The organism is Rhodospirillales bacterium (genome assembly GCA_023898785.1).
Taxonomy (GTDB): domain Bacteria; phylum Pseudomonadota; class Alphaproteobacteria; order Micavibrionales; family Micavibrionaceae; genus TMED27.
The window spans coordinates 1265977-1323647 of sequence record CP060239.1 but is presented as its reverse complement, the minus strand read 5'-3'; the positions used below and the strand labels follow the sequence as shown (position 1 = coordinate 1323647).

The 57671-nt window shown below is 51.2% G+C and carries 55 protein-coding genes and 1 other RNA gene (2 of these 56 only partly in view); 33 read left to right on the top strand and 23 right to left on the bottom strand.

The features are described from left to right. Window positions 1-490, bottom strand: partial view of a DMT family transporter gene (locus H6859_06680; GenBank protein ID USO04843.1) — the 5' portion only. It extends 401 nt beyond the left edge of the window; 490 of the gene's 891 nt are visible here — the first part of the coding sequence; it begins with the start codon at window positions 488-490; the stop codon falls past the left edge of the window. Between the two features lie 50 nt (window positions 491-540). Here H6859_06680 and crcB point away from each other — a divergent pair, with 50 nt between their 5' ends. From crcB to H6859_06655, 5 genes are all read left to right on the top strand, one after another. After that, complete coding sequence (gene crcB, locus H6859_06675; GenBank protein ID USO04842.1) at window positions 541-921, top strand: fluoride efflux transporter CrcB; 381 nt, start codon at window positions 541-543, stop codon at window positions 919-921. Further along, on the top strand, window positions 918-1937 hold the full coding sequence (locus H6859_06670) for an RluA family pseudouridine synthase (GenBank protein ID USO04841.1): 1020 nt from the start codon (window positions 918-920) through the stop codon (window positions 1935-1937). Before crcB ends, H6859_06670 begins: the two co-directional genes overlap by 4 nt. Beyond that, the gene (locus H6859_06665; GenBank protein ID USO04840.1) at window positions 1934-3799 is read left to right on the top strand and encodes an AsmA family protein; all 1866 of its coding nucleotides are present in this window, start codon (window positions 1934-1936) and stop codon (window positions 3797-3799) included. Before H6859_06670 ends, H6859_06665 begins: the two co-directional genes overlap by 4 nt. After that, window positions 3796-4506 carry an ATP12 chaperone family protein gene (locus tag H6859_06660; protein ID USO04839.1) on the top strand — a complete coding sequence of 237 codons (711 nt, stop codon included), beginning with the start codon at window positions 3796-3798 and terminating at the stop codon, window positions 4504-4506. Before H6859_06665 ends, H6859_06660 begins: the two co-directional genes overlap by 4 nt. Before the next feature lie 90 nt (window positions 4507-4596). Continuing rightward, on the top strand, window positions 4597-4878 hold the full coding sequence (locus H6859_06655; GenBank protein ID USO04838.1) for a hypothetical protein: 282 nt from the start codon (window positions 4597-4599) through the stop codon (window positions 4876-4878). 8 nt (window positions 4879-4886) lie between these two features. Here the strand turns inward: H6859_06655 and H6859_06650 are convergent, their stop codons facing one another. From H6859_06650 to H6859_06600, 11 genes are all read right to left on the bottom strand, one after another. After that, complete coding sequence (locus H6859_06650) at window positions 4887-5432, bottom strand: hypothetical protein (GenBank protein USO04837.1); 546 nt, start codon at window positions 5430-5432, stop codon at window positions 4887-4889. A gap of 1 nt (window position 5433) precedes the next feature. Next, a complete protein-coding gene (gene mutL, locus H6859_06645; protein ID USO04836.1) occupies window positions 5434-7254 on the bottom strand; it encodes a DNA mismatch repair endonuclease MutL in 1821 nt (606 codons plus the stop codon). A gap of 75 nt (window positions 7255-7329) precedes the next feature. After that, a complete protein-coding gene (locus H6859_06640; protein USO04835.1) occupies window positions 7330-8631 on the bottom strand; it encodes a pentapeptide repeat-containing protein in 1302 nt (433 codons plus the stop codon). An 88-nt stretch (window positions 8632-8719) separates the two neighbouring features. Beyond that, the gene (gene pgi / locus H6859_06635) at window positions 8720-10339 is read right to left on the bottom strand and encodes a glucose-6-phosphate isomerase (GenBank protein ID USO06723.1); all 1620 of its coding nucleotides are present in this window, start codon (window positions 10337-10339) and stop codon (window positions 8720-8722) included. Window positions 10340-10349: 10 nt separating this feature from the next. Further along, window positions 10350-11780, bottom strand: coding sequence for an insulinase family protein (locus H6859_06630; protein USO04834.1), 1431 nt, complete (start codon window positions 11778-11780; stop codon window positions 10350-10352). Then, window positions 11777-13228: an insulinase family protein gene (locus H6859_06625; GenBank protein USO04833.1), complete on the bottom strand. Its 1452-nt coding sequence runs from the start codon at window positions 13226-13228 to the stop codon at window positions 11777-11779. The genes H6859_06630 and H6859_06625 overlap by 4 nt, the downstream gene beginning before the upstream one ends. Before the next feature lie 17 nt (window positions 13229-13245). Further along, on the bottom strand, window positions 13246-13764 hold the full coding sequence (locus H6859_06620) for a DUF3035 domain-containing protein (GenBank protein ID USO04832.1): 519 nt from the start codon (window positions 13762-13764) through the stop codon (window positions 13246-13248). A 28-nt stretch (window positions 13765-13792) separates the two neighbouring features. Beyond that, on the bottom strand, window positions 13793-14344 hold the full coding sequence (gene lspA / locus H6859_06615) for a signal peptidase II (GenBank protein USO04831.1): 552 nt from the start codon (window positions 14342-14344) through the stop codon (window positions 13793-13795). Window positions 14345-14462: 118 nt separating this feature from the next. After that, window positions 14463-15239, bottom strand: a complete 777-nt coding sequence (locus tag H6859_06610; GenBank protein USO04830.1) for a putative DNA-binding domain-containing protein — start codon at window positions 15237-15239, stop codon at window positions 14463-14465. Between the two features lie 116 nt (window positions 15240-15355). Then, on the bottom strand, window positions 15356-16261 hold the full coding sequence (locus tag H6859_06605) for a DUF692 domain-containing protein (protein USO04829.1): 906 nt from the start codon (window positions 16259-16261) through the stop codon (window positions 15356-15358). 3 nt (window positions 16262-16264) lie between these two features. After that, window positions 16265-16612 carry a DUF2282 domain-containing protein gene (locus H6859_06600; protein USO04828.1) on the bottom strand — a complete coding sequence of 116 codons (348 nt, stop codon included), beginning with the start codon at window positions 16610-16612 and terminating at the stop codon, window positions 16265-16267. Window positions 16613-16771: 159 nt separating this feature from the next. Between H6859_06600 and H6859_06595 the strand changes: the two genes are divergently transcribed. From H6859_06595 to H6859_06575, 5 genes are all read left to right on the top strand, one after another. Beyond that, the gene (locus tag H6859_06595; GenBank protein USO04827.1) at window positions 16772-17707 is read left to right on the top strand and encodes a bifunctional riboflavin kinase/FAD synthetase; all 936 of its coding nucleotides are present in this window, start codon (window positions 16772-16774) and stop codon (window positions 17705-17707) included. Between the two features lie 91 nt (window positions 17708-17798). Continuing rightward, on the top strand, window positions 17799-18719 hold the full coding sequence (locus H6859_06590; GenBank protein ID USO04826.1) for an AEC family transporter: 921 nt from the start codon (window positions 17799-17801) through the stop codon (window positions 18717-18719). A gap of 282 nt (window positions 18720-19001) precedes the next feature. Further along, complete coding sequence (locus H6859_06585) at window positions 19002-19226, top strand: hypothetical protein (protein ID USO04825.1); 225 nt, start codon at window positions 19002-19004, stop codon at window positions 19224-19226. A gap of 195 nt (window positions 19227-19421) precedes the next feature. Continuing rightward, window positions 19422-22283 (top strand): isoleucine--tRNA ligase, encoded by a 2862-nt coding sequence (locus H6859_06580; protein ID USO04824.1) that lies wholly within the window; start codon window positions 19422-19424, stop codon window positions 22281-22283. 58 nt (window positions 22284-22341) lie between these two features. Beyond that, window positions 22342-23034, top strand: a complete 693-nt coding sequence (locus tag H6859_06575; protein ID USO04823.1) for an asparaginase — start codon at window positions 22342-22344, stop codon at window positions 23032-23034. A 202-nt stretch (window positions 23035-23236) separates the two neighbouring features. Here the strand turns inward: H6859_06575 and msrA are convergent, their stop codons facing one another. Continuing rightward, entirely contained in the window at window positions 23237-23764 is a 528-nt protein-coding gene (gene msrA / locus H6859_06570; GenBank protein ID USO06722.1) for a peptide-methionine (S)-S-oxide reductase MsrA, read from the bottom strand. A gap of 214 nt (window positions 23765-23978) precedes the next feature. Here msrA and H6859_06565 point away from each other — a divergent pair, with 214 nt between their 5' ends. Continuing rightward, window positions 23979-24467: an N-acetylmuramoyl-L-alanine amidase gene (locus tag H6859_06565; protein USO04822.1), complete on the top strand. Its 489-nt coding sequence runs from the start codon at window positions 23979-23981 to the stop codon at window positions 24465-24467. Window positions 24468-24569: 102 nt separating this feature from the next. Here the strand turns inward: H6859_06565 and rnpB are convergent. Further along, window positions 24570-24954: RNase P RNA component class A (gene rnpB / locus H6859_06560), an RNA gene on the bottom strand. Between the two features lie 48 nt (window positions 24955-25002). Continuing rightward, on the bottom strand, window positions 25003-25287 hold the full coding sequence (locus H6859_06555; GenBank protein USO04821.1) for a hypothetical protein: 285 nt from the start codon (window positions 25285-25287) through the stop codon (window positions 25003-25005). Window positions 25288-25309: 22 nt separating this feature from the next. Between H6859_06555 and rsmH the strand changes: the two genes are divergently transcribed. The 11 genes from rsmH to H6859_06500 all read left to right on the top strand — a co-directional run bounded on the left by rsmH (window position 25310) and on the right by H6859_06500 (window position 37514). Then, window positions 25310-26218, top strand: a complete 909-nt coding sequence (gene rsmH / locus H6859_06550) for a 16S rRNA (cytosine(1402)-N(4))-methyltransferase RsmH (GenBank protein ID USO06721.1) — start codon at window positions 25310-25312, stop codon at window positions 26216-26218. Beyond that, window positions 26215-26721, top strand: a complete 507-nt coding sequence (locus H6859_06545; GenBank protein USO04820.1) for a cell division protein FtsL — start codon at window positions 26215-26217, stop codon at window positions 26719-26721. Before rsmH ends, H6859_06545 begins: the two co-directional genes overlap by 4 nt. Further along, window positions 26718-28445, top strand: coding sequence for a penicillin-binding protein 2 (locus tag H6859_06540; protein ID USO04819.1), 1728 nt, complete (start codon window positions 26718-26720; stop codon window positions 28443-28445). The genes H6859_06545 and H6859_06540 overlap by 4 nt, the downstream gene beginning before the upstream one ends. After that, window positions 28445-29896, top strand: a complete 1452-nt coding sequence (locus H6859_06535; protein ID USO04818.1) for a UDP-N-acetylmuramoyl-L-alanyl-D-glutamate--2,6-diaminopimelate ligase — start codon at window positions 28445-28447, stop codon at window positions 29894-29896. Before H6859_06540 ends, H6859_06535 begins: the two co-directional genes overlap by 1 nt. Further along, a complete protein-coding gene (locus H6859_06530) occupies window positions 29896-30336 on the top strand; it encodes a hypothetical protein (GenBank protein ID USO04817.1) in 441 nt (146 codons plus the stop codon). Before H6859_06535 ends, H6859_06530 begins: the two co-directional genes overlap by 1 nt. A 39-nt stretch (window positions 30337-30375) precedes the next feature. After that, complete coding sequence (locus H6859_06525) at window positions 30376-31461, top strand: phospho-N-acetylmuramoyl-pentapeptide-transferase (protein ID USO04816.1); 1086 nt, start codon at window positions 30376-30378, stop codon at window positions 31459-31461. Between the two features lie 3 nt (window positions 31462-31464). Then, the gene (locus H6859_06520) at window positions 31465-32898 is read left to right on the top strand and encodes a UDP-N-acetylmuramoyl-L-alanine--D-glutamate ligase (GenBank protein USO04815.1); all 1434 of its coding nucleotides are present in this window, start codon (window positions 31465-31467) and stop codon (window positions 32896-32898) included. Further along, a complete protein-coding gene (locus H6859_06515) occupies window positions 32895-34064 on the top strand; it encodes a cell division protein FtsW (protein ID USO04814.1) in 1170 nt (389 codons plus the stop codon). Before H6859_06520 ends, H6859_06515 begins: the two co-directional genes overlap by 4 nt. Continuing rightward, window positions 34061-35164: an undecaprenyldiphospho-muramoylpentapeptide beta-N-acetylglucosaminyltransferase gene (gene murG, locus H6859_06510; protein USO04813.1), complete on the top strand. Its 1104-nt coding sequence runs from the start codon at window positions 34061-34063 to the stop codon at window positions 35162-35164. Before H6859_06515 ends, murG begins: the two co-directional genes overlap by 4 nt. Before the next feature lie 77 nt (window positions 35165-35241). Then, the gene (locus H6859_06505; protein USO04812.1) at window positions 35242-35922 is read left to right on the top strand and encodes a hypothetical protein; all 681 of its coding nucleotides are present in this window, start codon (window positions 35242-35244) and stop codon (window positions 35920-35922) included. A 149-nt stretch (window positions 35923-36071) separates the two neighbouring features. Continuing rightward, entirely contained in the window at window positions 36072-37514 is a 1443-nt protein-coding gene (locus tag H6859_06500; protein USO04811.1) for a UDP-N-acetylmuramate--L-alanine ligase, read from the top strand. Window positions 37515-37574: 60 nt separating this feature from the next. Here H6859_06500 and H6859_06495 read toward each other — a convergent pair whose 3' ends face one another. Beyond that, entirely contained in the window at window positions 37575-37751 is a 177-nt protein-coding gene (locus H6859_06495) for a hypothetical protein (GenBank protein ID USO04810.1), read from the bottom strand. A 268-nt stretch (window positions 37752-38019) separates the two neighbouring features. Between H6859_06495 and murB the strand changes: the two genes are divergently transcribed. After that, complete coding sequence (gene murB / locus H6859_06490) at window positions 38020-39030, top strand: UDP-N-acetylmuramate dehydrogenase (GenBank protein USO04809.1); 1011 nt, start codon at window positions 38020-38022, stop codon at window positions 39028-39030. 75 nt (window positions 39031-39105) lie between these two features. On the opposite strand, the gene H6859_06485 is transcribed toward murB, so the two are convergent. After that, the gene (locus tag H6859_06485) at window positions 39106-40740 is read right to left on the bottom strand and encodes a UDP-N-acetylmuramoyl-tripeptide--D-alanyl-D-alanine ligase (protein ID USO04808.1); all 1635 of its coding nucleotides are present in this window, start codon (window positions 40738-40740) and stop codon (window positions 39106-39108) included. Beyond that, window positions 40730-41488: an alpha/beta hydrolase gene (locus tag H6859_06480; GenBank protein USO04807.1), complete on the bottom strand. Its 759-nt coding sequence runs from the start codon at window positions 41486-41488 to the stop codon at window positions 40730-40732. The genes H6859_06485 and H6859_06480 overlap by 11 nt, the downstream gene beginning before the upstream one ends. A 142-nt stretch (window positions 41489-41630) precedes the next feature. Here H6859_06480 and H6859_06475 point away from each other — a divergent pair, with 142 nt between their 5' ends. The 3 genes from H6859_06475 (at window position 41631) to ftsA (ending at window position 45040) form a co-directional block, all read left to right on the top strand. Further along, window positions 41631-42863, top strand: coding sequence for a D-alanine--D-alanine ligase (locus H6859_06475; GenBank protein ID USO04806.1), 1233 nt, complete (start codon window positions 41631-41633; stop codon window positions 42861-42863). Between the two features lie 219 nt (window positions 42864-43082). Beyond that, window positions 43083-43754: an FtsQ-type POTRA domain-containing protein gene (locus tag H6859_06470; GenBank protein ID USO06720.1), complete on the top strand. Its 672-nt coding sequence runs from the start codon at window positions 43083-43085 to the stop codon at window positions 43752-43754. Continuing rightward, entirely contained in the window at window positions 43754-45040 is a 1287-nt protein-coding gene (ftsA, locus tag H6859_06465; protein ID USO04805.1) for a cell division protein FtsA, read from the top strand. The genes H6859_06470 and ftsA overlap by 1 nt, the downstream gene beginning before the upstream one ends. 6 nt (window positions 45041-45046) lie before the next feature. On the opposite strand, the gene H6859_06460 is transcribed toward ftsA, so the two are convergent. Then, entirely contained in the window at window positions 45047-45859 is an 813-nt protein-coding gene (locus H6859_06460) for a zeta toxin family protein (protein ID USO04804.1), read from the bottom strand. A gap of 389 nt (window positions 45860-46248) precedes the next feature. Here H6859_06460 and ftsZ point away from each other — a divergent pair, with 389 nt between their 5' ends. From ftsZ to ligA, 6 genes are all read left to right on the top strand, one after another. Further along, complete coding sequence (gene ftsZ, locus H6859_06455; protein USO04803.1) at window positions 46249-48018, top strand: cell division protein FtsZ; 1770 nt, start codon at window positions 46249-46251, stop codon at window positions 48016-48018. A gap of 211 nt (window positions 48019-48229) precedes the next feature. Then, window positions 48230-49156 (top strand): UDP-3-O-acyl-N-acetylglucosamine deacetylase, encoded by a 927-nt coding sequence (locus tag H6859_06450; protein ID USO04802.1) that lies wholly within the window; start codon window positions 48230-48232, stop codon window positions 49154-49156. Between the two features lie 102 nt (window positions 49157-49258). Continuing rightward, window positions 49259-50104 carry an outer membrane protein assembly factor BamD gene (locus H6859_06445; protein ID USO04801.1) on the top strand — a complete coding sequence of 282 codons (846 nt, stop codon included), beginning with the start codon at window positions 49259-49261 and terminating at the stop codon, window positions 50102-50104. Window positions 50105-50119: 15 nt separating this feature from the next. Beyond that, the gene (locus H6859_06440) at window positions 50120-51892 is read left to right on the top strand and encodes a DNA repair protein RecN (GenBank protein USO04800.1); all 1773 of its coding nucleotides are present in this window, start codon (window positions 50120-50122) and stop codon (window positions 51890-51892) included. 14 nt (window positions 51893-51906) lie between these two features. Further along, window positions 51907-52476 carry a hypothetical protein gene (locus H6859_06435; GenBank protein USO04799.1) on the top strand — a complete coding sequence of 190 codons (570 nt, stop codon included), beginning with the start codon at window positions 51907-51909 and terminating at the stop codon, window positions 52474-52476. 15 nt (window positions 52477-52491) lie between these two features. Then, entirely contained in the window at window positions 52492-54573 is a 2082-nt protein-coding gene (gene ligA, locus H6859_06430) for an NAD-dependent DNA ligase LigA (protein USO04798.1), read from the top strand. Here ligA and H6859_06425 read toward each other — a convergent pair. The 4 genes from H6859_06425 to rpmJ all read right to left on the bottom strand — a co-directional run bounded on the left by H6859_06425 (window position 54570) and on the right by rpmJ (window position 57351). Next, entirely contained in the window at window positions 54570-54806 is a 237-nt protein-coding gene (locus H6859_06425; protein USO04797.1) for a hypothetical protein, read from the bottom strand. The two genes, ligA and H6859_06425, sit on opposite strands and share 4 nt — an antisense overlap. 44 nt (window positions 54807-54850) lie before the next feature. After that, window positions 54851-55861, bottom strand: coding sequence for an alpha/beta hydrolase (locus H6859_06420; GenBank protein USO04796.1), 1011 nt, complete (start codon window positions 55859-55861; stop codon window positions 54851-54853). 189 nt (window positions 55862-56050) lie between these two features. Continuing rightward, the gene (locus H6859_06415; protein USO04795.1) at window positions 56051-57091 is read right to left on the bottom strand and encodes a rod shape-determining protein; all 1041 of its coding nucleotides are present in this window, start codon (window positions 57089-57091) and stop codon (window positions 56051-56053) included. A gap of 134 nt (window positions 57092-57225) precedes the next feature. Then, the gene (rpmJ, locus tag H6859_06410; GenBank protein USO04794.1) at window positions 57226-57351 is read right to left on the bottom strand and encodes a 50S ribosomal protein L36; all 126 of its coding nucleotides are present in this window, start codon (window positions 57349-57351) and stop codon (window positions 57226-57228) included. 164 nt (window positions 57352-57515) lie between these two features. On the opposite strand from rpmJ, the gene H6859_06405 reads away from it, so the two are divergent. After that, window positions 57516-57671: the start of an EAL domain-containing protein gene (locus H6859_06405; protein USO04793.1), read on the top strand. It continues 1062 nt past the right edge of the window; 156 of the gene's 1218 nt are visible here — the first part of the coding sequence; its start codon is at window positions 57516-57518; its stop codon lies beyond the right edge, outside the window.

Here is a 57671-nt window from a genome sequence, read left to right as displayed (position 1 = left end):
TCAGAAACCCTGCCAAAATAGGAACAATCAGCCATGGACTAAACCCTTCGCTGCCCGGCTGTAGACCGATAACGACCCCCGTAAAGCCTATAACAATCGCAAGGCCTCTATGCAGGCCGATAGCCTGTTTGTAAAACGCCACCCCCAAAAGCGCCGAAAAAAACGGCACCGTGAATAAAAACGCATACACATCGGCAATCGGCAATCGCGAGAAGGAAAAAATCACCGAAAGGGCAACGCAGGTATTCAGCACCCCGCGAAAGAGGTGTAAAGAGATTTTGGTGCTGCGCTTCAGAGTCTTTAGGCTCGCAGACATGTGTAAAGCCGCCAGCAAATAAAGGCAGGCCGTACTGTGATTTATAAAAACCACCTGATAGGTCGAATAATATTGCAGCAGCCATTTCGAAACCACATCGCTAAAGGCAAAGGCCGTAAAGCCGATAAAGGCTAAAACGATTCCCTTATGTGATGGATGAAGATGATTGAACATATGGCTGAACTCCATTACAACCTGATAATGCTTTGTAAGGAGAATTTTCGATGAACGCAATACTCGCAATTGCCGCCGGAGGCGCTTTAGGCGCTGTAATGCGCCACGGCGTCAATGTGGGCGCGGTGAAGCTGCTCGGCCATGGCTTTCCCTACGGCACATTAACGGTGAATATCGTTGGCTCCTTCATTATGGGCCTGCTGATCGCCATATTCGCCCATTACTGGCATCCTTCCGAAACCATGCGCATGTTTATCGTCACCGGCTTTCTCGGCGCTTTCACAACCTTTTCCACCTTCTCGCTGGATTTCGTGAACTTGTGGGAACGCGGGTCCTATCTTTACAGTGCGCTATATCTCGGCGGCTCCGTAATCCTGTCCATCGCCGGGTTGTTCGCTGCCATGGCCATTGTGCGAGCATGTGTGTCATGAGCAACGTCCGGCAAATCGAAGTCAAAGCCGATGATGATGGCCAGCGCCTGGATCGCTGGCTGAAAAAAAACGTGCCCGAACTGCCCTATGGGTTGGCGCAAAAGCTGATCCGTAAAGGTCAGATTCGCGCCGATGGCAAACGAATAAAAGCTGACGCCAAGCTTAAAGCCGGTCAGGAAATCCGCATTCCGCCACTCGAACATAAATCCATAGATGAGAAAGTAAAAATCACCGATAAGGATAAAGCCTTCATCAAATCGATGGTCATTTACGAAGATGCCGATGTGATCGCGCTGAATAAGCCCGCAGGGTTAGCCTCCCAAGGCGGCAGCAAAACCAAATACCATATCGATGGGCTGCTGGAGGCCCTGACCGGTAAGGACGGCGTCAAGCCGCGCCTCGTTCATCGCCTCGACAAAGACACCAGCGGCATCCTCTTGCTGGCCCGCAATGCAAAAGCCGCCAAAGCCATGGGCGATGCATTTAAAACCCGTAAAGTCAAAAAAATTTACTGGGCGGTTGTATGCCCGGCGCCCGACCGCCCTGACGGCACGATCAAAGCCCCGCTGATCAAGGCAGGCGGCAATAACAAAGAGCGCATGGTCGTCGATGAAAAAGAAGGCAAATCCGCCATCACCGATTTCATTGTGCTGGAAAGCGCGTTGCATAGCGCCGCCTTTGTCGCTTTTTGGCCGCGCACCGGCCGCACCCACCAGATCCGCGTTCATTCTGAATTGATCGGTTGCCCGATTGTTGGCGACAAAAAATATGCCCGTCTGCCCGAACAGGAAGAAACCCACGAAGCGCGCCGCAAGGCCGAAGCCGATCTCAAGGCGCTCAACCTTGCCGATCGCCTCCATTTGCACGCGCGCCGCATTATTCTGCCCCACCCTTCCGGACGTAAAGCTCCGCTTGATGTAACGGCGCCACTCCCTCCTGAGTTGAAAAAAACCTGGAAAGCGCTAGGCTTTAGCCCTAGCCTGAAGGCCGATCCGTTTGAGGATACGAAATCATGAGCGAAGAAAACGCCCCCCAAGTGCCGGAATATAAGGGCTGGGAATCTGTCGTCTTGCGCATTTTAAAATGGCTGGCCATCATTGGCGTGATTTTGTTTATTTTAGCAACCGCGCTCTCGCGCCTAGGCGGTAACAGCCCGGTTCTGCGCGAATCCATAGAGGAATTCCTCACCGACACGACGCCCTATACCGCTCGCATCGGCACACTCAATTCTATGCGTTTTTTCCCCAATATTGCCATTGATATTACCGACGTACAGCTGCGCGGCGGTGATGATGGTATGGGCGAAACAATGATCCGCATCGGTGCAGCGCGTCTGGTGATGCCCTTTTTCGATGCACTGTTCCGGCCAGGTCATTTCAAAGATATTCACATTGAAAACCTAATGGCTAAGCCGGGCAGCATACTGAACAAAAGCATAGAAGTAAGCGCTATGAACGTGCGTGAACAGGATGCGCGGGCCACCTTCATCGTTGAAGGGGCAATTGATAATTCGCCGCTTCATGCCAAATTTGGGCTGCAAACAAAAGGAAAACCCGGAAGGCATACCTACGTAATTGGCCGCCAGCGCGATTTTGAAATTTCGTTGGCCGATTTGACCGCACGGGGGTCAATTCATAATACCGTTATTGGCGGCTATAAATTTGAAAATATTGTCCTGCTAAATAAACAAAAAGAAGTGCTGCATGGTCATATCGACATGGACCGAGCCAGTTCCGGGAAATTGGAGTTTAACGGGCAGCTCCGCCTTGAACCGGGCAAAACCCGGATTGATCCGGATGTTACTCTGGATTGGACGGGTGAAACGCCCTTGATTTTCGGTAAAGTAACCAGCAATGAATTAATCTTAAGCGATGTTACTGGAGAATCTCCTGCGCAAAGGACCATTGATGCTCTTGATAAAATTTTTGGCGAGCAAAACGCCGCTCTGGACTTGAGTGGCCTGACGCTGGACTTGAATCTGGATGTGCAAAAATTTAAGGTCGGGGCAGTCGAGCTTGGGAAATTAAAAGCCCCGCTGATCCTAGAAGAAGGAGATCTTCATATCGGCCCCTTGGAGGGGAAAATCGTGGGGGGAGAACTCAGTGGCCACGTCGATTTGCTGACCTCCAAAAGCCCGGCCAAATTGATACAGAAAATTGCAGTCAAAGGCTTTGATTACAGAGCTCTTCAAAAACAACTCAGCACCGGTGAAGTCACTATCGAAGGTCACGGCGATATTTTAATAGACTTGTCTTCGCAAAGCACAAGCATGGATGGTTTGATAGAAGGACTTTCGGGAAAAGTTGGTTTTGTCGGCGGGCAAGGTAAGATGCGCGCCGGGCTGCTTGATCTTTGGGGCAGCGGTTTGCTGAATGCTTTGCTGCCAAGCTTTGAAAAAGAGAGCGATCTCAATATGAACTGCGTCATCGTCAATCTCGATGTCAAAAACCTCAAGGGACATAGCGACTCTGTCTTTGTCGATACCAAAAGCATTACACTTTATGGTGAGGGTACCTACGATTTTAAGGCTGACCAGCTTGAAATGGTTCTGGAACCAAAACCAAAGAATGTGGCGATTGGCGATATTGCTTCAGCCATTAATGTATCCGGTCCTCTTCCGGATCTGAAAGTCTCCCCGAATGTTTTTGATCTAGGCAAGCGTGTCGGTGGTCTGCTTTTAGGCGCTGTGAACCCGGCTTTCTATGCCGTGACGCTGGCTGATTTCGGTTTGGCGCAAGACCATCCCTGCAAAGCTTTCATAATTGAAAAAGAATTCCTGCCCGCACCGGAAAAACCTGAAGTCGAAGCTGTTCCCGAAGCGCCGGATTCAAAACCGCAGGAAGCCGGAGAGGGGCAAGCCAAGGACCTCAATAAATGAAAAAATTTTATAAACTTGTCTCTGTGCATCAGGAAGTCAGTGGCTGGGCGGTGCATCTCGATAGCCGCCCGGTAAAAACTCCGCTAAAGAAAACGCTTCTGGCGTCCAGCGAGACTATGGCGACAGCTATCCAGGAAGAATGGGCCGCGCAAGGCGAAACCATTGATCCCGAAACAATGCCGCTGACACAAATCCTCAGCACGCAAATAGATCGGGTGTCTGAGCAGCGCGCTGCGATGAGCGCCGAACTCCTCAAATTCCTCGATACAGACCTGATCTGCTACCGCGCACCAAAAGATCAGCCAGCCGGACAAGCCGAAAAGCAGGCCGAAAGCTGGGACCGCTGGCTCACATGGTTTGAAGATAAGTTTGATTGCGCCTTGCAAACCACCACGGATCTGGCTGCGCTCAAACAACCAGCCGCCGCGCACACAGCCGTGCAAACAAAGACCGATGCGCTGGACGATGCCCGCTTTACCGCTCTACAACTGGTTGTTCCTTTATCCGGTTCGCTGGTGCTCGGCCTCGCCTTTATCGAAGGCGCAATCACCCCGCAAGAGATTTACAACGCCGCGCGCGTCGAAGAACACTTCAAAGATGAAATTTACAATGCGGAAAAATATGGCCGCGATCCGCTATCCGAAAAGAAAGACGCCGCCATGCTCCGCGACCTCGAAGCCGCTGCCGCCTTTCTGAACCTGCTTTAAATGTTCGCGCCACCGCCAGAAATTAAAAATTAATTAACCATAATACGGTACACTCTAAATCTAATATCTTTTAAAGATTTGGAGAGTGTGATGAGCGAAGATACAGGGTATGAAAAGGGAACAGATCTTGTAATTAAGGGGGAGGTAGGTGTAAACGCACAATCGAACCTTCAAGAATTGTTTCGTGAAAATTGTCAGCTCACTCAACTGGGAATGATTTTTGCGAGTGATGGATCTTATGTAATTGAAAAGGACTGTGGTAGCGCAGAAGTCCCGGAGGGTGTTACAGCGTCAGAGCTAGAGCAGGCAAACGAGGTTCTGAAACGTGTCAATGAAGAATTGCAGACTCCAGATCCTCACAGGGCATTCTAATTTTAAAATCAAAACCACCCTTTAGGCTTCGCCAGCCGATAGCCTTTGCTGGCCCGGCTTAACCCTTTAATCAGCCGATAAGTCATATAGATGACCACCGGCGCTCCGGCAATCACCACCGCATTGATAAACAACACTTTATTCTCAGTAATAAAACCCTCAACGCAAGGCTCAACAAGGCCGTAAACTTCCATCATCCCGGCGCTTTCCATCCACGCAACACCCTTATTCGCCAGCGCCTGCGCGCACACCTCAAATGGCGCGTAATCAATACCACTCATCATATAGGCCGTTGCCAGTCCCATGGTTGGCAGCGTCAAAAATGCTCCGATCCACAGCGTGCGGATAATAAAAGTCGCATGATTTTCAATCAGGCTGTGTTCTTCAACTTTACCGCGCATATGATAAGCCGCAATCAATACACCCAGAAAAAACACCAGCGATAACCCTGCCGCCGTCACAGAAGGCAGGACCGAAAGAATCAGGCTTGCCCCCAGCGCAGCATACAAATTCAAAACGGATTTCCGACCGTGACTTTGTGGTTGTTCATTCAAGCTATCTTCTCCCGAATAGACGCTCAATATCCTTTAAAGATAGTGCAACAGAGGTCGGGCGTCCATGATTGCATTGCCCTGAAAGCGGCGTAGCTTCCATCTGGCGCAATAATGCGTTCATTTCATCCACATTCATCCGCCGCCCCGAACGCACCGAGCCGTGACACGCCATCGTCGATAGAATTTCATTCAGCCGCTCTTCCAGCCCCTGCGCGCTGCCCGCTTCCGTAATCTCATCGGCCAGATCGCGGATTAACCCCTGAATATCGGCTCGCTGTCCCAACAATGTTGGCACCGATTGCACCGCCACAGCCATTCCACCAAACGGCTCAATCTCCAGCCCCAGCTTGGCCAATTCCGGCGCAAATTTCAGCAAACGCTCCGCTTCACTTTCTTCCAGCTCGACAATCTCAGGTGATAATAACCCTTGCTTCTCAATACCCCGCTCGCGCATCTGCGCTTTAAAGCGCTCATAAACCAGCCGTTCATGCGCCGCATGCTGATCAACAATCACCAGCCCATCGGCATTTTGCGCAATGATATAATTCTCATGAATTTGCGCCCGCGCCGCGCCCAAAGGAAAATTTTGCACTGTTTCTACGGGGGCTTCATGCACTTCCATCCGCGCCGCCGGCACCATATCGACCGCCATTGAACTCTGAACGCTTGGCTGCAGCGTATAAGCATTATGCACCGCTTCGGCCATGTTGCCATAAGCATAAGACGAAAGCACAGGTGCAGAGGATCCGCGATGCAAGGGCAGGGCAGGGCCATTGCCACTACCAGCCGGACGAAAACGCCCCAGCATCCCGGTCGAGACACTGCTCGCCGCCTGTCCGCCATGCTCATGGATCGCGTGTTTAAGCGCGCTCACGATCAGCCCGCGTACGAGACCTGGATCACGAAACCGCACTTCGGCCTTTGCCGGGTGTACATTGACATCCACTTCCGCCGCAGGCAGGTCGATAAACAGCGCCGCCACCGGATGCCGCCCCGAATGCAATACATCTGAATACGCCCCGCGAATGCAGCCATGCAACAGCTTGTCACGCACGGCCCGTCCATTGACGAACAGATATTGATACCCTGTCGTCGCGCGGTGATATGTCGGCAGACTCGCCATCCCCGAAAGCCGAATCCCTTCACGCTCCGCTTCAATCGGCATGGCATTCTCACCAAAATCGCGGCCCAATATCGCGCTCATCCGTTCTTGCACATCACCGGCGGCAGGAAGTTTTAACGATATTTTTCCATCATGGCTCAGCGTAAAAGCAATTTCTGGATTCGCCATGGCCAGCCGCGTGAGCGTATCTTTCACCGCCATAAATTCAGCCCGGTCGGTTTTAAGGAATTTCAGCCGCGCTGGCGTGGAGAAAAACAAATCGCGCACTTCAATCTGCGTACCTTCCGGATGCGCCGCCGGAGTTGGATCAAATTTCTGCCCGCCCTCGACGCAAATTTCCCACGCCTCGCCCGCGCCTTCCGCGCGCGATTGAATGTTCAGGCGCGCCACCGCAGCAATCGAGGCCAAGGCCTCTCCACGAAAACCCAAATGCTCTATATGCACCAGATCATCGCCGGGCAACTTTGAGGTTGCATGACGATCTACCGCCGCAATCAAATCCACGCGGCCCATACCCTTGCCGTCATCACTCACGACAATCAGGCTCTTACCCCCGGCTTGCAGTGATACATCGATGCGGCTTGCCTGTGCATCAATCGCATTTTCAACCAGCTCTTTCACGGCTGCAAACGGGCGCTCAATCACTTCGCCCGCCGCAATCTGATTGATCAGCGTTTCCGGTAAATAACGTATAGACATAAAAGAAGACTAGCGTCACAAACGCCGGTTGTCAGGTTTTTAAGCAAGCAGGGAAAAGGGGGAAGTGGATAACTTTTACAGCGCTTTAAAATCAATGATAGCTTCATCAAGACGGCAATTTTCCATCTTGACTCCGCTCAGGATTGCCCCGGTAAAATCAGCGCGCCGCAAGTCACAATCATTAAGAACAGCATTGGTCAGATCGACTCCCATCAAAATAGCATCGCGCAAATCGGCCCCGCGTAAATTTGAAAAACGAAAATTTGCCCCGCTAAAATCAACGCGGCGCAATGTGCTGTGGCCCATATCCTTTTTAAACTCCAGCGGACACATAAGCGCTCCGGTAAGATTAACGCGTGCCATTTGTGCATATTTAAAGCTCGAGCCACGCAAATCGGCCTCCGTCATATCGCAATCGCGAAAATCGCTGCGGTCAAATACGCCGCTTTGCAATTCGGCGCTGCGCAAATCCTGATTGAGAAAATTTGCCCCCGTACATTGAATGGCGGTAAGAGGAAATCTCTTCAGATCCAGCACATCACGCAAATCATAACCGCTCAAATCCAGTTGCCGTCCGGCACGTCCGGCTGTAGCGACCCAGAGCGTATGTTCCTCCAGTAATTCAGGCAGGCTTTTACCAAGATTCTCTAACTTGTTGCCCATATCTCTTTCAGTCACTGCTGCCGTATCGTCCATATCAAGTTGTTCGGTGCGTTCCAGAATCGTACCGGTCATAATGGATTGGCGCATATTTGTACTTGATAGGTCCGACCCGCTCAGATCTGCATCCGCCAGGTTCGCGCCTTCAAAACTCGCGCCGGACAAATTGGCATCGGTCATAGTGACGCCGCTCATATCTGAATCGGAAAAATCAGCAGACATAGCGCGCGCCCTGCTCATATTCGTATCGCTCATCTTAGCGCCTGAGAGAATTGCGCGTGAACCCGTTCCACCTGAGCGTTTACGGTCTTCCAATACACCTTTGTCATCGCGCTTCATGATTTTGCCTTCACGCAAATCCACGTCACTCAGATTAGCGCCGGACAAATTGGCCCCTGCGACATAGGCCCCGCGAAAATCAGCCCGTGAAAAATCTGCATTATGCATGTTTGCATTGCGCATATCGCAAGCAAAAAAACAGGTGCTAATAAAAACGCCATATGAAAGATCAGCCTCAACCAGCAAAGAACCGGTAAAATCAGCCTGTGAAAGGTCATATTGCTTAAAATCCAGCTCTGATAGGTTGTGATATTTGAGAACGCAGCGCGCCCCACCAATCTGGCCACGCAAATACATGTCGTGTTTACGCAACGCCTCATCCAGCTTTGACTGGTCAAGCCGAGTAAGTTCATTCGGATCAGGAATGCTTGCTCTCATGCTTTGCGCCTTCTTCGCATGCAAAAACGGCATTGCCTGCCGTTAATTCTTGTTTGTACGCAGAGTGTATATTTTACAGGAACGGCCTCTAAAATTTTATGAATTTCTGCGTCAGGTGGCGCAAAATTCCAGCCGTTGATGAATCGAGTGTATCTATTTTTTTATGAGTTTCAAAGGCATCGATAATATGTTTTGCGTTGGTCTTTCCAAGCTCAACGCCCCATTGATCAAAGCTGTTAATGCCCCAAATTACGCCCTGAACAAAGATTTTATGCTCGTAAAGCGCCAGCAGCAATCCTAAATGATAAGCATCAAGCGTGTCCAAAACAACGCAGGAACTGGGCCGGTTTCCAGGAAAATTACGGTGTGGTTCCTCTGAGTTTTCCTGTCCTTCCATCAGGGATTTGGATTGCGCCAGCGCATTGGCGAGCAACTTTTTATGTTGGTTTTCATAGGGGGGGACAGGCTTTGCCACCATAATAAAATCCGCTGGAATAACCTCCGGACTTTGATGCAAAAGCTGCATAAATGTATGCTGGGCATTCGTGCCGACCTCTCCAAAAATGATCGGCCCGCTGGCCACGCTCACAGGCCGTCCGTCCGCCGTAACACCCTTGCCGTTTGATTCCATATCAAGCTGCTGGATATAAGTGGAAAAACGCTGTAAATGGTGGGCATAGGGCAGAATCGCCTGCGCCGGATAGCCCTGAAAATTTCGGTTCCAGATCCCCAAAATAGCCATGATTACAGGTATGTTTTTATCCAGCGGCGTACTCTGAAAATGGTGGTCCATGGCGCTTGCACCGGCTAAAAGGTCCTGAAATACATCAAACCCTGCTGCACAGCAAATTGATAGACCGATGGCGCCCCACAAACTGTAGCGTCCGCCAACCCAGTCCTTCATCGGGAAGATATTTTCCGGTGGAATACCGAACTGCATGGCGGCCTCTTCGTTGGCAGAAAGTGCAACAAAATGACGCTTGATAGCCGTCTCATCTGAGAGAGTATCCAGCAGCCAGGCCTTGACCCCTAAAGCGTTGGTTATGGTTTCCTGCGTTGTAAAACTCTTGGATGCAACGATAAACAATGTTGTTTCGGGATCACAATCTTGCAGGGTGTCATGAAGCATCGTTGCGTCGATATTAGAAACAAAGCGCACAGCAAGGTCAACGGTTTGCCCACAAGACTCTGCCATTCGTTCTGCGTAGGGCTTTAAAGCTTCGCAAACCATCTGCGGTCCCAAATCCGAGCCGCCAACGCCTATATTGATAACAGTTTTTATACGCCTGCCTGTACAGCCTGTCCATGTGCCCGAACGCACAGCATCACTGAAATCACGCATCCGAAACAAGGTTTTATATACAAAAGACATAATATCTTCGCCATCCAGGATGATTTTTTCATCCGCAGATCGGCGCAGCGCCGTATGAAGTACAGCACGGTTTTCAGAGCTATTGATTTTGTTACCGGAAAACATAGCATCGCGTTGACGTTCAATATTACAGGCTCGCGCCAGCGCCAGCAGAGCATTCATCGTTTCATCTGTAATTCTATGCTTTGAATAATCCAATAGCAGGCCGGGAATCTTAGCGCTAAAATTCTCAAAACGCTGCGGATCATTGGCAAATAAATCACGCATATGCATGTTCGAAATTTCCCGTTGGTGCGCTTGAAGCACTTCCCATTCCGGGCGCTCATGAACGGGCATATGGGCGGGACTATTCGACATTCGGCAAGGATTTCACTTCTATGACGTCTTTAAGCTTTTCGGGCTCGCCCACTATAATCGTGATAAACTGTTCAGGGTCAAGCAGTTCCGTTGCAAGCGTTTGTATGTCCTCAATACTGGTTTCCTCAATGGCTTTTTCACGTTGGTCAAGATAATCAACCGGTCGGCCGTCAAGCTGCAGTGAGTTCATGAGCCCGGCAATTTTGTCAGTTGAGGTGAGCGACAAGGGCAGCGAGCCAATCAAATATGATTTTGCGTCGCGCAGCTCTTTCTCACCGATCGGGCTTGAGACCATTTTGTTAAATTCATCTTTGATAAGCTTAAGCATCTCAGGTACGTTTTCATTCGCCGTCGATGTTGAAACGGCCAGCCCTTTTAGGTGCTGAAGATCGTAAAAGTAAGAATAAATCCCATAAGTCAAACCGCGCTTTTCACGAATTTCTTCCGTCAAACGTGAACCAAATCCAGACGACCCTAAAACAAAGTTCATCACTTGTGCACTGTGGAAACGTGGATCATCGCGGCCAATGCCGGGCTGTAGTATTTCAACCACGCTTTGTGGAATATCACGTTTGTAAAGAAAGGTCTTTCCGGCGTTTTGTATTTCCAGATTGGCAAGGTCATCCAAAAGGATATCCGGCAAATCACTGAAAACCTGGTCTAAAACGCCAGCGAGTTCTTCGGCTGTAATATCGCCTGCTACCGCGACGCTCAAGTTATTGCGTCCCAAAACGCTTTTATGCAGCTTTTTAAGATCCGCAGACTCAATCCGCTCTAATGATGATAGCGTTCCACCGCTATTCAAGGCATAAGGGTGTCCCTCAAAGGCTTTATCGTTGAGCAGTCGCGCCGCCATCCAGCCCGGATCGGAAAGGGAAGAACGAATGCGGCTCTGATTGGCTTGGCGCATCCGCTCCACCGCCTCTTTATCAAAACGCGGCTTTGTGAGCGCCATCTCTAAAAGCTCGAAAGCGCGGTCTTTGTTTTTGGTAAGAGTTTTCAGTGAGCCGGTAAAATCATCGCGGCTGGCGGAAAAACTTAAAGAAATCACCAGATCGCGCAATTCTTTTTGGAAAGCCTGTGAATTGAGAGAGCCCGCGCCTTCATCCATCGTATTGGACAGCATACGCGCAAGGCCTTGCTTATCTTCCGGGTCGCGCGCCGATCCCGCCCCGCGCCAGCCGAATTTCACAGCAATCACCGGTATGCTGTGATCTTCCACAAGCCAGGCAGAAATGCCGCTTTCACTGGTAACCTCCTGAATATCAAGCAGACCGTCCTCAGCCTGCGCCGGCATCACCCAGAACAATGTCATTGCGAGCGCCAGCGAAGCAATCCATTTGTGCCCTTTAGGATAGAAAACAAGTTTAGATTGCCGCGTCGGGCTTTGCCCTCCTTGCAATGACAAACGTGTAATCATTTTTTGTCTCCTTCGGCCTGCGGTAACAAATAACCGCTCACCGGGGGATGCTCGCCCGGCGCATCGGGGTTGAGGTATTTCTCAGCGACCGCCTTGATTTGGTCAGCTGTGACTTCGCTGATGTCATAGGGCCAATATTCAATATCGTCCAGGCTTTGGCCTGTCGCCAGCCCGTACCCAATCACCATCGCCGGGCCGGTCAAACTGTCACGGGCATAAACGGCTTCATCGCTCATCCGCGATTTGGCGTCCCCCAGCTCTTTTTCGCGCATCCCATCTTTAATGAGCTTGCGCAGCTCATCCATTAACGCGGTTTGAATATCGCTCAGAGTTTTCCCCTGCAATGGCGTCGCATAAATCCACAGGCTGGAATCATCCCATGCAGCTGAGTTATAGCTGATCCCGGCACTCGACGCGATTTTTTGATCGACAACCAGGGATTTATACAGCCGCGAAGTTGGTCCACCGCCCAGTATTTCTTCCAAAACCTGCAGAGCCAAAGACTCTTCTTTGTTTTGACGCGCCGATGGAACGCGGAACAACGTTTGTACCAGCGGTTCACGAATAGCCGGGTGCTCAAGCGTTACGCTGGTATGGGAATTGAGCGCAGGTGAGCGGGTTCGTTCACGTTTAGGCACATCCTCACGCGGCAACTGCCCGTAAATATCAATCGCCAGCTGAAAAACCCTGCCGGGCGTCACGTCGCCTGAAACCACCAAAATCGCGTTATTCGGCGCATACCAGCGATCATAAAACGCTTTGGCATCTTCATAAGACAGCTCATCCATCTCATGCTTCCAGCCAATCACCGGAATGCCGTAAGGGTGGTTTACAAACGCCGCCGCCGCCAATTGTTCGCCAAATTGCCCGCGCGGATCATTATCCGTGCGTTGTTTGCGTTCTTCCAAAATAACCTTGCGCTCAGACAGGACTTCGTCGGCTGGCGGATTGATATCGTTTATCCGTCCAGCCTCCATCCGCATTACGGTTTCAAGATGTTGGGCCGGAACGGACTGGAAATAGGAAATATAATCTTGGCTCGTAAACGCGTTGTCATTTCCGCCCATGGAACGGATGATTTCTGAAAACTCTCCGGGATCAAGATCGCGCCCGCCAACTTGGGCAGAACCCTTAAACATCAAATGTTCAAGAAAATGCGCAATGCCTGACTTGCCAATCGGCTCGTCCGCCGCGCCGAATTTATACCACACCATATGTGTAACCACCGGCGCGCGGTCATTGGGAATGACCACAACCTCCATACCATTATCAAGCGTAAAGCTTTCAGCATTGAAAACCCTGCGGCGTTCTTCCTGCGGCGCATCAGGCGTGGCGGCGCGTTCATCCGGTAGTTCTTGCTTCTCGGCAAGCGCCGTGAAGGGCAAGATGCTGGCAACAAGAACGCTCAAAACAAGCAAAGACTTACAAAGCCTTAAAGAATAGAACATGCTCTTGAAATCCTTACCTATTCAACAGAAGGGGTTTCACCGGAAGTCACCGGCTTACCCTCCGCTTGGTTTTTCTGTAGACGCTGCGCTTCCTTGGCCGCATCGACAACTTTTGCAGGCGGTGGCCTGTCTCTGCCGATGCTCATAATTTTCTCAATGACCGGCTCATTTTCATCTCTCATATTGGCCGTTTCCTCATCGACTTTGCGGCGAATAGCGGGATCGGTTTGTGTTGCTCCGGCTGCTTGCAGCAAAGCGGCCTCTGAACCGCTGGGCGTATACGTATTTTGCGCCGACGCATTACCCAAAACCGTTTTTCTCGCCTCTTCTGCCGTTTCCTGTTCTTGCGGACGCGCCGCACCGGGGCTTGGCGGGCGCAAGGTATAGTTTGGCGGCATTTCTAATGGCGCGCGTTTAACGACCTTAAATTCGTCAGGAGCCTCTTTAGTAAGGCCCAACTGCTCTTGCGCGGTTTCGCAAGCGCTAAGCGCCACCAGCCCCACAAGCACAAGAAAAATAGTGTTAAAACTCTTCATTTTGTCACTCTTACATTTGCCATGATTGTTATTTAGCATTTTTTCCACCAGTTTCAAAAAAGAAGGACTGTATGATCAACAAAAAAACCCCGATGCAAATAGCGCTATCGGCGATATTAAAAGCCGGCCAGTGATAGCCCAGCGCGTGCACGTCCAGAAAATCAATCACTGCGCCAAACCGCATCCGGTCTACCACATTGCCTAGTGCTCCGGCAATAACCATCACAATGGCAACGGATTGCAGCCGTGAGAAGCTGCGCGACAACCAAATCAAAAACCCAATCGAAATTATCACCGATAAACCGCTGAGAAACCATGGCCCCCAATGCAAGCCATTGCTGAACATGCCAAAACTCACACCCTGATTCCACACCATCACAATGTTGAAAAAGGGCAGGATTTCTATCGATACAGGAGGCAGCCTTGCCGGAGCAGAGGAAAGCCACTCAAAAAAGCCTAGCGTACTCGGCATGGGTTTTTCAACCACCACCTTGATCATAACTTCGGTCACAAACCATTTGCTGATTTGGTCAGTCGTAAAGATAACAAGCGCAAGGATCAGGTAAGGAAATTTTTGCATGGTCCCACTTAAGTCGTCATTGCGAGAAAGCCGTAAGGCTTACGAAGCAATCCAGACTTTAGATTGCTTCGCTGCCGCTCGCAATGACCAAAATACAATTTATTAGGGAAATGTGTGCTTAAAGAGCACGAAAAGTTTCAAGCGACATATGTTTTTGTAAGAAATTTTGAAAATCAAAGTCTGGATGCGTCTCCAAAACTTTTTCAACCGCCGCGCCCAGCGTCTGCCCGTCAGCCAACAGTACCAGCATCAGATACTCATCCTCATCCAGCAAGACAGTTTGCGTATTCAAACCGGGCCGAAAAACCATCAAGTGCTCACCACCTTGATCAAGATTGAGCGTACCCTCTTGCGCACCGCTCATACAGAAATCCTGAATCGCGCTGAGCGGATAACGCGAGCGCAAAAGTTGTACACTGTCTCTAAGGACAAGTTTCAGGTTCTCCAGATGTTCAGGCGCAATCCGCCCCAGCGCTTCGGCGGTCAAAGGCCTGTCATCCGCTGCGTAATAAGCGCTGTTTAGCGCCAACTCAAACCGTGCAACATCAGGCAGATAGGGTAGGGATTTGGCCAGTTCAAACCCCTCAATAAATTCTGCGAACCCCTCTCCATAAAGGCTTAAACAACCATGGTTCGGCGGGTTTTTAAGAATAAAGCTGCGCGCCATCATTTCCAGAAATTCTTTGCCGACCAATTTTTCCATCACCGGAAATGTTGCCAGCATAACGTCAGTGAGACTGCCGACGATATTATTGCGATACACTTTCAGCCGCTCAGGAAGTGCAATATCACCGGACCGGCAAAAATCCACCAGATCCTCCGGCGGCGCATGCAAAGCATCCGGGTGATCTAGCATTAAATCCTTAAAGCGTTTTTGAAATTCATTCAGCCGCATTGAACTGTATTTCCTGTCTTGTCATTGCGAGGAGGCCGATAGGCCGACGCGGCAATCCACATATTTGGATTGCTTCGCGAAGTTTATGCCCCAGAGGGTGCAATGACGTATTTAAATTATTCCGCTGCATCGGGAAGATCTTCTGCGCGTACTTTTTGTATAATCGCCCGTGCTTTCGCCGCCTCGCTCACCAACGTCGCCAAATCGGGGATATCGTTGTCCCATTCGATGAGGGTCGGCACGACGCCAATACGCTTGATGGCATGTTCATATAACCCCCACACATCCCCTTTAACCGGACGGCTATGCGTATCAACCAAAAGCGTTCCCTCTCCGGCCGTCTGTTCAATATGTCCGGCCAGATGCATCTCGCCGACATGGTGCGCTTCAATCATATCAACATAGCTCCAAGCATCGTAATCGTGATTATGCGCCTGCACATAGATGTTATTGAGGTCCAGCAAAATCCCGCACCCCGTCATGTCTGCCAGTTTATTCATGAACGTGTCTTCATGCATCTCATTGCCTTTGAACGCCAGATAAGTCGAAGGGTTTTCAATCAGCATCCGCCGCCCCAGCGCTTCTTGCGCGCGCTCAACATTGCGCGCCAACTTGTTGAGACTGGCCTGTGTATAGGGCAGGGGAAGAAGATCGTTTAAATGCGCATTGCCGCTTGCGCTCCATGACGCATGGTCGGACACGCTAAACGGATCATAAATATCGATGAGCTCGCGAACACGCGCCAGATGATCTTCCGAAACCGGCTGGTCAGAACCCAAAGACAGGCCAACCGCATGCAGACTGATCTGATATTTCCTGCGCACTTCAGAAAGAAAATGGCGATGCACACCACCGCCAAAATAATTTTCAGGATGAACTTCCAGCCATCCCAGATTTAAATCAGTCTCAAGGACCTCTTCATAATGGGGTGTCCGAAAACCAATTCCCACCGGTTCATAAGGAATTTTAGCCGGTGGGAATAGTTGATCAGCACGGTTCGTAATCGTGCTATGCGACGTCATATCTTAGTGGCCTTCGCCTTCATGTTCATCATGCATGTTGTCTTCATGCATATCTTCATCATGCATCACGTCATCTGCGCTGCCGGATGTTGGCTCCAAAGAACCACCGATCAATTTCTCACAAATACCGGTTGGCAGAGCAATCCACTCATTGCCAGCGCCATCTTCGGCCGCCTGTCCGGCACAGGAATGCGTCTTATCGGCATTGCCGCAGTCATTGTGCCCGGCTTTTACAACGCCAAAGCATTTCTCTGTGCCTTCATCCATAGCGTTGGCAGCACCGATACCACCGGCAACAGTAAGCGCAACAGCAGAAGCCAAGAGTGTATTTACAGCTTTCTTCGAAACCATTTAATATATCTCCTTCAATGGTTAGGTTTGTTCATGCAAAGGGATGTCCCCCTCGTATGGTCGTGTCTTCGAACGCAGCAGATGAAAGGTTACAAGCTTTTATAAAAAAAGCGAGTCCGTAGATGGACTTTCAATCAAAAACATTTCATAACGGACATCATGGAAGTTTTTGAACGCTTGGAAAATATAACGGATTCGGCCAAAGGCGCGGTCATCGCAATCGGTAATTTCGATGGTGTACATCGCGGGCATCAGGCGCTTTTGGGCCGGGCAAAAGACATCGCGGTCAGCGAAGGGAAAAGCTTCGGCGTGCTGACCTTCGAACCGCATCCGCGCCGCTTGTTCCGTCCTGACGATCCGCCCAGCCGTATTACACCACCCGAAGTGAAACACTGGCGTCTGGCTGAATTTGGCGTTGATTTTGTAGTGTCTTTACCCTTTGACTGGGACTTTGCCTCGCAAAGCGCGGCGGATTTTATCACCGGTGTTTTGCTGGGCGGCCTGCACCCCCATCATATCGTCATTGGCGAGGATTTCCGCTTCGGCCAGCTCCGCAAGGGAGAGCCTGAGGATATCAGGGACGCAGGCATCGCACTCACAACGGTTGAAAAAATTGTCGGTGATGACGGCAAAGTATTTTCCTCCAGCGCCGTGCGCAGCGCCCTGCGCATCGGAGACCTCGGTGCTGCCAATGAAAACCTGGGCTGGAACTGGGAAATACGCGGACGGGTCGTTAAAGGCGATCAACGGGGCCGCCAGCTCGGTTACCCCACGGCCAACGTTGCCCTGCATGAAACCGTTCACCCGGCCTATGGCGTTTACGCCACGCATGTGCAAATCGAAGGGGAGGAAGAGTGGCATAATGCCGCCACCAATATCGGCATTCGCCCGATGTTTGAAGTTCCGACCGCGCAGGTTGAAAGCTTCATTTTCGACTTTGACCGTGAAATCTATGGCAAGACACTGCGCATCCGGCCGGTTCAACGTCTGCGCAGCGAGGCCAAATTCACCTCGCTCGACGCCCTGATCGACCAGATGGAAAAAGACTGCGCCCAAGCCCGTGAAATCCTCTCCATCCACACCCCTCCCCCTTGAGGGGGAGGGCAGGGGTGGGGGTGTCCAGTCTATAAGAAGAATATGTCAGATTTTTAACGGAAATAAGCATTAAGAAGAAAAGATAAAAAACATGGACATTTTCACCACACTTTTCACCAATCTCATCCCGCTTTATATGCTGATTGGCCTGGGCTGGATCGCCGGACGCTATTTCGATGTCGATCGCCAAAGTCTCGGCAGTCTCGGCATATACATCCTCATGCCGGTCGTCGCTTTCGGTTTTGTCGCAAAAATCGAACTCCAGCCGGTTTACATCCTTCTGCCGATCATCGTCTTTGCGCTGTTTTCATGGCTGACCCTGCTTTATTACATGCTGGCGCAAAGGATATATGACGACCACCGCGCCAATTTGCTGGCGATGTGCGGCGGGGCAGGGAACACCGGCTATTTCGGCCTGCCGATAGTCCTGCTGCTGTTTGATCCGGAATGGGTCGGCGTTTACATTTTCGCACTGGTCGGCGGATTGGTTTACGAAGCCACGGTGATGTATTACATCGCCAATCGCGGTCGCTTCAATATGCGCGACAGCCTGATCAAGCTTTTCAAGTTCCCCAGTATTTATGCCGTAATCGCTGGACTTGGCGTCAATATGGCGGGCACGGAGCTCCCGGCCCTGTTTAACAATTACTGGGAGCATTTCAAAGGCGCTTACGTGCTGGTCGGCATGATGATTATCGGCGCCTCTCTGGCCAAAGCGGAAAAGCTGATCATCGCCCCGAAATTTCTGGCGCTGACCTTTGTCGGAAAATTCATCATTTGGCCCGCAGCGGCCTATGGCCTGATCTTGTTCGATCAAGGCGTCACCGGATGGTTTGGCCCGGAAATTCACAAAATGGTCTTCCTGATGGCGATCGTTCCGCCCGCCGCCAATATCGCCGCCTTTGCCGCAAAGCTCGACATGAGCCCCGAAAAAGCGGCCACAACGATTCTCATCGGCACCATTTTCGCCCTGTTTTACATCCCTCTAATTCTGCTGGTTTCCGGCCTTTAAACACCAGAATTTACCATAAAGTTTCTGTGTGACGATAGAGCAAAATTGCTCTTACCCCTCAATTTCGTCATCGCGAGCGACCAGAGGGAGCGCGGCGATCCAGAACACCCGGATTTCCTGGATTGCTTTGTCGCCTATGGCTCCTCGCAATGACGGAAAACTAACGTTTTTGAAAAAATGAGGGGTGGTAAGAAAGCTGCCCGAAAAAGCTTGACCCGTTCTCCCTTTTGATTCATAGTCCTCGGAATTTTTGACGGCCAACGGTAAATTTTACGGAGAAAAATGATGACAGCGCAAGCTGGGGCGGTTCCCTTAAGACAAGCAGCTTTTCCTCAAGCTGCACAAGGAATGGAGGGTGAAACAGTAACGCGACCAATGATGGATGGAATGCCGCTGTCGAGTGGCCAGACCTATCCCGGCCAATATGCGAGCACTGCATCACCGAATATGCAGAAAAAAGCCAATCCTTTTGCCATGACGTTTGATGGGTATCCATTGAATTTCTAATAAATTTCCGTGCTTGATTTGCCCGCAGTAATTACCCTATAGTGCGCCGATGCACGCAGAAAACGCCATAATTATCCGAATTATCATCCCGGCTCTGACTTAAGAGACCGGGAGTTCTTGCATATACAATCCATCAACATTAAAACGTGAAACACCATCACAAACCCGCCCCCGATAGAAAGCGGATTATGAAAAATGAATAAAGACAGCGACAATAAAGACAAATACAAAGACACGGTGTTCCTGCCCAAAACTGACTTTCCGATGCGCGGCGGGCTGCCGCAAAAAGAACCCGAAATCCTGCAACAATGGCAGGACATGGATCTCTATGGCCAAATCCGCGAAAACACAAAAGGCAAAGAGCGCTGGGTCCTGCATGACGGCCCGCCATACGCCAACGGTGATATTCATATGGGCCACGCGCTGAACAAAATCCTCAAGGATGTTGTCGTGAAATCCTATTCAATGCTCGGCTATGATGCGCCCTACGTGCCGGGCTGGGACTGTCACGGCCTGCCGATCGAATGGAAGATCGAGGAACAATACCGTAACGCCGGCAAGGACAAAGACGAGGTCGCCCCACTGGCCTTCCGCGATGAATGCCGCAAATTCGCCCAGGGCTGGGTTGAGACGCAAAGCGCCCAGTTTCAGCGCCTCGGCGTCAGCGGCGATTGGAAAGACCCGTATCTGACCATGACCAAGCGCGCCGAAGGCAAAATCGTACGCGAAATCCATGAATTCGTGCGTAACGGCGGCCTGTATAAAGGCGCCAAGCCGGTGATGTGGTCGGTGGTTGAAAAAACCGCACTGGCCGAGGCCGAAGTCGAATATAAAGAACACAAATCCATCACCATCTGGATTAAGTTTCCTATTATTGATTGCCCCAACGAGCCATTATTGGAGGGTGCTAATGTCGTGATCTGGACGACTACGCCTTGGACCATGCCCTCCAACCGCGCCATCGCCTTTGGCGAAATCCATTATGCGCTATATGAAGTAGAGGAAGTAGCCGAAGACAGCCGTGCTATTGTAGGTGAAAGGTTACTCTTAGCCGAAAATCTCGCAGAGGATGTAAAAGAAAAAGCTAAAATTATTAGATGGTCCAAGTTAAGAGCATGGGGAAACCTTAATCCTGTAGGTGACGGAGAAGGTTCAGGTCTGTTTTATAATACAACCTGCCAACATCCTCTTCATGGGCAAGGCTACGATTTTGATGTTCCTTTACTGTTTGGAAATTTCGTCACCGAAGATGCCGGAACGGGCTTTGTCCACATCGCCCCCGGCCATGGGGAAGACGACTTTTATCTCGGCACCGCCAACGGCATAGAAGTCACCGATAATGTCGCCGATGATGGGAAATTTCGCCCCCACGTTCCGCTTTTTGCGGGGCTTGAGGTCTACACGCAAGACGGCAAGCTCGGCGACGGCAACTTCGCTGTGCTCAAAGCCATGGACGAAGCCGGCAAACTTCTGGCCAAAGGCTCGCTCAAACATGAATACCCGCATAGCTGGCGCTCCAAAGCCCCGCTGATCTTCCGCACCACCCCGCAATGGTTTATTTCCATGGACAAAAACGATCTGCGGGGTAAAGCCCTCACCGCCATCGGCGACACAAAATGGGTCCCGGCCAAGGGCGAGGCCCGCATCCGCGCGATGATCGCGGGCCGCCCTGACTGGTGCATCTCACGCCAGCGCGCGTGGGGCGTGCCGATTGCTCTGTTCGTGCATAAAGAAACCGACGAAATCTTACGCGATGAAACCGTCCTCAACCGCATCGGCGATATTTTCGAGGCCGAAGGTTCAGATGCCTGGTGGTCGCGCAATCCGCAGGATTTCTTGGGTAATGACTACAACGCCGCCGATTACACGCAAATCTTCGACATCGTCGATGTCTGGTTTGAGTCCGGCTCCACCCACGCCTTTGTCTGCGAAGACCGCGACGATCTGCGCCGCCCGGCAGGCAAGCGCCCGGCTAACCTCTACCTCGAAGGTTCGGACCAACACCGCGGCTGGTTCCATTCATCCCTGCTCGAAAGCTGCGGCACACGTGGAACCGCGCCCTATGACACCGTGCTGACCCACGGTTTCGTGCTCGACGAAAAGGGCTATAAAATGTCCAAATCGCTGGGCAATGTCGTCGACCCGCTCAAACTTATGGAGCAATCTGGTGCTGACATCCTGCGCCTTTGGGCGCTGACTTGCGATTTCTCCGAAGATATCCGCATCGGCAAGGACAGCATTAAAACCACCGGCGACCTCTATCGCCGCATCCGCAACACGCTGCGCTTCTTGCTCGGTGCGCTCGACGGCTTCACCGAGGCCGAACGCGTCGATTTGAGCGACGAACGCGTGCCCGAGCTCGAACGCCTCGTCTTGCACCAGCTCACCGAAATGGATACCAAACTGCGCACCTGCATTGAAAAATATGACTTCATGCGCCTGACCAAAGCCCTGCACGATTTCTGCAACGAAGAACTCAGCGCCTTTTATTTCGACATCCGCAAGGACCGCCTCTATTGCGATGAGCCAGCCTCTTTTGAACGCCGCGCAACCCGCACCGTCATGGCCGAAATCTTCGGATGCTTGGTAAGCTGGCTGGCCCCCGTGCTGGTCTTCACCGCCGAAGAGGCGTGGTCCCACCGCCCTGCGGGAGTGTTTGGAGATGAGGAATCCATCCACCTGCGCGAATTCCCAACTATCTCCGAAAGCTGGAAAAACCCGGAGTTGGCCGAGAAGTGGGCCGAAATCATGACAATTCGCAAATCGGTTCTTGAAGCCATCGAACCCCTGCGCGCCGATAAAACCCTCGGCTCCTCCCTCGAGGCTCTCCCCACCATCTCCACACAATCGCATTATGTAAAATCAATAGCCGGGGAAATGGCCGATATCTGCATCGTTTCCGATCTTCAGGTGAAAGAAGGCGATCCGTCCGTGAAAATCGAAAAAGCCCCCGGCCAGAAATGTTCCCGCTGCTGGAAAGTCCTGCCCGAGGTCTCTCAAAACGGTGATCTGTGCAACCGCTGCACCGACGTGGTGAAAGAGGCCAAAGCCGCCTGAGATTGCATGAGAAGCACTCTGATATTATAAATTTTTGGCTATGCAGGAAGGAAATGCCATGAATACCAGAATGAAGATGGATATAGAGGCTTTAAAGAAAACCTATGTAAAGCCTGATAAGGTGCAGGCGCAGAAAATCCTCAGATACGTCAAAGATTTTGAAAACGAGAAAGACCGCTTCGCCTTTATCGGTATGGGCGGTACAATTTCGTCGGGCTATAATCCGAATAAAGAATCTCTTTTCCCGTTTCCATGCCATGTTTCCAGAACCTTGATTGAGGACCTTCAGGGTAAATTCGGCATTAACACCGATACATTTGCATCGGCAGAACTATCCTCAAAAGACAGCCGCGACCTGGAAAATGCGGACTTGGAAGCATTGCTTGATTTTGTATCCTCCATTGAGAATGAGCGCATTTTGATCACATGCGGAACATATCTGCTCACGAAAATCGCAGAGATCCTAATCGATACCGACGTTGTTCAAGACAAAATTGTTGCCGTAACAGGGAGCATGTTACCAACCGGTTTCACCTTCTCGGATTCAGGAATGAATATCATGTCTGCAATCACCGCGGTTGATTTGGCGAAGAAACATGAATTGAAGCCCTCTCATAATGTTTTCGTTGTTTTCCATGGCCAGGTCTATACAACTTTGGAAGAAATAAAGGCCCTCAATCTCCACAACGAAGCAACGGATAAACTGGTCATTGAATACCCGTTAACATCTGTACCGTATAAGCGGGGCTAGGGTCAAAACGTCATTGCGAGGAGCGTAAGCGACGAAGCAATCCATCTCTTGAAATAATGGCTGAATTGCCGCCCCCGTTCAAGCCGGGGGCAGGTTAAAGCCGCTTAATCTCTGCGAAGTCATCCCTGCGAAAGCAGGGATCCAGTTTTCAACTGAGCGGCGGATTCCCGCCTGCGCGGGAATGACTTCATAAGGGGGGAGCCTAATCCCCCCGCCGTTGCCGCGCCAGCCAGTCATTAATATGCGGGCGGCCGGTTTTTGCCTCATATTTCTCGTAATAGCGCTGATGATAATCCTCGGCCTCCCAGAACGTGCCGGCGGGCTCCAGCGTCGTCACAATCGGCTTCGCAAACCGCTTCGCCGCCGTAAGCTCATCAATCACCTCCTGCGCTTGGCGCTTTTGCGCCTCATCGGTATAAAAAACCGCTGAGCGATACTGCGTCCCGACATCCGGCCCCTGACGGTTGAGCTGCGTCGGGTCGTGGGCTTGGGTAAAGAAAAACATCAGCAACGCCCGAAAATCGGTCTTATCCGGATCATACGTCACCTCAACGGCCTCGGCATGGCCGGATTTGGAACCATGCGTATCTTCATATTTCGGATTGTCCATATGCCCGCCAATATAGCCCACGCGTGTATACAGCACACCCGGCTGGCTGCGATATTCGCTTTCCGTGCACCAAAAACATCCACCGGCAAAAATCGCCACCGGATAGCCTTCGGGTTTCATTTCCATCAGATCACCTCCTAAATGCGCGCGGCCTAAGCCTTTTTCGGCCATGCTCCGCTGCGGGCTGGCCGCAAACCATAGCAAAACCACAAGGCCCGCAAACATCAAAACCGGCACAAAAAAATTGTTCATTTCATAGTCTTTCCATTTTGTCATCCCCGCAAAAGCAGGGATCTGTTACAATCGAATTCGTAAGTTTATTGGAAACCGTTACATGATTTTAAACGATTATACTTCGCCCAACTACAACGACCGCGCCGATGACTGCGCGCCGTCGATGATTGTCATCCATTATACCGGCATGAAAACCGCCCAAGCCGCGCTTCAGCGGCTCTGCAATCCAGAGGCTGAGGTTAGCGCCCATTACGTCATTGACGAAGACGGCACTCTCTACCAACTCGTGGACGAGGATAAACGCGCCTGGCATGCGGGCGTGTCAGAGTGGGAAGGCTGTACGGATATCAACTCCGCCAGCATCGGCATCGAACTGGTCAACCCGGGCCATGAATTCGGCTATCACCCGTTTCCGCATGAACAAATGGCCGCATTGGCCAAATTATGCAAGGACATCATGTCCCGCCACGAAATCAAAACCGTGCTCGGCCACGAAGACGTCGCCCCGGGCCGCAAACAAGATCCCGGCGAGCTTTTTGATTGGTTCTGGCTTGATCAGCATGGCGTACCGAATATTCATTCTGAATAAAGTTTCTGGCCCATCAGCATCCGTCATTGCGAACCGCCAGCGGCGGTGAAGCAATGACAAAGAAGAAAGGCCGCCGGAGTTTCCCCGCGGCGGCCAATCATAAAGCTCAGAAAATCTATAAGCCGGGTCCTGTACTCCCAAAGGAGCGGCAACCATTCATCTACGCGCATCATTACTGAAACGCTTAAGCGACCAACCCGAACACGGCGCGGAAAAACGCCATCATGCGTTCCTATTCGGTCTTGCTTCCGGCGGGGTTTACCGTGCCGTGCGATGTTACCATGCACGCGGTGCGCTCTTACCGCACCCTTTCACCCTTGCTTGTACTGATTTCTCGAGAGAACCAGCCATCGGCGGTTTGCTTTCTGTTGCACTGTCCGTAGGCTCGCGCCCCCCGGGAGTTACCCGGCGCCGTTTTTCCGTGAAGCCCGGACTTTCCTCTCGCCCCACTGTTTAAAGCGTGGCCAGCGGCTGCCCGATCTTCTGAAGGGCGCACTATGCCGATTTTGACCGCAAAACGCAAGTTTATCTCTTATCAAGCCCACGACTGCGGGCCGCGCGAACCGTTTCGCGAAAGATTGCGCGGCGTTTGAGCGCTCTTTTTCATTGAAAATGAAAGAATAAAATACAAAAACGATTCCTCCACAAAAAGATAAATGGGGACAACTCTAGGTGCGACTCGGCGGATAAATTGACGAATCTCTTCTTCCTCTGATACTTCTAAAAGAGTCAAGGCTTGTTCATAAGCCTCTTTTCGAATCCAGAATCGATTCTCACATCGCTGCGTAACACATTGTTTTGATTCAATAAAAGGACTCAAGCGCTTGAGCCATTATCCTGTTATGCTAAATGAAGTTTTGGCGGCGCTATCCCCTGTGGATGGCGGTGTTTACGTGGATGGGACCTTTGGTGCAGGTGGGTATAGCAGGGCCATTTTGGATGCAGCCGATTGTACGGTCGTCGCGATTGATCGTGATCCCGATGCAGCCAAACGTGCGGAGGATTTGAGCAGGAATTATGCCGGGCGTCTAATCTTCCTGCGTGGTTGCTTCGGCGATGTAGAAAGCTTGTTGGCGGGAGCTGGGATTGAGAAGGTTGATGGATTCGTGCTTGATCTCGGGGTATCGTCCTTCCAGCTTGATCAGGCTGAGCGAGGTTTTTCTTTTCGCGCTGATGCGCCGCTGGATATGCGCATGGACCCCGAAAGCGGTAAAGGCGCAGCGGATCTGATCGCGCAAATGGACGAAAAAGAGCTGGCCGATCTGATTTATAAATATGGCGAGGAGCGCAAATCTCGCCAGATTGCTCGCCGCATTGTTGAGATGCGCCGTGCCGCGCCCATAGAAACTACAGGCCAGCTTGCCGAAATTGTTCGTTGTTGTGTCCCCAAAAGCCGTGACGGCATTGACCCGGCGACCCGTACATTCCAGGCGCTGCGCATCGCGGTGAATGACGAACTGGGCGAGCTGGAGCGCGCATTAAATGCGGCTGAAAACATTCTTAAGCCTGGCGGGCGCATGGTTGTTATATCCTTCCATTCTCTTGAGGATGGCCTTGTCAAACGCTTTTTCCGTTCTCAATCCGGTGCTGAGGCAGTCTCACGCTATTTGCCGCAAACTGAAAACGATCCCGCAAAACTCAGACTCCTCACCCGCAAGGCTGTAAAACCCGGAGAGCAGGAAATCGCCGAAAACTCGCGTTCGCGTTCAGCCCGGCTGCGCGGCGCTCAATATATCGGGGGAGCATCATGAAACTGCTCAAGCCCCGTACTTTTATAATTTTCGCCCTGGTCGGGCTGGCTGGCGCCGTACTGCTCCACACCTCGCAAAATGTCCAACATGCTCAGGAGCGTCTCGAGGCGCTGGAGCAATCAGTTCAGCGTGAAGAAGAAAAAATACGCATGCTGAAAGCTGAATGGGAAACACTCAATCGCCCTGAACGCCTCGAGCGTTTGGCTAACGAGTTCCTTGATTTGGTGCCGCCATCGCCTGATCAAATGACCAGCGAGGAAGTGCATCTCCCTGAATCTGTTCCCTCTGAGTTTGTGCTGCCGGAAGTTGAAAGCTTCCCCCCCCCGGTCTTGCAGCCTGTCACATTTCAAAGTGCTGGCCAGGAAAAGGAAAGCGCACCGATCCCCGTGCAAAAGCCACAGCGCGCGGATCCATCAATGCGGCACAATAAGCCCGTAAAGGAAAAAGCCTTTGGCGATTTGCTGAATGAATTGGGTCAAAGCAAAAATGGCGGTGTGCCATGATCTTTTCCCAGCGTTTACGTCGAAATACAGTCAAAATTGAAGGAGAGCGCAGTTCGGCTCTGGATCTGGCGCGCGGGCGTCTTGTTTTGATGAGTGGTTTTTTTATCCTGGTCTATATGGTGTTCGCCGTGCGTGCCTTCGACCTGGCGATTATTCAAGGGCATGCCATTGCACCCGATAACGGGCAGATTGCTGAAAGCAATATGCTAAATATAAACGGCGAAACGCCGCGCCGCGCCGACATTACTGATCGCAACGGCGCGTTGCTTGCCACCACACTCAAAACCGCTTCGCTCTATGCAGATCCACGCTTAATCGCCGATGCGGATGCAGCTGCCAAAAAGCTGATAATAATTTTTCCTGACTTGAAATATGGCGATATCCTTCAAAAGCTGCAAAGCCAGAAACGCTTCGTCTGGCTCCAGCGCAACGTAAGCCCTGACCAGCAATATCAGGTCTTGCAAATCGGAGAGCCGGGGCTTGAGTTTGAGGAGGGCTATAAACGTTTTTACCCGCAAGGGGCGCTGGCCGCGCATTTGCTCGGCTATGGTAATGTTGATGCGCAAGGGCTTGCCGGAATTGAGCGCAGTTTTAACAAACATCTCGGCGGCGGACACGATCTTAAATTAACATTGGATATTCGCCTCCAACATGTGCTGCGCCGTGAGATGCTTAAAGCCGTGGAAGAATTTGAGGCCATCGGCGCAGCCGGCGCAATCATGGACGTAACCACAGGTGAAATTCTCGCTGGTGTCTCTTTGCCAGATTTTAATCCGCATGATCCGGGCCGCGCCGATAAAGATGCGATTTTTAATCGCCTGACCCTGGGAGCTTATGAACTCGGATCTGTGTTCAAGATTTTTTCCACCGCCGCATTTTTCGAGGCGCATGATGTGCCGATGAGCACGACCTTTGATGCCAGTGAACCGATTAAAATCGGCCGCCATACGATCCATGATTATCACGCAGAAGACCGGGTTCTGACCATTCCCGAAGTGTTTATGTATTCCTCAAATATTGGCTCCGCGCTGATGGGCCGCGCCGTCGGCACGGATGCTTTGCGCAGTTTCTATCGTGATCTTGGCCTGTTAGACCCGCTCGATTTTGAGGTGCGTGAGGTTACGCGTCCGCTTGTGCCCCATCCCTGGCGCGAGGTCAACACACTCACCGCTTCCTATGGTCATGGCGTATCCACAACGCCGCTTCAGCTTATCACAGCCGTATCCTCCATCGTCAATGGCGGCTATTTGGTAAAACCCAGCCTCGTCCTTGATGAGCAAAGCGATGAAGAAGAGCCTGGCAAAGATATTCGCATTGTTTCGGCTGAAACCGCCCAGCGTATGCGTCAATTGCTCAGGCTTGTTGTGACCGACGGCACAGCCAAAAAAGCCGAAGTGAAGGGTTATCGCGTTGGTGGTAAAACCGGCACCGCCGAAAAAATTGCCGATGGCCGTTATGATAGCAAGAAAAAGATTTCATCCTTTGTTGGTATTTTCCCAATGGATGAACCGCGCTATGCGGTTTTCATTATGGTTGACGAACCTAAAGGTCAAAAACATACATGGAATTACGCCACTGGCGGCTGGGTTGCCGCTCCGGCCGTAGCGCGGGTAATCGCCTCTATGGCCGCTATCCTTGGCATTTCACCAGCAGGAGATAATACACCAGAAAACCACTTCGGTGAGTCCTTGAAACAATTTGTTAGTACAAAGGAGGAGCATTGATGAATTTTGATGTCTCCACCATCAAAGGTCTGAGCGAAGATAGTCGCGCGGTTAAAAAGGGCTACCTGTTTGCAGCGCTGCCCGGGTGCAAAGTGGATGGTCGTGATTATATTAACGCCGCGATTGAGCACGGTGCGAGTGTGATTCTTGCTCCCGAAGGTACACAGCTTCCACCGGGCGTAAAGGATGTCAAACTGCTCACAGATCCTAACCCGCGGCAAGCCCTTGCCAAATTGGCAGCGCAGTTTTATGCACGCCAGCCTGAGCACATCGCAGTTGTGAGTGGAACAAATGGCAAAACCTCTACCACGCTGTTTGTACAGCAGCTTTGGACTGCAGCCGGGTATAATGCCGCCTCTCTCGGAACGCTGGGTGTACGCTGTGCTGGCGTTGTGAAGTCTGGCGCGATGACAACGCCTGGTCCTGTTGCGCTGCAGGCCGGGCTGGCCGAACTCGCCGCCGAAGGCGTGACGCATCTGGCAATGGAAGCCTCTTCGCATGGGCTGGATCAATATCGTCTTGACGGTGTAGAGTTTGAAGCCGCCGGTTTTACCAATCTCAGCCACGATCACCTCGATTACCACGGCTCCATGGAAGAATATTTCACGGCCAAAGCCCGCCTGTTTGAAGAGCTTCTGCCAGAAAGCGGTGTGGCTGTACTCAATGCCGACATTCCCGAATTCGAAAAGCTGCAGGAAATCTGCAAACGGCGCGGCGTAAAAATTTTGAGTTACGGCCACCATGGTAAAGACCTTAAAATTCTATCCGTTAAGCCCGCCGGTCACGGGCAGGATTTAGAACTGGGAATTACCGGTGCGCATAAAGACATCACGCTTCCACTGGTCGGCGAGTTTCAGGTCATGAACGCGCTTTGCGCTCTTGGGCTGGTCATCGCAAATGACCCGGCGAAAAAAGAAATCTACATTGAAGCGTTGGAAAAACTCCAAGGTGCGCCGGGACGCCTCCAACTCGTGCCCGGTCATCCCGGGGCGGCAGTCTATGTCGATTATGCCCATACGCCCGATGCGCTGGAAAATATTCTTAAGGCCTTGCGTCCGCATACAAAAGGAAAGCTGGTTTGCGTCTTTGGCTGCGGCGGTAATCGCGATAAGGCCAAGCGCCCGGTCATGGGAGCGGTTGCAGGGCAATATGCCGACCTGACTATTGTTACAGATGACAATCCGCGGGGCGAAAACCCCGCCGATATTCGTGCTGCTATTCTCAGCAGTGTTCCGTCCTCACAACAAATTGCCGATCGCCGCGAAGCTATTACTACAGCCATCACACAGCTCGAAACCGGCGATGTGCTGGTCATCGCCGGAAAAGGTCACGAACAAGGACAGATTTTTGCCAGCCATACGACTCATTTCGATGATGTTGAAGAGGCCGGTAAAGCCATTGCGTATCTCGAACATCAAGAACCAAGTAAAGAGGAAGAAAAGAAAGTATAATGTTAGGAAGCAATAGTTTAAACTGGAAGGCCGTGCGCCTCGCAGGTGTAACCGTGAGTGTCCAGCCCCGGCCCAGAACACCATATTCTGTTCTTAAGGTCGGCGGACTTGTCGACACGGGAAACGCCCAGCAAACGGTAATTTTGCAAAACGCGCTGCCCTCCGAATGGGAAATTGATCTGGAAAATAAAACCAAGTCCTCAAAAGGGCTTTCGTTGCCGCGCCGGATTGCCAATCTCAACTGTATTTACACCGGGCGTTCTTTTGGCGTAGTCGCCGATGTCACCGATGCAGTGCGCGCCGTAACCCGCAATGCCAAGCTTGCCGCAATTGTTCCCGAAGTGGTTGCACCAGGAGATTTTATGATCTTTAAGCATGTCGGCCCGCGGTTTCGCATTCGCTTTGCTGGCATGTTGCGCGCGGTTCCTCAAATGCGCTAGGGTCGCTGGGTAACTAAAGAATAGAAGGTTTTACACTGTATGCTCTATCATCTCCTTTTCCCGCTGTCCGAACAGTTCATTCTCTTTAACCTGTTTCAGTATCTGACCTTCCGCACCGGCGGAGCGATTCTGACGGCGCTGCTCATCTGCTTCCTGATTGCCCCGCGCATGATTGGCTGGTTAAAGGCCAAACAAAAGGAAGGTCAGCCCATCCGCGAAGATGGTCCGGAGACGCATTTTGCAAAGGCAGGAACTCCGACCATGGGCGGGCTGATGATTTTGATCTCCGTGACACTTTCAACGCTTCTTTGGGCGGATCTTAGCAATCAGTTTGTCTGGATCGCGCTGCTGGTCATGGTCGGATATGGCCTGATTGGTTTCGGCGATGATTATCTCAAACTGACAAAGCGTAACACTAAGGGCCTGCCCGGAAAACTCAAGCTGGCCGCACAAATCCTGATTGGCAGTATAGCTGCAATATGGATTATGAACGCGCTGCCCGGCCATATTAATCAGCATATCGCGATCCCTGTCCTCAAAGACATCTACATCTATATCGGCTTGCTGTTCATCCCCTGGGCCTTGCTGGTAATGGTGGGATCATCAAACGCCGTGAACCTGACAGACGGACTGGACGGGCTGGCCATCGTCCCGGTCGCTATCGCCGCAGGCGTGTTTGGAATGATCAGCTATCTCGTCGGCAACGAAGTCTTTTCGGAATATCTGCGCATTCCTTACGTCGTCGGCACCGGCGAACTTTCCATTCTGTGTGGTGCCCTCATCGGCGGCGCGATGGGGTTTTTATGGTACAACGCGCCCCCGGCGATGATCTTTATGGGCGATACCGGCTCATTGGCGATGGGAGGTGTTCTCGGTACAATCGCGGTGATTGTAAAGCATGAGTTAGTACTCGCCATTGTCGGCGGCCTGTTCGTGCTCGAGACCGTTTCGGTGATTGTGCAGGTTGTATCTTTTAAACTCACCGGCAAGCGAGTCTTCGCCATGGCGCCTTTGCATCATCATTTTGAGAAAAAGGGTTGGTCGGAACCCACAATCGTTATACGCTTCTGGATTATTGCATTTATTTTGGCATTGGTCGGCTTGGCAACACTCAAGCTTAGATAGCGTATGATTGATTGTACAAAATTCATTGAAACACTCGATGGCAAACCCGTAGCCGTATTTGGTCTTGGGCTTTCTGGTATTTCAACCATTAAAGCGCTGGTCAAAGCTGGTGCAAAGGTGAAGGCCTGGGACGATCTTGCCGATACGCACGATGCGGCCAGTGAAACCGGCGCTGAAATTACACATCTTGATCAAAAGAATTTGCAAGAGTGTGCGTTGTTGGTTCTTGCTCCGGGCGTGCCGCTCTTTTATCCCAGGCCGCATCAGGTTGTCATGACCGCGCGAAAACTGGGCATGGAAATTATCAGTGATCTGGAAATTCTGCATCGCTGTAACCATGGTTGCAAAACCATCGGCATAACCGGCACAAACGGAAAATCAACAACCACCGCGCTGATCGGTTATATCCTTGAAAGCGCAGGGTGCAGCGTTGCCATGGGCGGTAATATTGGTCGTCCCGTGCTTGATCTGGATTTGCCAAAAAAAGACGGATTCTTTGTGCTGGAAATTTCATCGTACCAGATGGATTTATGCACGACATTTACGCCCGATATTTCTGTGCTGCTGAATATTACGCCCGATCATCTGGACCGGCATGGCAATTTCAAAAATTATGCCGCCGCCAAAGAACGCATTTTTAAAGGAGAAGGCCTCGCAATTATCAGCCTTGATGATGAACCCTGCCGCCGGATTTACGAACGTATGATGGCTTATGAAACCGGCCAGCGCCGCGTCCGCCCTCTATCTTTTGAAGGCGCTGTTGAAAACGGTGTTTTCGTCAAAGACGGCATCTTGTTTGATGCGCGCAAAGGAGCGTCTCGCGAGATCGGTTCGATAAAAGGTTTTGCTTCCCTGCGTGGTATCCACAACCACCAAAACGCTGCTGCTGCTTACGCAGTGTGTGCCTCTCAGGATGTAGCATTGGAACCAGATGTTATTCTGGAAGCAATGAAAACATTTCCCGGTTTGCCGCACCGCCAGTTTCAAACGCGCGTTATCAACGGTATCCCGTACATTAATGACAGTAAGGCCACGAATGTTGAAGCAACCAGCAAAGCGCTCTCGGCTTACCGCAATATTTATTGGATCGCAGGCGGTCGGCCCAAAGGCGATAATCTTGAGGATATTTCTTCTCTCATGTCGAATGTACGCCATGCATTTTTAATTGGTGAGGCAATGATCGCCTACGCGGGCTGGCTTGATCAATATTCGGTACCCTACACGCTGTGCGGGGATTTGGAAAACGCCGTCAACGAAGCCCACAATCTGGCGCAGTCCGAACGCGGACGCCCCGGCGGTGGCGGCGTAGTAATGCTGTCTCCTGCGTGTGCCTCTTACGACCAGTTCAGATCCTTCGAAGAGCGCGGTGAATATTTTACAAACTATGTCAACGCACTTGATGAAACACAAACCTCGGTAGACGGAGCCGCGGCATGAGCCTCTTTGCCCGCACCGACCAATCTCCTCTCGGCCAGTGGTGGTGGACCGTTGATCGCGCTATGCTGGCCGCGCTTATAACGCTGGCTGTATTCGGCATTGCACTGGTCGCCACGGCCAGCCCGCCTGTGGCCGAGCGCATCGGTTTAGAAAATTACCATTTTCTCAAACGTCATCTCGTCATTCTGGTTCCGGCAATCGGCATGTTGATTGGCTTTTCTTTTCTCGGTCAGCGCAATATTCGCAGGCTGGCCGCGCTCGCTTTTGTGGGCAGTGCCATTGCAATGATCGCGGTGCTGGTCACTGGCATGGAGATTAAAGGTGCGCAGCGCTGGATTCATATTTTTGGTTTTTCTCTCCAACCCAGCGAATTTATCAAGCCCGCTTTTGCCGTACTGGCGGCCTGGTTTATGGCTATGCAAAAGGAAAAGGAAAAATTCCCCGGCAACGCCATCACCGCCGGCCTGTATTTCCTGACCATCACATTGTTGCTACTTCAACCGGATTTAGGCATGACCGTGATCGTCACCGCCATTTGGGCCGCGCAGATTTTTCTGGCCGGTTTCCCTTTTCGCCTGCTCGCGGTTTTGCTGGTTTTGGGAGTCGGCGGTCTTGTCACAGCTTATGCCGCATTTGACCACGTCCAAAGCCGCATTGATCGCTATCTTCATCCCGAAGCCGGTGATACCTACCAAATCGATAAATCTTTGCAGGCCTTCCAAAATGGCGGCTTGTTCGGCACCGGACCTGGGCAGGGGACCGTAAAAATGGGCCTGCCCGATGCGCATGCCGATTTTATTTTTTCTGTTGCTGCCGAAGAAATGGGGCTGGTCTTCGTACTGATTATCCTCGGCGTCTACGGATTTATCTTGCTGCGCGGCTATAACCGGTTGATGGATTCGCATGATATGTTTGTGGTCCTCGCCGTGGGCGGGTTGCTCACAATGTTCGGTCTGCAGGCCTTGGTGCATATGGGCTCCAGCCTCCACCTCCTGCCGACCAAAGGCATGACCTTGCCGCTGATAAGCTATGGCGGCTCGTCCTTGCTATCCGTCGGTTTTTCGATGGGCATTGTGCTGGCGCTCACGCGGCGTAGTCGCCGCACCGGCATTTCCAAGGGCGGGCTGTCGCTGGCAACCTCCAAGACACAAGGGGCTGCGCCATGAGTGATCCATTGATAATACTCAGCGCAGGCGGCACCGGCGGTCATATCATGCCCGCTCAGGCTCTGGCGCTTGATCTGATCTCGCGCGGCTATCGCGTCGAGATGGTCACGGATTCGCGCGGCATGAAATATGCCGAGCTGTTTAAAGACATCCCTTTACACGAAATAAAAGCCGGAACGCTCGGCGCCGGGATTAAGGGCAAAATAAAAGGCGCATTTGATCTGGGGCTTGGCATTTTACAGGCTCGCGCTCTGCTCAAAAAAACCCGGCCCGCAATCGTCGTCGGCTTTGGCGGCTACCCGTCCTTCCCAGCTGTCTATGCGGCCCAAGGGATGAAAATCCCCACCATCTTGCACGAGCAAAACGCGGTTATCGGAAAAGCCAATGAAATGTTGGCACCAAAGGCTGCGCGCATTGCTTCGTCAACGCCGTCGCTACGCGGGCTGGAAGAGGCTGAAAAAATCCACACCATCTTTACCGGCAACCCGGTGCGCCCGGAGATCGCTGCACTTTATACAAAGCCCTATCCTAAACTCGACCATGACGGGGAATTACGCATTTTGGTGATGGGCGGATCCCTCGGCGCACATGTGTTTAGTGAAGTTTTACCCAAGGCGCTTGCCGGATTGCCCGCCGATCACCGTGCGCGCCTGCATATAGTCCAGCAATGTCGCCAGGAAGATTTACAAGAAACAAAAAAGCGCTATGACGAAGCCAAAATTAATGCGCATCTTTCCCCGTTCATCGACAATGTCGCCGAAGAATTGGAGCATTGCCACCTGTTTATTGGCCGTTCCGGCGCCAGCACCGTCGCGGAAATGAGCGCCGCCGGACGCCCGGCAATTTTCGTGCCCTATCCGCACCATAAAGACCAGCAACAAAAAATGAACGCCGAAATCGTCTCCGATGCCGGCGGCGGCTGGGTGATGGCCGAAAGCGGCTTTACGTCCGAAGCGCTGCTTGCGCGCATTGAAACTTTCCTGCAAAATCCGCAAATATTGTTTAGCGCTGCGGAAAAGGCCCGCGAATGTGGCCGCCCCGACGCCGCGCGAAAACTCGGCAACCTCGTCACCGCCATCATGAGCGGCTGGAATGAGTAGTTTTCATAAAAATATTGACATAACATTTAATAACAATGTAAAAGCATCCTCAGTTTTTGAGTGGCGAGGAGAATATTATGTCGTTGAAAAATAGAGTTATGGCGCTGTCTATGCTATTTGGTGCAACACAACTGTCCGGCTGTGCAACATCTTTATACGGAGATAAAGGGCAAGAGCTGACGATTGCTTTTGGAAATCCTGAAGGTGCGGAGAAAATTATCGCTATTGATCACCGCGTAGTCCGCATTCCTTCTTACGATAACGATGCGTTCTCAATTTACGGGGGAAAGGTCAAACAGGATACAGATGTTGGAATCAGTACCGAAGCGAGCATTGCAATAGAAGGGGAACAAGCTCAAGCTCAAGGTGTGGGAAGATCCCCTGAGGTAGAGGCAGACAACCTTTACCATGCCGGTGCAGCAGATGCAGATACCAACAGGATTTTAATCGCGAATACATATGTCAACATTGATCTTGCTCCTGACTACGGAGAGCTTGCGTGCAAGGAAACACTTTTAAAGTTTAATGAAATAACAAACACCCTAAGCGGCGTCGCTCATCTGGTCGATGACGCCGATTGCGCGGATATGAAATATTATAAAAACCCTCAAGGCTACAATTTTGAATTTGGCGGGATAACAGGCTGTTTTGCCTCGAAAAAAGTCTCACCAGAGAGGCTCAAAGCATCCCCTAACGGACAAGTAGTGGTCGCATTAGACTCTGTCCCTGTTGCCCTATGTTATGAATATGTCCGGTAAAATATAAAAATCATCCCATGAAACCCCGGAAACGTTCCGGGGTTTTTGTTTTCAGTGTTAAAACAGTGTTTTCCTTTGTCTCACCTTATGGTTTTTGCTAGAACCATTCGTGTTTATTTGTGTCCATTCGTGGTTAAAAGGAAACAAACATGCAACACGGACTGCCCAAAGACATTGGCGCGCTTCATTTCATCGGCATCGGCGGCATCGGGATGAGCGGCATCGCCGAAATCCTGAATTCGCTGGATTACACCGTCCGCGGTTCTGACATGGCCGAGGGCCCGAACGTAAAGCGCCTGCGCGAAACCGGCATTGAAGTCAAAGTCGGCCACGCGCCTGAAAACCTCAAAGCCGCCGATGGCAACTTGCCCGCCGCAGTCGTGATTTCCTCCGCCATCAAGAAAACCAATCCAGAGCTGCAAGCCGCCCGCGACCTCGGCCTGCCCATTGTTCGCCGCGCCGAAATGCTGGCCGAGTTGATGCGCCTGAAATGGGCGGTGGCCATCGGCGGCACTCACGGCAAAACCACCACCACCTCAATGGTCGGTCAAATGTTGGAGACCGCCGGGTTCGACCCCACAATCATCAATGGCGGCATCGTCAATGCCTATGGCACAAACACCCGCCTGGGCGCCAGCGACATCATGGTTGTGGAGGCCGATGAAAGCGACGGCACCTTTACCCGTCTGCCCGCAAGCGTCTGCGTGGTCACCAATATGGACCCCGAACATATGGAACATTACGGCACGTTTGAAGCTGTCAAAGACGCCTATCGCCAGTTCATCCATAACGTCCCGTTTTACGGCTACGCCGTGCTGTGCATCGACCACCCGGAGGTTCAGGCCCTCATCCCTTCCGTGAAAGACCGCAAAATCATCACTTACGGCTTTAACCCTCAGGCCGATGTACAAGTCAGCAATGTCAAAAGCGGCCCCGACGGCTCTGTGTTTGATGTCAGCCTGCCTGATGAGCGCATGCTGCGCGATGTTCACCTGCCAATGTTAGGGCAGCACAACATTTTAAACGCGCTGGCCGCGCTGTGCATAGCTTACGAAATGAACGTTGCCGCCCCGATCATGAAAAAAGCGCTGGAAGGTTTCACCGGCGTAAAGCGCCGCTTCACCAAAACCGGCGTCAGCCACGACATCACCGTCATTGATGATTACGCGCACCACCCGATCGAAATCGAAACAGTGCTCAAAGCTGCGCGCATGGCCGTGGCGGAAAATAATGCTCGCGTCATTGCCGTCATGCAGCCCCATCGCTATACCCGCCTGCATAATCTGTTCGACGAATTTTGCAAATGCTTCAACGACGCCGATGCTGTCATCATCGCCGATATTTACGCAGCCGGTGAAGACCCGATAGAAGGCACGGATAAACGCAGCCTCGTCGAAGGTATAAAAAACCACGGCCACCGTGAAGTCATGGCGCTGCCCGATCGCAAGGAACTCGCCCATATGATCGCGCGCCTCGCCCGCCCCGGCGACTACGTCATCTGCATGGGCGCGGGCGACATTACCGGCTGGGCCTACGACCTGCCCGCCCAGCTTGACACCGAACTGGATAAAGCCAAAGGAAATGCAGCTTGATAGCTGTATCGTCATTGCGAGGAAGCCTGCCCCCGCGAAGGCGGGGGAAGCAATCCACAGTCAATTGTCATCCCCGTCATCCCCGCCTTGTGCGGGGATCTGGTAATCTGGATTTATTCTGGCTATATTCCAGCGATGGACAAGAAACGATACATACTGAACGAAATCAAATGAACCGCTTCGCGTCTTTGCGCCTTCGCAGTGAATTGAATAATACCCGTGTTGATCTGTGTTCATCTGTGGTTCATAATTTTTACCCCGGCATTGACAAAATAAGAATTTTTTCCTAATCTTTAAAAGAAAAACGAACACAAAAAACATGCCAAAAAGCGAAAGCCCCCCCACCCCGGCAAAAATGAAAAACAAAGCGAAGGATATAAAGAATTTTGAGTAAAAACAGTATGTTAGAAGCTATGTTTCCAAAATGTCATTGCGAGGAGGGCGAAGCCCGACGCGGCAATCCATCTATAAGAGTTGGATTGCTTCGCTGTGCTCGCAATGACGTGTGAAGGGAATCCGCGGCACTCTCACCGAAAACGCCCCTCTGGGCGCGCAAAGCTGGTTTCGCTGCGGCGGCCATGCCGATCTGCTGTTTCAACCCGCCGATGCCGATGATCTTGCTGTCTTTCTCAAGGTTTGGCCGCTGACTCCCAAAAAATCCCCTCCGGGGGAGGGTCGGGGGAGCACGAAAACTCCCCTCCCCCTCTCGGGGGGAGGGTTAGGGTGGGGGGGTAAAAGCGCGTGGGGGGGCAACCTCACTATCATCGGCGGCATGGCCAATACCATCGTGCGTGACGGCGGCATTCGCGGCGCCACCATCCAGCTCGGCAAGCCCTTCGCGGAGGTAAAAGTTCTGGATGGACGCTACATCCAGGCCGGGTGCGGCGCGCTAAACGGCAATGTCGCCGCCGCAGCTGTGAAAGCCGGAATAGGCGGCCTCGAATTCCTCTCCGGCATTCCCGGCACATTGGGCGGCGCATTGCGCATGAATGCCGGAGCTTACGGCTCGGAAATAAAAGACGTGCTGATCGGGGTCAATGCAATAACCCGCGCTGGTCACGAAATTCGTATCGTGCTCGAAGATCTCAAAATGAGCTATCGCCATACCGAATTGCCCGAAGAGATGATTTTCACCAGCGCCATCCTCAAAGGCGTCGCAGAAGATTATGAAACGGTAAAGGCCCGCATCACCGAGATCAAAAAGAAGCGTAATGATACCCAGCCCATAAAGGAAAAAACCGGCGGTTCAACCTTCGCCAATCCTCCGCCTGCCGAACTCCGCAAAGCGGGATTGCCCGAAGACACCCGCGCCTGGCAGGTGGTCGAAAAAGTCGGCGCGCGCGGCCTCAGGGTTGGCGGCGCACAAATGAGCAAAAAACACTGCAACTTTATGATCAATACCGGCGATGCCACTGCCCGCGACCTCGAAATGCTCGGCGAGGAAATCCGCAAACGCGCAAAGCACGACCTCGGCCTCACCCTGCATTGGGAAATTCAACGGGTTGGAGAGGTGTGACTGCTGTCATTGCGAGCGACCAACGGGAGCGCGGCAATCCAGAAATATTACACCCCAAATCAAACGATGAAAGCCTTAAATCTTCGGCACGCGCTCGTAAATATCCGGCAGATCGTTTTCAATCAGCACCACATCGCCATCCTGCTTGTTCTTCGCAATCCATTTTTGCGCCTCGTCAAAGCTCTCAACCTCATGCAGTTGCTTGCTGGCTCCCGTTTCTTTAAACGCGCTGATAAAGGTCGGAATCCGCTTACCTTTAACGACAATCGCCACATCACAAACTTGTCCGGCATAGGCACCGATGCTTTTATGCGCTTCATCGTGAATTTTACCCAGCTCAACCATACCCGGCGTGATCAGAATTTTACGTTTTGAACTGCCTATTTGTGAAAGAAGGCCGAGCGCCGCCTGAAATCCCATCGGGTTGGAATTATACGCATCATCAATAATGGTTAGCCCGCCCGCCTGCTTGCGCACCTCCAGACGATGTTCAATCTGCGGCAGACTTTGCAGTGCTGCCTGAATGTCTTTGGAGGACACGCCCAGTTCAAACGCCGCCACAAAGGCCATCGCGATGTTATGGCCGTGATGAATGCCAAACAGCGGCGCCTCGACATTATAGGTCACGTTTTTCCACGTAAAACGCACCTCGATCCCGTTACCGCCTTGAATGATCTTGTGAATTTCAAGAGCACCTTTTTTGAGGTAGGATTTGTCAGTCTGTTTGCTTTTGTCAACGTCAGCCGATTCTCCGCAAACAATGAAGTGATTTTCATTTTGCTCCTTCATGGCACGGGTATAATCAAACCGCAAAGTTCGTTCATGCACAACCACTTGCCCGCCGCGGCTTACAACAGATTCAGCCAGTTCGTATTTAGTTTCCGCAACCGTATCGAGAGATTTAAACCGCTCATAATGCGCATGGCCAATCGCGGTGATAATGCCAAAATCCGGCGGTGTAAGTTTGCACAGCCGATCAATCGATCCGCGCCCATATGCACCCATTTCCACGATCAAATATTTATGCTCAGGCTCAAGCTGTTCACGAAGTATGCGTGAAATGCCCATCGGCGTATTGACGCTGCCCGGTGTAACCAAAGTCGGAGCCTGTGTTTTCAGGATATGGCCGAGAATATGTTTAACCGATGTTTTACCAAAAGACCCGGTAATGCCGATCACGGTCGGCTGGTAATCCAGCACCTTATTATGCGCCTCGGTCCAGAATTTTTTCTGGTTCATTTCTTCAAAGGGCGCAAGCATCATGTTGACAAACAGGATCATGAAAGGGATGAGATGAATATTGAGTATCCAGAGCCATGGCATGGGAGTCACAGGAAGGAAGCACCAGGTCGCGGCAAGAACACTTAAAAAATAAGCCGGAAAGAAAATCCGTTTTGCCCGCGCCGTTGCAACCAGTTTCTTTTTGGAATCCTTCCGCGGGTCTTTTTCCCGGTAAGTCGCAAACGCCATTGCAGTAAAAATAAGAAAATTCACAAAAACCGGCGGGATAAAAAAGGAAAGAATGGCAACCACGATAACCACGACGCTCAAGCGTTTATCAAATGCTTTGTTCTTCCAGATCCAGCTTAGCAAACGTTCGCTGTCATATTCTTCCTGCTGATAAACATGCATATAGGTCAATCCACGCTTCGCGGCAAAAGCGAGAAAGCTCAGAAAGAGGAGAGCCGTAGTGGCCAGCTCAATCATCATGTTTGGAAATCTCCTTCATGAAATTATGAATATGGCGCACAACCTGATGGCGCGCCCCTGTCAGGATACTGTAATGATCAAATCCGTCCATCAAAATCAGCTTGGCTCCCGGAATTATCCGCGATAGCCTCTGCCCGATTTCCGGCGGTGTTTCCGTATCTTTCGAGCCGTAAATGAGCAGGGTAGGGCATTTTACCTGCGCTGCCACATCACTTAAATCTTCATTTACGACTTTAACAAAAATCTGCCGCAAAGGTCCGGCGCTTTTATAATCCGCGCTGCCGAATTTTTCATAGAGCCAATCTTGCGACAGGCCGAGCGGAATAAGTTTTTTGAGAAGCTTGAACAGCTTCACCCGCGCGCCATAATACAGCTTATGCCACAAAGGCCTTTTACGCGGCAATCCCGCTCCGGCAATCAGGACCAGCCCGGCAATCAAATCAGGATGGCGCGCCGCCAGTTGCAAACCTACACGGCAGCCGAAAGAATGTCCGGCCCAGATCACCGGCCCATCTGTTTGCGCACGGATCAGCGCCGCCATCGCATTGGCATACTCCTCCGTGCCCCAAACCTCACCCGGCAGCGGTGATTTCCCAAATCCAGGAAAATCGACTACCCAGTGCTGCCCCATATTCGAAAGGGTATCAGCCAGAGGCCTCAGCGCATGCAGATTTTGTCCCCAGCCATGCCCCCAAAATACAGGCGGACCACCTTTACCCATTTTCTCGAAATAAATATCCTGTGACATATTCCCGCCGCCATCCCGGTGGATGCCGGGATCTTGCTGTTCACAAGCATGAGATTCCGGCTTTTACCGAAATGACGATGCTGTTAATATCAATCTAACGTTCTTATCAAGTTTTTATTTTTAAACCAACCCGTAAGGTCTTATGACACAAAATAAAAAAACAGTTGCGGTATTTTTCGGCGGTCGCTCGCCCGAACATGATGTCAGCGTGGTCACCGGCTTGCAGATTTTAAGTGCCATTGATGCGCAAAGCTTTGAAGCGTTTCCTGTTTACATTACTACGGAAGGAGAGTGGCTGGTCGGTGATCTGCTCAAGGATCGCGCGAATTATATGCTCTCGCCTCAGGCACGCAAAGAAGTTCAGGCCGTAACGCTGGATTTAAAACCCGGCAGACGCGCCCAGCTTGTGCCGTTAAAAACCGGGTTGTTCGGTGGTGCTAAGCCGCTTGAGTTCGATGTCGTCATTCCGAGCTTTCACGGGCTGTTTGGTGAAGACGGCAATATACAAGGACTATTCGAGTTTGCAGGTGTGCCTTACGCCGGAATGCGTACAATGGCATCTTCCATTTTGATGGACAAAGGCGCAACCAAGAAAGTCCTGCAAGGCGCTAGCATTCCGGTTCTGCCTTATGCGATGATTTACCGCCCCGAACAAGGCTATATGATTGAAGAAGATGCACTCAAAACCATGATGGGCGAGGTTGAATTTCCCTGCATCGTCAAACCTTCACATTTGGGCAGTTCCATCGGCGTAGCCAAGGCAGGTAATATCGAAGATCTGCGTGCTAGTCTGCCGAGCATTTTCGAATATGACGATGCGGCGATTATCGAACCCTTCGTTGAAAATCTGGTTGAATATAACGTAGCCGTTTCAAAAGCTTTTGGTGAGATTAGAACCTCGGCCATTGAACGCCCTAAAGCCACAGAGGAGTTACTCGATTTCAAACAGAAATACCTTTCCGGTAAGGACAGTAAAACCGGGCAAAAGCTGGATGGCGACGAGGGAGGAACTAAGACGCCCGGCACTATAAGCCAGGGCATGCTCTCGCTCACCCGTGAACTCAACCCGAAGCTTAAGCCGCAGCAGGTCAAAAACATCAAAGACTGGGCGCTGACCATGTTTAAAGCCGTCGAAGGCACCGGTGCGCCGCGCATCGATTTCATCGGCAATGAAAAAACCGGCGAGCTATGGCTCAATGAGGTCAATCCCTGGCCTGGATCAATTGGCTATTTTCTCTGGGAAGCTGCTGAAAACCCTGTCTTGTTTACCGATTTGCTCACCGGTCTGATTGAAGAGGCACTCAAAGAAAATAAAAAGCGCAGCCTTCCTAAAGACCCGGTCCCTGTTGACGCACGGCTTTTGAGGAGAGCATAAATCATGGCATCTAAAAATAAAAAAGGCACGCGCAGAAGCGCCATAAACAAACGCCGCAAGGGACTATTGGCGGTTGTGCTGCCATGGCTACGGCGTTTTGGGCTTGTCGCTGCTGTTTTTATTGGCCTGATATGGATAGGTTCATGGCTTTATTTAAGCGGCGCTGTTGGTCGCGCAGGTGATTGGAGCCGCGATAAAATTTTAACGGCTAGCGCTGATATGGGCTTTGCAATTGAAAACATTCTTGTGGACGGGCGCCGATACGCCGATGCGCATGTTCTGCTCGCCATCGTCAATGTTGAAAAAGGCGATCCGCTTTTTTCTTTTGATCCAAGAGTTGCACAGGAATTGATTTCTCAGGTCGGTTGGGTTGAAAGCGTACAGGTCGAGCGTCGCCTGCCCAGTACAATCTATATTGGCTTGAAGGAGCGCCGCCCCCTCGCGCTTTGGCAAAGTGAAAAACGTCTCAAACTTCTCGATGATAAAGGAAAGGTTATTGTCACCAGCAATCTACAGCGCTTTGCTGATCTGATCTTGGTGATTGGCAAAGATTCACCCGTCGCGACGCCTGAGCTAATCGGTAATTTGCAAGCCGAACCAGACATTTACAAGCGTGTCGAAATGGCAAAATATATCAGTCAGCGCCGTTGGGATCTGCAATTAAAAAATGGTATCGAAGTCAAATTACCCGAAGAGGATATGGGGCTCGCTCTGGCGCGTCTGGCGCGTGCGCAGGAAAAGGATGGGTTGCTTGATAAGGATATTCGCAGCATTGATATGCGTGAAATTGACCGCATCAGCGTACGCACCAAGCCCGGTAAAGTACAAGAATACAAGACCGATCTTAAAATCGAGGCCGCGACTAAAGGTAAAGCAGGAAATAATATTTAGTGACAAGGCATAAACACAAATCCCAAAAACACAAACCAAAGGGCACGCTTTTGGCCGCGTTGGATATTGGCTCCAGCAAAATAGCGTGTTTCATTGCTCGCGTCGTCGATGATGAAGGCACGTTCGAGGTGCTCGGCGTTGGTCACCACGCATCCAAGGGCATAAAAAACGGTACGATCGTCGATCTTGATGCCGCCGAATCCGTAATCCGCCAGACCGTTCACGCTGCCGAGAATATGGCTGCCGACGTTATGAAGGGCTATCCCTTGCGCGAAGTCGTAGTCAATCTGCCTGGTGTCCAGGCCGCCAGCCACGCTTATACATCTGATGTACAGATCGCCGGTCATGAGGTTACCGACAATGATGTCCGCCGCGCACTGGCCAAGGCGCAAGAGCAGGTCTTAAGCGAGGATTACGAGTTGATCCACACTATCCCCATGGATTTTCGTATCGATGGCAATGAAGGCATCCGCGATCCACGCGGTATGTTTGGGCAGGATATGAGCGTCGATATTCATATGGTCACCGGTGATATGGGCCCGCTGCAAAATATGGCCACGGCCATTGAGCGCTCACACCTCGACATCACCGCCCTATGCGTTTCCGCCTATGCTGCCGGACTGGCTGCTCTCGTCGAAGATGAAATGGATCTGGGCTGCACGGTCATTGATATTGGCGGCGGCGTGACCTCCTTTGCAGTTTTTAACGGCGGGCGGATGGTTTACGCCGATGCTGTTCCGCTGGGCGGCGAGCACATTACCGGCGATATTGCCAAGGGCCTGACGACATCTTTGCATGATGCGGAGCGCCTCAAAGCCCTTTACGGCAGCGCCATGGCCTCAGACATGGATGAAACAGAACTCATCGATGTGCCGCGGCTGGGCGAGGATGATCATCACGAGCCAAACCATGTGCCGCGCTCGCTGCTGGTCGGGATTATTCAGCCGCGGATTGAGGAAATCTTCGAAATGGTGCGCGCCAAATTGAACGATAGCGGTTTGGGTAATGCCATCGGGCGGCGCGTCGTCCTCACCGGTGGTTCCAGTCAAATTCAAGGACTAAAAGAACTTGCCGGCCAGGTGTTGGATAAACAAGTGCGCCTCGGCAAACCGATCCGCCTGACCGGCCTGCCCGATGCGGTCAGCGGTCCGTCTTTTGCCACGACAGCCGGGCTGCTCACCTATATCTCCGAACGCGTCGATGAAATGCCCGCCCAAATCATGGCTGGGGCCGAAACCGGTTCGCTCTGGGAACGCGTGAGATTTTGGCTGAAAGAGAATTGGTGAGGCGCTCTACGAGTATGCATTCACCAATTCCTCAATCTTCTTAAGAAAAATTTGGGTCTGCCCTTTTTGTTTTTGCAGATCCTCAACCATGCGCGTGTAATGTTCGTTGTTAATATCCATCGCCGCGCCGTTGTTAAAACTCGCCACCAAAAGCGGCGGCTTTCCATCTTCCGGATTGTGGTGTAGATGAATAGCTAGGCCATTGTCTACCAGATTAGCAAAATTGCCAAACCAGCCATCATATTTTTTATCAAATTCATCTGGCCATAGACTGCGAATTCTCCTATTTACACGCTCTTTAGCAATCTCTCTCGGTGATATATAGGATTCTAGAATAATCTTGCGTCCGTCTTTTTTGTAAGGCTCAAGCGCACTTAACGCATGCTTGCTTTGCATGGTCATATCAATAAAAAGGCTGTTTCCTTGCTCTATAGCTTTTTGCTGAACGAGCGCAAATCCATATTGGGTATCAAGTTGATATTTATCACGAATCTCCATGCGCTCTTTATGGGGCAGTTTTCCATTATGTTTGCGGCGTAATGCCTTAATTTCATCTCTGTATTTTTTCATGGCGAAAAGCAGACCATGCTCATCATAGGCACAATAAACCGTTTGAGATTTTTCCTCTGGGCCTAAATCGTGGAAGTAATGATTCATAGCACGGGTTTTTCCTGCCCCGACCGTGCCGTTAAAAATTACCAAAAGGCGATCCTCTTGAGCGGCGCGGACCTTGCCTGCTGTAAAAACGTCAACAAGACTGCTTATTTCTTCTTCCGTGTGCTGCGTTGGTGCACCATTCGGAATGTGGATTTTACTCATTTGCGCCTCAATAGTTTTAAAGAAAAATTCTTATTACCATAATAAAAAAATCAATGCAAGTTATAGGTTTTTTGAATCAAGGGGAAGGCGGCAATGGCTAGGATGTTCGGAGGGTAAACTTATCCACAGCATTCTGTGCGTAACTTGTGCACAGCGCGGTGAAGCGCGGGGTGTAATAAAAAATGATGATCTATGAGTCACTTAAGACTCATTTTTGCATTTTTATCTCAAGCGGTGCTAGACTCAAATGCAGCTCTTCGCAGTCAAACCCTGTGAATCCTTGTCATTTTTATCTTTTCGCATGTTTAAAACTTGCCTAAACTCATGCGTAATATATCGCAAAGCTTTTCTATCAGCGGCGCAAAACGTTCATATTGGGGATATTCACCATGGCTATAAACATCTCAATGCAACCGACGGAAGTTCAGAAACTCTCGCCAAGAATTATTGTGGCCGGCATGGGTGGTGCTGGCGGAAACGCGGTGAACAATATGATCTCCTCCGGGCTTGAGGGGTGCGAATTTTTGGTGTGTAACACAGACGCACAGGCGCTTGAAAATTCAATGTGCAACCGCAAGGTTCAGCTCGGTGTCGGCGTCACTGGTGGATTGGGTGCGGGCTCAAAGCCCGAAGTTGGTAAGGCTGCTGCCGAAGAATCAATCGAAGAGGTAATGCAGTATTTTGAAGGCGCCAACATGGCTTTTATTACCGCCGGTATGGGCGGCGGTACAGGCACAGGCGCCGCGCCGGTGATTGCCAAAGCTTGCCGCGAGCGAGGCATTCTGACTGTGGGCGTTGTCACGAAACCATTCCATTTCGAAGGCTCTCATCGTATGAAATCAGCTGACGCCGGGATCGAAGAGATTCAGGATTATGTCGATACGCTGATTGTAATTCCGAATCAGAATCTCTTCCGCGTTGCCAATGAAAAAACAACCTTCGCTGATGCATTTCAGATGGCCGACTCTGTACTCCAAGCTGGTGTGCGTGGGGTAACAGACCTTATGGTGCGTCCTGGTCTGGTCAATCTCGACTTTGCTGACATCCGCACGGCAATGCTCGAAATGGGCAAGGCCATGATGGGAACAGGTGAGGCAGAAGGCGACAAGCGCGCCATCGAAGCTGCCGAATCGGCCATTAACAATCCGCTGCTCGATGATGTTTCAATGAAAGGCGCGCACGGCGTCATCATCAACGTCACCGGCGGCTATGATATGACACTGTTCGAAGCCGATGAGGCTTGCAATCGTATCCGGGATGAAGTTGATCCGAATGCGAACATTATCTTTGGCGCAACTTTTGACGAAAGCCTTGAAGGTAAAATGCGTGTCTCCATTGTGGCGACCGGTATCGATAAGGAAGCTGAGAGCGAGAAACGTGGTAATGGGGGAACCAGCGGTTTTGCCAAGGGCGATGTCAATGCCCGCACCAAAATTGAACGCGCCACCCCCAACACTGGCGCGACCGAGGCTAAAGGTTCCATTCCTGTGGCAGTCCAGAGACCGCCAACCTTTATGTCCGCCGAAAGCGTACAGGCAATCAAGGCCCCGCCCGTCATCACACCGGCTGAAAAAATTACAGCCGCGCAAGGTGCCCCGCAAACATCAGCGTCTCGCGAAATGGCTGTGGATATGTTTGAGCAGCGTGAGTTCGCTGATGTTGTGTCCGATGGTAAAAGCGATATACCGCAAAATACCGCACTGCGCGGGACTCTGTATAAGGATTCGTTTATTCCGCCGAAACCTGCTGAAGTATCTGAAGGAGCTCCTTCATGTGCCGCCCCCTATATCTCCAGTTTCCGGGGTGAGCATGTCCCGCAGGCTGAGCAACAACAGGCTGCGCCAAGCTCTTCCGGCCTAAAGCTAAATCCTCCAAAAATGCCCAATCCGGAGCATAAAAAACGCTCTCCCTCTTTGTTTGAACGGATTTCTGGCACTGTGCAAGAGCATCTCGAAGGTATGGGTGGGCGTAGCGCTCACGAGACTTTCTCACGTCACCGCATGGCGCCCACGGCTAGCGGCAATGCGGGTTTGCAGCCAATATCTAAAGGCCATGGACCTTCGCAAGGCAGCCTGAATATTGATTCTCCATCAAAGCCGGCCTCCGGAAGCGATGAGAATCTTGATATTCCGGCGTTCTTAAGACGCCAGGCGAATTAGTCTAAAACATCGTTATTTTAAAAATAAGATCTCTCCATGATCTCCCTTTCAAGCCCGGCCATATCGCCGGGCTTTTTTTAAGCAAAACATTGCTCTAAATTTTGAACTGTAACAAAGCGCAATAATCTGTGATTTGTGCTGTGCACCCTAAATTTCTATATTAAGGATAGAAAAATAGCCCAAGAACAGAAAGATATACGGAAAATAAAGAATGCAAAATACGCTTCAAAAGCAGGTTTCACTTAAAGGCATCGGCCTGCATTCCGGCGCTGATATTACATTAAACATAAGCCCGGCTGAGGTTGATACCGGAATTGTTTTCGTCCGTAGCGACATCACAGATAAAAACAACATCATCCCTGCACGCTGGGATCATGTTGTCGATACGCAGCTTTGCACAGTGATTGGTAATAAAGATGGCGCGAGCGTCGCCACCATCGAACATCTGATGTCCGCCCTGCGCGGTTGTAATATCGACAATGTTCGCATTGAACTCGATGGCGCCGAGGTTCCTGTCATGGACGGCAGCGCTATGCCGTTTGTTCAGTTGATTGAACGCGCTGGCATCGCCGTACAAGACGCCCCGCGCCGCGTTCTGCGCGTTCTCAAAGAAGTCAGCGTTGAAAAAGACGGCAAGCAGGTTTCTCTATGCCCTTCAGAAGGCGCGGTATTCGGCGGCGAAATTGAATTCGATCACCCTGAAATCGGCCAGCAACATTTCGAAACGCGTCTGCTTAACGGCAACTTCAAGCATGACATCGCAACAGCCCGTACCTTCGGTTTCTTGCATGAAGTCGAATGGATGCGCTCACAAGGCCTCGCGCTGGGCGGGTCTTTGGATAACGCCATCGTTCTCGACCAGGGCCATGTGATGAACCCGGAAGGGCTGCGCTTTAATGATGAATTTATCCGCCACAAATTGCTTGACGCGATTGGTGATCTTTATCTTGCCGGCGCGCCGATCATGGGGGCCTATGATGGTTACAAGGCTGGTCACGAAATGAACAACTTGATCCTTCATGCTCTGTTCGCCGACGAAGAGGCCTATGAATGGGTTAATGAGATGCCGCCGCAAGCCGCACGTCGTAAAAACAAGCGCCCAGTCGCCAGAACCGTAGAAATTCAAGCCTGCGCCTGAGACGGAAACCTTCCCATACACTGCGATCTGTCCCCGTTTTTTAGCCTCAAAAACGTCATGAAACTCTTCCATTCTTGCGCCGGGAGCGCTATTGATAACAACATGGATATTATAAAGAAAACTGTTTCTATGCATGTATTGCACGTTTTCGGCGTCTTTTTGTTGCTGGGCGTTTTGTCGGCCTGTTCATCGACCGAATCCTCCAAACCACAGGTCGAGGAATCGGTTGACGCATTATATAACAAAGCCGCTGCCGCATTGGATGCGGAGCAATATGCCGAAGCAACCCGCTACTTCGAAGAGGTTGAACGCCAGCATCCTTATTCGAAATGGGCCACGCAAGCCCAGTTGATGAGCGCCTTTGCCTCTTATGAAGGCCAAAACTATGATGAGGCGATCATCGCGCTGGATCGCTTTATTGAACTCCACCCCGGTAATAAGGATATTGACTACGCGCACTACCTCAAAGCCTTGTGCTACTACGAACAAATCTCTGATGTCGCGCGCGACCAGTTCATGACCGAAGAAGCGCTTAAAGCACTTGAAACGCTCATCAATAGATTTCCTGATAGTAAATATGCTCGCGATGCCGCCCTGAAACGCGATTTGACCTACGATCACCTCGCCGGCAAGGAAATGGAAATTGGGCGCTATTACTTGAACCGCGGCCATGTGAATGCGGCGATCAATCGCTTCCGCGCCGTCGTTGAAAAATACCAGACCACCACCCACACCGCTGAAGCGCTGCACCGTTTGGTTGAGGCGTATATGACACTCGGCTTAAGCGCAGAGGCCAAACAGGTTGCCGCAGTACTCGGGTACAATTACCCAGGCAGCAAGTGGTATGAACGCAGCTTTGCTCTGCTGGATGAACGTACGCGCCAGGAAATTATTGAAGAGCGCGGCTTCGTTGATCGCACGATTGATACGATCTTTAAGCCGGATTAAGAGGGGTGCCCTGACATGCTGGCCTCTCTGCGTATTCAAAATGTCGTCCTCATTGAAAGCCTGAATATAGAATTTCAGCCCGGCCTGTGCGCCCTGACCGGCGAGACGGGAGCGGGCAAATCCATCCTGCTGGATTCTTTAGGGCTGGCTCTGGGTGCGCGTGCAGATAGCACTTTGGTGCGCAAAGGCGCAGATCAGGCGACGGTGATCGCTGTTTTTGAAGTGCCTCTGTCTCACCCGTCTTTATTAATTTTACATAATGTAAATATAGGGATAGAGGATGGTATGGCTCTATCGTCATTGCGAGGAGGCGAAGCCGACGAAGCAATCCAGAAAACAGAGATGACCGGTGACTTTGGATCGCCGCGCCGCTTACCAGCGGCTCGCGATGACCAAATCATAGAGATCATCATCCGCCGGACGCTCTCCACCGATGGCCGCTCCAAAGCCTATATTAATGATCAGCCTGTAAGTGCCGGATTGCTGCGTGAAATTGCGCAAAGTCTGATCGAAATTCATGGCCAGTTCGACACCCAAGGTCTGCTCAACCCCTCCACGCATAGAAAAATGCTTGATGATTATGCGGGTGCGGATAACACGTTAGCTGGGCTTTGGAAAAACTGGCAGGAGCGAAAAATGGCTCTCGCCGATCTCAAATCAACTGCTGAAGCCTCACGCGCCGAAGAAGATTTTCTACGCACCGCACTCGAAGATCTTGATGCGCTGGAGCCAAAGGCAGGCGAGGAAGACGAACTTGCCGCCTTGCGTGAACGCCTGATGCACCGTGAACAGGTGATGGAAGGCCTGAATGCAGCCTACGAAGCGCTAAGCGGAGAAAACGATCCGGTGCGCAGCGCTTGGGCCACATTGGAGCGGATCGCTGATAAAATCGGCCCGCAGGGTCACGAAGCTATCGGCGCGCTCGATCGCGCATCATCGGAAATCGCTGAGGCATTATCTGAAATCCAGCGTCTTTCTGCGGATCTGGAACAAAGTGAGCATGATCTGCAAACCATTGATGATCGGCTCTTTGACCTGCGCGCTCAGGCTCGCAAACATGTATGCAGCGTCAATGATTTGCCCGCAAAGCGTGAGGAATTAGCCGGGCGCCTGAATGCGATTGAACATGCTGACGAAGCACTGGCTGAGGCCGTAAAGCAGGTTGAAGCCGCACGCGGGAGCTATATCAACGCCGCGCAAAAGCTGAGCGATCTGCGCACGAAAACCGCTCGCCGCCTCGATGATCTGGTGGCTAAAGAATTGCCCCCTCTCAAACTCGAAAAAGCCCGTTTTGTCACCCGGATTGAACCGCTGGGTGAATCCGAATGGGGCCCTGGCGGCATTGATCGCGTTCGTTTTTTAGTGACCACAAACCCAGGAAGCGATCCCGGCCCGCTGGAGAAAATCGCATCGGGCGGAGAAATGGCGCGCTTTATGCTCGCGCTCAAGGTCGTGATGGCACAGGTCGGCAGCGCCGGAAGTTTGATCTTTGACGAAGTCGATGCCGGCATTGGCGGTGCCACCGCCGATGCGGTTGGCGAGCGTCTGGCCAGGCTGGCCGCCGGTAAGCAGGTCATGGTCGTCACCCACGCCCCGCAAGTAGCCGCGCGCGCCGCCCATCACTGGATCGTTAAGAAAGAAGGCGCTCAGGATATAAAAACCACCGTCACCGCGCTGGCCACCGGACAGCCGCGCCGCGAAGAAATTGCCCGCATGCTCGCCGGCGCGGTCGTAACCGAAGAAGCCCGCGCAGCTGCAGAGAAATTATTAGAAGCCAAAGTTGCCTAAAGAAAGAATAAATAATGCAGATTATGTGGATGCTATGTGTACTTCTTTTCCCCTCCGTTGCTTGGGCCAATGCGGGCGCTCCCTTGCTTTTAATCGTCAATTTTATGGCGTTCGTATACGGAAGCGTTTTGATTGTGGCTGCTGAAACGCTGATATATAAAGTCTTGACAAAGGATTCATGGAAAAGCGCTCTTTACGCTATATTCGGAGTCAATCTTCTTTCCACTATTGTCATAGGGCTGGGAATTCCCCTTGTCATTGGGTTAGTAACAGCATTATTAGGGTTCTTGTTGGGGCTGTTTTGGCAAGATGCTGCGGATGTTGCCATGTTTGTATTGGGAACATGGATTTATGATGGAAGCCCCTATATTGGAGAATCTTATGTAACGTATATAGCAACAGGTTTATGGCTGTTCGTTCTTTATATTCTGACAGTGTATTTCGAAGCATATTTGATAAGGAAATTGTGGAGAAAAAGATCATTTAAATCTCCGGTAGGAGCTTTAAAACTGAATATTGTAACCAACAGCGTGACATATGCAGGATTAGCCACGTTTTTCATTTATTTTTTTATTTTTAATTAAAATGGCGTGAAGCATATGAACTCACTTCTCGATCTCGAAAAACTCGATGCGCAAGTGCGCCATGCTGATTTGGTCAAAGAAATCCGCCGCCATGACGAGGCATATTACCAACAGGACGCGCCAACCGTTTCGGATGCCGAGTATGACAAGCTCCGCAAAGAGCTCGAAGATATTGAAACCCGATATCCGGATTTGAGCAGTGCCGACAGCCCCACCCAGACGGTCGGTGCCGCGCCGTCTAAGGGTTTCCAAAAGGTGAAGCATGCCGTCCCGATGCTTTCGCTCTCCAATGTGTTTAGCGAAGAGGAAGTCGCCGATTTTCTCACTCGCATCCGTCGCTTTTTAGGCTTAAGCGAAGATAAACCAATCGAGATTGTTGCCGAACCCAAAATCGACGGCCTGTCCTGCTCATTGCGCTATGAAGAGGGAAAACTTGTCTTAGCTGCTACCCGTGGTGATGGGGTAGAGGGCGAGGATATTACCGCTAACGTCAAAACAATTGAAGGAATACCCCATTACATTGAAGCAATTCCCACAGTATATGAAGTACGCGGTGAAATCTATATGAGACGCAATGATTTTATGAAATTGAATAAGCAACAGGAAGAAGAGGGAAAGTCGCTTTTTGCTAATCCTCGCAATGCTGCCGCTGGCAGTGTGCGCCAACTTGATTCTGAAATCACAAAAAAACGGCCTTTGAGGTTTTTTGCATACTCCGCTTTTGGAGAAATTAGTGCCGACTATGATCCAGAAACACAGTGGAATATTCTAAAACATATTCGAAGTTGTGATTTTGATGTGCCTTCGCAGGTGCGGATTTGCAAAAATATTCAGGAGATTGTAGAAAATTACAGAAATATCTTAGAAGAAAGGCCCAATCTTGACTATGAGATAGACGGGATTGTTTACAAGGTTAATGACCTAAAGCAGCAGCAACGCCTCGGCTTTGTCTCGCGTTCGCCGCGCTGGGCCACGGCGCACAAATTCCCTGCCGAACAGGCCATAACCCGCCTCAGCGCGATCGATATTCAGGTTGGCCGCACGGGTGCGCTCACCCCCGTTGCGCGCTTAGAGCCGATCACCGTCGGCGGCGTGGTCGTGTCCAATGCCACGCTGCACAACGAAGATGAGATTAAACGCAAGGGTATCCGCGTCGGGGATATGGTTGTGATCCAGCGCGCCGGCGATGTCATCCCGCAGGTCGTTAAAGTTCTCACCGAAAAGCGCAAAGGCAATCCACCAGAATATGAATTTCCCGACCATTGCCCGGCCTGCGGTTCACTGGCGATTCGCGAAGGCGACGATGTTGTGCGCCGCTGCACAGGGGGGCTGATTTGTCCGGCTCAGGCCGCCCAGCGCCTCAAACATTTTGTCTCGCGTCTGGCCTTTGACATCGAAGGACTGGGTAGCAAAATCATCGAGCAATTCTATGAGGAAGGGTTGATCAAGTCACCGGTCGACATTTTTAAGCTCAAAGAGCTCAACGCGACGCTCGAAAACCCAATCCGCGAACGGGAAGGCTGGGGAGATCTGTCAGAAAAAAATCTGTTTGATTCGATTCGCCAGCGCCAAAAAATTGCTTTTAACCGTTTTATCTATGCGCTGGGGATTCGCCAGGTTGGTGAAGCCACCGCCAAAAGGCTGGCTGCCAATTATGGTGATTTGAAAAACTTGAAAACCATGATGGCCTTGGCGCAGGACCATGAAAGCGAAGCCTATGCGGAGCTGCTGAATATCGAAGATATTGGTCCGGCCGTAGCAGACGATCTACTAGGTTTTTTCGCTGAAGAGCATAATCAGGCAGTGCTGACGGATTTGGCCATGCTATTGGAAATTATGCCCTACCAAGCACCGCAAATCAGTGATAGTCCAGTCGCGGGAAAGACCGTAGTTTTTACTGGTGCGCTCACCACCATGACCCGTCCTGAAGCTAAAGCTCGCGCTGAAAGCCTTGGTGCAAAGGTTGCAGGGTCCGTTTCAAAGAAAACAGACTACGTTGTGGCTGGTGCGGATGCAGGCTCGAAGCTGAAAAAAGCAAAGGACCTCGGCGTAGAGGTCCTTTCCGAAGAAGAATGGTGCGCACTGATCGGCAGTTAGATGCCGTCATTTTGATCGCGCAGAGAACAGAGTTTATCCATTGCGCGTTCAATCTCGGGAGGATAATCCCGGCGCTCAATAAACTCGCCGCCGCCTGTGTTACGGGTCATTGCCTGTTCAAGCGCACGCGTTAAAAGTTCTGAAATTTTCAGATCATTTTGTTCCAGAGCCAGTTCTAAAGCGGATAGAATACGGTCGCTCAGCCTGATGACGTCTTTATCGTCTTTTTCCATTTCTTGGTTTTCTCCTGAGTAATTTTAACCACTTTGCCTGCTTATTAAAATGGTTTCAAGCTCTTAGGGCGATCAATGATATTTTCTTTGATAAGGCCGTAAAATTTTTCAAGGTAAGCGTTTCTAAATTCATCTCTTTCCATCAAAATCTCATGCTTGGCGTCTTCAAATTCAAGAAGTTCGCAGTGGGGAAGACTGCGCGCGACATGGCGTGCTTTGGTGTTATTGACTAGTGTTTCGCAGCCCGCTAATGCCATAAGGCAAGGCGTATGGATACCTTTGGCAAAAAGCTTATTGGCGAGATAGGCGCTCGATTTAACTGCTTGATACACCCAGCCATATGTAACGCCGCCAACTTGCAAGGATGGATCTGCCTCAAACCACTTGCGATGAATATCTACGCGCACCGGGTCACTAGACATTGCGTCAGAACCATCGCAGGGACGCGTAGAGGGACTCCAGTTCTTTTCACCGGGTGCATAATTGTATGGCATAAAGAGTTGTAGAATGAAGCTTAAAGGCAGCGGCAAACGCTTGGGCATTTTTTCGCATGCTTTCATACCAAAAAGGGGTGCAGAAAATGCAGCGCATTCAAAAACTTCAGGATGCTGCTTTATATAATGTAGCCCGATATTGGCTCCCATAGAATGAGCCAACATGGCCAGTGGAATACGGCCCTTATCAGGATGAACACTGGAATGCTTTATATAGCCCATAATAAAGGCCTGCAAATCCTCAACATCGTTTTGAAAGCCGTAGCTGTGGCGTTTTTGAGAGTTCTCAAAATAGCGATCCGATCGGCCTTGGCCTCTCCAGTCCAAAACCCAAAAGGCCAGATTTTTATCCAGGCAATAGCGCGCGATTTCAAAATATTTTTCACCAAATTCGCTTAATCCCGGCAAGCAGACAACCACAGCATCGGGAATACTGTCTTTCGGGAAAGCCGACCCAAAGCGCAAACGATGCCCATTATGAACAAAACTGTGCCATCGCCAGCCCTCCGGCTCACGAAAGCGCTCCTCAAGTTCAGGTATATTGTTTTGCGTGTTGCCCATTAAAATAAATTAGTTTCCTCTAATACCCTAAGGATACGCTACAATATATTAAAGAAGTCCGAATGAAAGCACAAAGAAGGGGTGTGACTTAAAAATATAGGGGCTAAAGTATTTAAGAGTTAATGTTTAGAGTGTTTATAAACAAATAAGATAGAGAAGAATATTTACAGACCCGTTTCAAATCACAGGTTAATACGATCCAATCAGCACGTTACGCAGGATTTTTGGCTCTTCGAGCGCGTGGCCTGTGCCCAGCGCCACGCACGATAGAGGGTCATCGGCCAAGGTTACGGCCAGGCCGGTGGCATGACGCAGGACGAAGTCGAGATTGGTGAGTAACGAGCCGCCACCGGTCATAACGATCCCTTTATCGACAATGTCAGCGGCCAGTTCGGGCGCGGTATGCTCAAGAGCAACCTTCACGCCTTCGATAATTTGCCCGACCGGCTCGGCCAATGCTTCGGAAACCTGACGTTCGGTGACGATAATTTCCTTTGGTACGCCGTTCATCAAGTCGCGGCCACGGATTTCCATCCTGCGCCCTTCCCCGTCAGCGGGCGGGCAGGCGCTGCCGATTTCCTTTTTAATGCGCTCGGCGGTGCTTTCTCCGATCAACAGGTTATGGACGCGGCGGATATAGGCGATAATCGCCTCATCCATCTTGTCTCCGCCCACGCGCACTGATCGAGCATAGACAATGCCTCCCAAAGAGATCACGGCCACTTCTGTGGTGCCGCCTCCAATATCCACAACCATGGACCCTGAAGGCTCTGTTACGGGCAGGCCAGCGCCGATTGCGGCGGCCATTGGCTCTTCAATGAGTTCCACGCGCCGAGCTCCAGCACTTTCGGCGGATTCAATAATGGCGCGCTGTTCGACAGCCGTAGAGCCGGATGGCACACAAATCACCATTTTGGGAGAGACAAAGGAGCGGCGGTTATGCACTTTGCGAATGAAATATTTGATCATCGCTTCGGTGACTTCAAAATCGGCAATCACGCCGTCGCGCAAAGGGCGCGTTGCAGAGATACTGCCCGGCGTGCGACCCAGCATTTGTTTGGCCTCATTGCCCACGGCCAGCACATTTTTCTTACCATAATGCATCTCAATAGCCACAACAGAGGGCTCATTGAGCACAATACCCTGATCTTTCACATAGACCAGTGTATTGGCTGTTCCCAAATCGATCGCCATATCGGCGGACATAAATCCAAAGAGACCGGAAAACATACAGTTCTTTACTTCTGAGTGTTACATTGATTGCGATGGTTATATCAGACACAAAAAGCAAATGCACCACGAGATTGGGTGCATTCTAAAAGATTTCAACATTTGTTTTAGAATCTGCAAGAACGCAGCGACGACTAGCCCTGGCGCGCCTTCATGCGCGGGTTTTTCTTGTTGATCACGTATGTGCGCCCGCGACGGCGAATTACGCGGTTATTGCGATCTCTTGTCTTAAGCGTTTTCAGCGAATTTGTGACTTTCATGGCTCTGGCCCTTCGTGTTCAGCGACTGGCGGACAATAATGAACTGCCCCCCTGCTTGTCAAGCACTTCTTTTATACATCCGCCCGGCGATTTGAGCATTGATTTTCTTCGGCAAGCGTACCAGACTAAGTGTATTCAAGAATCAGAGCTTAAGCCTTAATTGCATGCATAAAGACGAACATAAGAAATCCTTTCAATCCGGCGAAGTTATTATGCGTCAGGGCGACGCGGGGAAATGCGCCTATATCATTAAAACAGGCCGTGTAGAAATCCTGATAGAAACCCGTAACGGCGATACTCAATATGTGGGTTCGCGCGGA

Excerpts from the sequence above, each read along its gene's own strand:
- crcB (USO04842.1), top strand. The coding sequence starts at position 541 with ATGAACGCAATACTCGCAATTGCCGCCGGAGGCGCTTTAGGCGCTGTA.
- H6859_06670 (USO04841.1), top strand. The coding sequence starts at position 918 with ATGAGCAACGTCCGGCAAATCGAAGTCAAAGCCGATGATGATGGCCAG.
- H6859_06665 (USO04840.1), top strand. The coding sequence starts at position 1,934 with ATGAGCGAAGAAAACGCCCCCCAAGTGCCGGAATATAAGGGCTGGGAA.
- H6859_06660 (USO04839.1), top strand. The coding sequence starts at position 3,796 with ATGAAAAAATTTTATAAACTTGTCTCTGTGCATCAGGAAGTCAGTGGC.
- H6859_06655 (USO04838.1), top strand. The coding sequence starts at position 4,597 with ATGAGCGAAGATACAGGGTATGAAAAGGGAACAGATCTTGTAATTAAG.
- mutL (USO04836.1), bottom strand. The coding sequence starts at position 7,254 with ATGTCTATACGTTATTTACCGGAAACGCTGATCAATCAGATTGCGGCG.
- H6859_06640 (USO04835.1), bottom strand. The coding sequence starts at position 8,631 with ATGAGAGCAAGCATTCCTGATCCGAATGAACTTACTCGGCTTGACCAG.
- pgi (USO06723.1), bottom strand. The coding sequence starts at position 10,339 with ATGCCCGTTCATGAGCGCCCGGAATGGGAAGTGCTTCAAGCGCACCAA.
- H6859_06630 (USO04834.1), bottom strand. The coding sequence starts at position 11,780 with ATGATTACACGTTTGTCATTGCAAGGAGGGCAAAGCCCGACGCGGCAA.
- H6859_06625 (USO04833.1), bottom strand. The coding sequence starts at position 13,228 with ATGTTCTATTCTTTAAGGCTTTGTAAGTCTTTGCTTGTTTTGAGCGTT.
- H6859_06620 (USO04832.1), bottom strand. The coding sequence starts at position 13,764 with ATGAAGAGTTTTAACACTATTTTTCTTGTGCTTGTGGGGCTGGTGGCG.
- lspA (USO04831.1), bottom strand. The coding sequence starts at position 14,344 with ATGCAAAAATTTCCTTACCTGATCCTTGCGCTTGTTATCTTTACGACT.
- H6859_06610 (USO04830.1), bottom strand. The coding sequence starts at position 15,239 with ATGCGGCTGAATGAATTTCAAAAACGCTTTAAGGATTTAATGCTAGAT.
- H6859_06605 (USO04829.1), bottom strand. The coding sequence starts at position 16,261 with ATGACGTCGCATAGCACGATTACGAACCGTGCTGATCAACTATTCCCA.
- H6859_06600 (USO04828.1), bottom strand. The coding sequence starts at position 16,612 with ATGGTTTCGAAGAAAGCTGTAAATACACTCTTGGCTTCTGCTGTTGCG.
- H6859_06595 (USO04827.1), top strand. The coding sequence starts at position 16,772 with ATGGAAGTTTTTGAACGCTTGGAAAATATAACGGATTCGGCCAAAGGC.
- H6859_06590 (USO04826.1), top strand. The coding sequence starts at position 17,799 with ATGGACATTTTCACCACACTTTTCACCAATCTCATCCCGCTTTATATG.
- H6859_06585 (USO04825.1), top strand. The coding sequence starts at position 19,002 with ATGATGACAGCGCAAGCTGGGGCGGTTCCCTTAAGACAAGCAGCTTTT.
- H6859_06580 (USO04824.1), top strand. The coding sequence starts at position 19,422 with ATGAATAAAGACAGCGACAATAAAGACAAATACAAAGACACGGTGTTC.
- H6859_06575 (USO04823.1), top strand. The coding sequence starts at position 22,342 with ATGAATACCAGAATGAAGATGGATATAGAGGCTTTAAAGAAAACCTAT.
- msrA (USO06722.1), bottom strand. The coding sequence starts at position 23,764 with ATGAAACCCGAAGGCTATCCGGTGGCGATTTTTGCCGGTGGATGTTTT.
- H6859_06565 (USO04822.1), top strand. The coding sequence starts at position 23,979 with ATGATTTTAAACGATTATACTTCGCCCAACTACAACGACCGCGCCGAT.
- rsmH (USO06721.1), top strand. The coding sequence starts at position 25,310 with ATGCTAAATGAAGTTTTGGCGGCGCTATCCCCTGTGGATGGCGGTGTT.
- H6859_06545 (USO04820.1), top strand. The coding sequence starts at position 26,215 with ATGAAACTGCTCAAGCCCCGTACTTTTATAATTTTCGCCCTGGTCGGG.
- H6859_06540 (USO04819.1), top strand. The coding sequence starts at position 26,718 with ATGATCTTTTCCCAGCGTTTACGTCGAAATACAGTCAAAATTGAAGGA.
- H6859_06535 (USO04818.1), top strand. The coding sequence starts at position 28,445 with ATGAATTTTGATGTCTCCACCATCAAAGGTCTGAGCGAAGATAGTCGC.
- H6859_06530 (USO04817.1), top strand. The coding sequence starts at position 29,896 with ATGTTAGGAAGCAATAGTTTAAACTGGAAGGCCGTGCGCCTCGCAGGT.
- H6859_06525 (USO04816.1), top strand. The coding sequence starts at position 30,376 with ATGCTCTATCATCTCCTTTTCCCGCTGTCCGAACAGTTCATTCTCTTT.
- H6859_06520 (USO04815.1), top strand. The coding sequence starts at position 31,465 with ATGATTGATTGTACAAAATTCATTGAAACACTCGATGGCAAACCCGTA.
- H6859_06515 (USO04814.1), top strand. The coding sequence starts at position 32,895 with ATGAGCCTCTTTGCCCGCACCGACCAATCTCCTCTCGGCCAGTGGTGG.
- murG (USO04813.1), top strand. The coding sequence starts at position 34,061 with ATGAGTGATCCATTGATAATACTCAGCGCAGGCGGCACCGGCGGTCAT.
- H6859_06505 (USO04812.1), top strand. The coding sequence starts at position 35,242 with ATGTCGTTGAAAAATAGAGTTATGGCGCTGTCTATGCTATTTGGTGCA.
- H6859_06500 (USO04811.1), top strand. The coding sequence starts at position 36,072 with ATGCAACACGGACTGCCCAAAGACATTGGCGCGCTTCATTTCATCGGC.
- H6859_06495 (USO04810.1), bottom strand. The coding sequence starts at position 37,751 with ATGAACACAGATCAACACGGGTATTATTCAATTCACTGCGAAGGCGCA.
- H6859_06485 (USO04808.1), bottom strand. The coding sequence starts at position 40,740 with ATGATGATTGAGCTGGCCACTACGGCTCTCCTCTTTCTGAGCTTTCTC.
- H6859_06480 (USO04807.1), bottom strand. The coding sequence starts at position 41,488 with ATGTCACAGGATATTTATTTCGAGAAAATGGGTAAAGGTGGTCCGCCT.
- H6859_06475 (USO04806.1), top strand. The coding sequence starts at position 41,631 with ATGACACAAAATAAAAAAACAGTTGCGGTATTTTTCGGCGGTCGCTCG.
- H6859_06470 (USO06720.1), top strand. The coding sequence starts at position 43,083 with ATGGGCTTTGCAATTGAAAACATTCTTGTGGACGGGCGCCGATACGCC.
- H6859_06460 (USO04804.1), bottom strand. The coding sequence starts at position 45,859 with ATGAGTAAAATCCACATTCCGAATGGTGCACCAACGCAGCACACGGAA.
- ftsZ (USO04803.1), top strand. The coding sequence starts at position 46,249 with ATGGCTATAAACATCTCAATGCAACCGACGGAAGTTCAGAAACTCTCG.
- H6859_06450 (USO04802.1), top strand. The coding sequence starts at position 48,230 with ATGCAAAATACGCTTCAAAAGCAGGTTTCACTTAAAGGCATCGGCCTG.
- H6859_06445 (USO04801.1), top strand. The coding sequence starts at position 49,259 with ATGGATATTATAAAGAAAACTGTTTCTATGCATGTATTGCACGTTTTC.
- H6859_06440 (USO04800.1), top strand. The coding sequence starts at position 50,120 with ATGCTGGCCTCTCTGCGTATTCAAAATGTCGTCCTCATTGAAAGCCTG.
- H6859_06435 (USO04799.1), top strand. The coding sequence starts at position 51,907 with ATGCAGATTATGTGGATGCTATGTGTACTTCTTTTCCCCTCCGTTGCT.
- ligA (USO04798.1), top strand. The coding sequence starts at position 52,492 with ATGAACTCACTTCTCGATCTCGAAAAACTCGATGCGCAAGTGCGCCAT.
- H6859_06425 (USO04797.1), bottom strand. The coding sequence starts at position 54,806 with ATGGAAAAAGACGATAAAGACGTCATCAGGCTGAGCGACCGTATTCTA.
- H6859_06420 (USO04796.1), bottom strand. The coding sequence starts at position 55,861 with ATGGGCAACACGCAAAACAATATACCTGAACTTGAGGAGCGCTTTCGT.
- H6859_06415 (USO04795.1), bottom strand. The coding sequence starts at position 57,091 with ATGTTTTCCGGTCTCTTTGGATTTATGTCCGCCGATATGGCGATCGAT.
- rpmJ (USO04794.1), bottom strand. The coding sequence starts at position 57,351 with ATGAAAGTCACAAATTCGCTGAAAACGCTTAAGACAAGAGATCGCAAT.